Genomic DNA, 57,671 nt, shown 5'->3' on the forward strand with positions numbered 1-57,671 from the left:
GCGATTCCGTACGCGCTCGCGATCTACCGGCGCACCGTTCGTCCGCATCTGTTCACGTGGCTCGTGTGGTCGGTCGTCACGGCGATCGCGGCCGCCGGCCAGTTCGTTGCGGGTGCGGGGCCTTCCGCATGGTGCACGGCGGCGATTGCCGTCACATGCTTCCTGATGTTGGTAGCCAGCATTTTTCGCGGCGAACGAGGCTGGACAACCATCGACTGGCTTTTCTTGTGTGCAGCCCTTTCGGCTATTCCGCTGTGGATGCTGACCGACGATCCGACGGTCTCGATCTGCCTGGTCACGCTGATCGAGCTTGCCGGCCTCGGCCCGACTCTCCGCAAGACGATCCACGATCCGTGGAGCGAGAGCCTCGCCTATTTCGCGCTGTGCGTGCTCAAGTACGCGCTGGCGTTGCTGGCACTGAGCACGTGGAGTATCGCGGTCGCGTTTTATCCGGCCGTCAATATCATCGCGTCGATCGGCATCTGCCTGGTCATGCTGGTCCGGCGTCAATCGCTGTCGAACGCGCGGTAGGCTCTTTCCGTCGCCGCTGTGTTCGGAATGCGTTGCGTGCTGCAACAGGACACAGCCGATGAGCGAAACCACCAATCTTCAAAGACGATGCGAGGTCCCGATATGGACGCAATCCAGACAGTCATCGAACCCTACGAAACCGCGCTCCGGGCCGCGATGCTGGCCAACGATGTCGACGCGCTCGATGCGTTGCTGGACGACGATCTGGTGTTCACCGTCCCGACCGGACAGATCATCTCGAAGGAGGACGATCTGTCCGCGCATCGCGCAAAGCTTCTGCGTCTCGACAGGCTCGATTTCCGCGAAACGCGGGCATGCTCGGTTGGCGAGATGATCCTGACCACGACGAAGGCGACGCTTGTCGGTCGTTTCGATGGCGCTGCATTCGACGGCACGTTTGCCTATACGCGCCTGTGGCGTCGATCGGGCGCCGGCTGGCGCGTCGTCGCCGGGCATGCATCGCAGGTCATGTAGCCGCGCAAGGCGTGGCTTTTGAACGATGTCGCTCGACCGTGTGCTGTGGAAGGAGATCCGAGGAGAAGCAGCTGCGAGAGGGATCAGAAGCTTCGTGATCGCAGCGGATCCCGATGCTGTTCCGTTCTATCTGACACTCGGGGCTAAAAAATCGGTGACAAGGAATCGAGCGTCATCCCGGGCAGGTTCGTCCCGATCTTGCGGATCACGATCTGACAGGTGACGGAGAAGCGTGCAATGTAACTCACCGCGGCGTTGTGCTCGAGAGAACCGAAGCGACCGACGGTTGCGAGTGAAGTTGCAGCGGAGCAGTGGCCGGGTGTTTGATCGGTCCGACTGTCGACTTGGACGCCGTTGGCGCCCCGGCTCCGACTACGCTGCCCCGTCTTCGCCGGCCTGCATTTCGTCCGCCCCAATGCAAAAACCCCCGCCTTTTCGGGCGGGGGTTTCTGGCTTAGGGAGCCTGACGATTACCTACTTTCACACGGGAATCCGCACTATCATCGGCGTAGAGTCGTTTCACGGTCCTGTTCGGGATGGGAAGGGGTGGGACCGACTCGCTATGGTCATCAGGCAAAGAGGGTTGTCGCGTTGCTTCGCAACGCGACCAATCGGGAAGAAGCAGTAATTTTGAGTTGTGAGCTGTATCTCACACGTACGCGGTACTTCAACCGTCGTACGTCGAGTGCGCTGCACTCGACGCTCGATGTCCGTAAGCGCTAAAGCGCTAACGGGCATCGAGACAGACTTGTTATAGGATCAAGCCTTACGGGCAATTAGTATCAGTTAGCTGAACGCATTACTGCGCTTACACACCTGACCTATCAACGTCCTGGTCTCGAACGACCCTTCAAGGGGATCTAGTCCCCAGGGATATCTCATCTTAAGGCGAGTTTCCCGCTTAGATGCTTTCAGCGGTTATCTCTTCCGAACATAGCTACCCGGCGATGCCACTGGCGTGACAACCGGTACACCAGAGGTTCGTCCACTCCGGTCCTCTCGTACTAGGAGCAGCCCCCTTCAAATATCCAACGCCCACGGCAGATAGGGACCAAACTGTCTCACGACGTTTTAAACCCAGCTCACGTACCTCTTTAAATGGCGAACAGCCATACCCTTGGGACCGGCTACAGCCCCAGGATGAGATGAGCCGACATCGAGGTGCCAAACACCGCCGTCGATATGAACTCTTGGGCGGTATCAGCCTGTTATCCCCAGAGTACCTTTTATCCGTTGAGCGATGGCCCTTCCATACAGAACCACCGGATCACTATGACCTGCTTTCGCACCTGCTCGACTTGTCGGTCTCGCAGTTAAGCACGCTTATGCCATTGCACTATCAGCACGATTTCCGACCGTACCTAGCGTACCTTCGTACTCCTCCGTTACGCTTTGGGAGGAGACCGCCCCAGTCAAACTGCCTACCATGCACTGTCCCCGACCCGGATCACGGGCCAAGGTTAGAACCTCAAACAAACCAGGGTGGTATTTCAAGGACGGCTCCACCGAAACTAGCGTTCCGGTTTCATAGCCTCCCACCTATCCTACACAGATCGGTTCAAAGTCCAATGCAAAGCTACAGTAAAGGTTCATGGGGTCTTTCCGTCTAGCCGCGGGTAGATTGCATCATCACAAACACTTCAACTTCGCTGAGTCTCGGGAGGAGACAGTGTGGCCATCGTTACGCCATTCGTGCAGGTCGGAACTTACCCGACAAGGAATTTCGCTACCTTAGGACCGTTATAGTTACGGCCGCCGTTTACCGGGACTTCAATCAAGAGCTTGCACCCCATCATTTAATCTTCCGGCACCGGGCAGGCGTCACACCCTATACGTCCACTTTCGTGTTTGCAGAGTGCTGTGTTTTTATTAAACAGTCGCAGCCACCAGTTTATTGCAACCCCTTCACCCTCCTGGCGCAGGCCAGTCAAGCTACAAGGGCGTACCTTATCCCGAAGTTACGGTACCAATTTGCCGAGTTCCTTCTCCCGAGTTCTCTCAAGCGCCTTAGAATACTCATCTCGCCCACCTGTGTCGGTTTGCGGTACGGTCATCGTTAGACTGAAGCTTAGAGGCTTTTCTTGGAACCACTTCCAATTGCTTCGCTCCCTAAGGAGCTCGCGCCACACCCTTGAATTGCGCACCCGGATTTGCCTAAGTGCCTTCTCCAATGCAGCGACCGGGACTTCCAACACCCGGACAACCTTCCGCGATCCGTCCCCCCATCGCATCTAACAATGGTGCAGGAATATTGACCTGCTTCCCATCAGCTACGCATTTCTGCCTCGCCTTAGGGGCCGACTCACCCTACGCCGATGAACGTTGCGTAGGAAACCTTGGGCTTACGGCGAGGGGGCCTTTCACCCCCTTTATCGCTACTCATGTCAGCATTCGCACTTCCGATACCTCCAGCACGCTTTTCAACGCACCTTCGCAGGCTTACGGAACGCTCTCCTACCATGCGAGCATAGCTCGCATCCGCAGCTTCGGTATATAGCTTAGCCCCGTTACATCTTCCGCGCAGGACGACTCGATCAGTGAGCTATTACGCTTTCTTTAAAGGGTGGCTGCTTCTAAGCCAACCTCCTGACTGTTTTAGCCTTCCCACTTCGTTTCCCACTTAGCTATATTTGGGGACCTTAGCTGGCGGTCTGGGTTGTTTCCCTCTTGACACCGGACGTTAGCACCCGATGTCTGTCTCCCGTGATTGCACTCTTCGGTATTCGGAGTTTGCTATGGCGGGGTAATCTGCAATAGACCCCCCAACCATGACAGTGCTCTACCCCCGAAGGTGAGACACGAGGCACTACCTAAATAGTTTTCGGAGAGAACCAGCTATTTCCAAGTTTGTTTAGCCTTTCACCCCTATCCACAGCTCATCCCCTAACTTTTCAACGTTAGTGGGTTCGGACCTCCAGTACGTGTTACCGCACCTTCATCCTGGCCATGGATAGATCACTTGGTTTCGGGTCTACGCCCAGCAACTGAACGCCCTATTCGGACTCGCTTTCGCTACGCCTGCCCTATACGGTTAAGCTTGCTACTGAACGTAAGTCGCTGACCCATTATACAAAAGGTACGCCGTCACCCCTTACGAGGCTCCGACTGTTTGTATGCATGCGGTTTCAGGATCTATTTCACTCCCCTCCCGGGGTTCTTTTCGCCTTTCCCTCACGGTACTGGTTCACTATCGGTCGATCACGAGTATTTAGCCTTGGAGGATGGTCCCCCCATCTTCAGACAGGATTTCACGTGTCCCGCCCTACTTGTCGCACACCTAGTTCTTTCATACTGTTTTCGCCTACAGGGCTATCACCTGCTATGGCCGCACTTTCCAGAGCGTTCGGCTAACAATACAAATAAAGAGTGCAAGGCTCATCCCATTTCGCTCGCCACTACTTTGGGAATCTCGGTTGATTTCTTTTCCTGCGGTTACTTAGATGTTTCAGTTCACCGCGTTCGCTTCACTAGACCTATGTATTCAGTCTAGGATGACCCAAAAGGGCCGGGTTTCCCCATTCGGACATCTACGGATCAAAGCTCGTTTGCCAGCTCCCCGTAGCTTTTCGCAGGCTACCGCGTCCTTCATCGCCTGTGATCGCCAAGGCATCCACCACATGCACTTGTTCGCTTGACCCTATAACGAGTCTGTCTCTCCGACAGTCGTTACAGGTTGAGTTTTCGCGTTGTGCCGTATTCCAATTGATGTCGGTCCGGCGTTAGCGCTTTAGCGCTTACGCTGGCCCCACTCCCGAAGGGAGTAGACCCGAATCATCTTGAGATACATCGATACAATCACAACCCGGATAGTTTTCACGTCCATCTCAAGACGCTTCCGCTATCCAAATTACTTACTTCTTCCAGATTGTTAAAGAACGACAGCCGATACGTACTACGTATCACTCTGACTGGCTCAATCGCCAATGGCAAATGCTCGTCTCACACGTCACTTTCGTGTGATCCAAACGCTTCCCATTGAAGATTGGTGGAGGCAGACGGGATCGAACCGACGACCCCCTGCTTGCAAAGCAGGTGCTCTCCCAGCTGAGCTATGCCCCCATGTACAGAATATTCTCAGGTATGAGCCTGTCGGCTTGAGGTACTCGTAAGCGCTAAAGCGCCAACGATCATCGACACGCCAGACAATGGTGGGTCTGGTTGGATTCGAACCAACGACCCCCGCCTTATCAAGACGGTGCTCTAACCGACTGAGCTACAGACCCCTGAGTCTGTCTTTAATTTACAGCCGATAAGCGTGAGCGCTCAACTTCGCGAGATAGCTCTGGAAAGGAGGTGATCCAGCCGCACCTTCCGATACGGCTACCTTGTTACGACTTCACCCCAGTCATGAATCCTACCGTGGTGACCGTCCTCCTTGCGGTTAGACTAGCCACTTCTGGTAAAACCCACTCCCATGGTGTGACGGGCGGTGTGTACAAGACCCGGGAACGTATTCACCGCGGCATGCTGATCCGCGATTACTAGCGATTCCAGCTTCATGCACTCGAGTTGCAGAGTGCAATCCGGACTACGATCGGTTTTCTGGGATTAGCTCCCCCTCGCGGGTTGGCAACCCTCTGTTCCGACCATTGTATGACGTGTGAAGCCCTACCCATAAGGGCCATGAGGACTTGACGTCATCCCCACCTTCCTCCGGTTTGTCACCGGCAGTCTCCTTAGAGTGCTCTTGCGTAGCAACTAAGGACAAGGGTTGCGCTCGTTGCGGGACTTAACCCAACATCTCACGACACGAGCTGACGACAGCCATGCAGCACCTGTGTATCGGTTCTCTTTCGAGCACTCCCGCCTCTCAGCAGGATTCCGACCATGTCAAGGGTAGGTAAGGTTTTTCGCGTTGCATCGAATTAATCCACATCATCCACCGCTTGTGCGGGTCCCCGTCAATTCCTTTGAGTTTTAATCTTGCGACCGTACTCCCCAGGCGGTCAACTTCACGCGTTAGCTACGTTACTAAGGAAATGAATCCCCAACAACTAGTTGACATCGTTTAGGGCGTGGACTACCAGGGTATCTAATCCTGTTTGCTCCCCACGCTTTCGTGCATGAGCGTCAGTATTGGCCCAGGGGGCTGCCTTCGCCATCGGTATTCCTCCACATCTCTACGCATTTCACTGCTACACGTGGAATTCTACCCCCCTCTGCCATACTCTAGCCTGCCAGTCACCAATGCAGTTCCCAGGTTGAGCCCGGGGATTTCACATCGGTCTTAGCAAACCGCCTGCGCACGCTTTACGCCCAGTAATTCCGATTAACGCTCGCACCCTACGTATTACCGCGGCTGCTGGCACGTAGTTAGCCGGTGCTTATTCTTCCGGTACCGTCATCCCCCGGCTATATTAGAACCAAGGATTTCTTTCCGGACAAAAGTGCTTTACAACCCGAAGGCCTTCTTCACACACGCGGCATTGCTGGATCAGGCTTTCGCCCATTGTCCAAAATTCCCCACTGCTGCCTCCCGTAGGAGTCTGGGCCGTGTCTCAGTCCCAGTGTGGCTGGTCGTCCTCTCAGACCAGCTACTGATCGTCGCCTTGGTAGGCCTTTACCCCACCAACTAGCTAATCAGCCATCGGCCAACCCTATAGCGCGAGGCCCGAAGGTCCCCCGCTTTCATCCGTAGATCGTATGCGGTATTAATCCGGCTTTCGCCGGGCTATCCCCCACTACAGGACATGTTCCGATGTATTACTCACCCGTTCGCCACTCGCCACCAGGTGCAAGCACCCGTGCTGCCGTTCGACTTGCATGTGTAAGGCATGCCGCCAGCGTTCAATCTGAGCCAGGATCAAACTCTTCAGTTTAAACCTGTTACTGTTTTCGGTTCTTTCGAACCGGTCGCTCACTCAAAGCTGACAGGAATATGAATTGCTTCATAAACCTGACTTACTTTAGTGTGAGACTCTTGATACTTTCGCTATCTGATCCGAGGATCAGCTCGCTTCCATCAAGCGCCCACACTTATCGGCTGTTAATTTTTAAAGAGCATTTCTGCGAGGAACATCGTGTTTCCCAGCAGCGCTGCGTTTTCAGCAGCAGAGAAGCGAGATTATGAACCGTGTTTCGCAGATCGTCAACAACTTTTTGAACTACTTCGTTGCGACTGCGGGGTCCATCTTCCTGCGCCAGCCGTGCGCGGCAACTGCTGCACACCACCGACTTCGCTTCCCCTCTTCCGCGCCGCGTTTCCGTTAGCGCGAAAGAGGCGTGATTCTATGCACCCGCCCGCATCTCCGCAAGCCCCTTTGTGAAATTATTTTGAGCAAGCCTCCGTGCGCTGCCGCGCACGGAGGCTTGGGGCTCGACGGGCCGCGCATCGCAACGCGAACCGCCGGCCATAAATACCGGACAAGCCTCTCTTTCCTCATATATATACGAGGCCAACGGCATGCCCTTCGCAGGCGCGCTCCGGGTTCGCATCCGCGCCCATCAACGGGCCGCCGAACCCGATGTCGCGCCGCTCAGCTGCAACGTCGCGCGTTCGTGCCTTCATGGGTTTCGCAACCCTGTCCTGCGGATCGGACAAGGGGGCTCGCGCCGTCGAGTATCATGCCGCGACCGAACCACGCACTCACATCGACGATGGACAGCACCACTCAACCCGACGACGCCGATCTTCGCGACGAATATGCAGCGCTGCGCGAGCGCGCCATCCTGCTCGAAGAACAGGCCCCGCCACTTCTGCAACGCATCTCGGATGTATTGCCGCGGATCAGCGGCGAATCCGAACTCGCGGACGACCACCGCGAACGGCTCATCGGTGCACGCAATGCGGCGCTGGTTTCGATCGAAAACTATCAGCAGGCGATACCTTTCCTGCAGACGGCCGACTCGATCATCGAGCAGATGGACAAGACGCCCGAGCGCGACGAGGACATCGAGTGGCGTGAATCGCTGCTGCAACGGCTCGACGAACTGATCGACGTCGCGGTCGTGATGATCGACGATGCGGAAGACTACTTCGACCAGGCGCAAGCCTGCGATCTGTCCAGCGTGCCGAAATCCATCCTCGAGGATTGAGCAGTGCCGCTGGGGATCGCGCGGCGCACCGGCTTCATGTCGAGTGCGTCCGCCATCCATATGTTTGCCGGCCGACAATCACTGCCTGACTCCGTCGACGTCCGGCAGACCGCGCCTCTCCCGCAAAAGCTCACCTCGTCGTGGCAACTGTCCTGCGGCCGCCGCGCGCCGCCACTACAGTGAATCGAGCACGATCGTCTCGCTCACGATCGGCACACGGATATATCCGCCCTCCGCATCGCCATACGCGTGCGCGTTCCCGTCGATCACGTATTGCGCCGTCAGTGCGCACAGAGTTGCATCTCGCGCATCGACGGATTGCAGCGTCGACACGTCGATCCCCAGTCGCTCCAGCAATTGCCGGCGCTGGTTGCGCTTCTGCTTCGCCGACGCAACCGCCTTGCCCAGCATCGCGCAGGTAATCGCGTAAGGATAGGTTTCGAAGCTCGCGCGCCCGCCCGCATAGCGCGCGCCTGTCAGCAACGGATAGGCGTCCGCCAGCGCCCGGTATACGCGCTCCCCGATGAACATCCAGTCGAAGAAGCCCGACGTGCTCGCGACGGCCTGCTCCCGCGACGGCGTCGGAAAGCACGAGATCCGTTCGCGCGCGAGCGCCTGTTCGGCGGCCCGGCGTCCGACACCCGCCCACCAGAGACTCGGTGCGTCAACACCGACGGCCACGACGTCATGGGCGAGACACAGCACAGGCAACGCCTCCGGCGCGATCCGCCGTTCGCGACAGACGACCATCGACCCGCGCAGGATCACGAGATCGCATAACTTCTTGTCGCCCCCGACGTCGACACCCGCCACGGCAAGCGATTGCCGCGCGGCGGATTCGATGGCTCGGGCCGATCGCATGGGGGCGCCTCAGTCCGCGGGCCGTGCGTCGTACGCGGCGTCGAAGATCGCCTCGAGGCCGGGATGCACGCCGCGCATCGGGTCGACGACCGACTTCGCCCAGTCGAAGTACGCCTGCTTGCGCTCGAGCGGCCAGTCCGCGGGCGGATGCCGCGCGATGTCGCGCAGGTTGCAGATCTTGTCGGCCAGCTTCACGAGCTTCGCGCGCCGGCTGATGGTCGCCGCATGCTCGACCTGCAGGCGCTTGCGCTCGTCCTTCGGCAATGATTTGTCGTCGGTGACTTCCATCACGATGTCCGCCACATCCTTGCCGAACAGCCGCAGCAACTCCTGCTCGGTCGTCTCCGTATCCTCGACCGTGTCGTGCAGCACGGCCGCGACGATCACGCGCTCGTCCTCGACGCCGGCTTCATTGGCCAGCACGTCGGCGAGTGCGATCGGATGATTGATGTACGGCGACGCTTCTTCGTCCTTGCGCCGCTGATTGCGATGCTTGTCCGCCGCGAACGCGATGGCGGCTACCAGTTTTTTCATATTCCCCCCTCGTGTGGCCAGTCCCGCGACCGGCAAGACCGGCCGCGTGCCTTTCGGAACCGCACATACTACCTGCACGCGATGACCCTTCCCGCGCACCGGCATCCCTTCGCCCCCACATCACACGCCGGCCGGCGCGCGCTGCAGTTCGACCACGTTGACCCGAGCGCCGAATACGTCCTTCACGAGCGGCAGCAGGTGGTCGTGGTGCGTCAGGAACAGCACCTGGGTTCGCGTCGACAGATCGCGCAGCGCGTCGAGCCCGGCTTTCGCGCGCGCGTCGTCGAAGTTGATGAACAGGTCGTCGGCAACGAACGGCAGCGCGGTCCTGCTGCCGAGCTGCAACTCCAGCGCCGCGATCCGCAGCGCGAGGAACAACTGGTCGCGCGTCCCTTCGCTCAACCCGGCAACCTCGACCGACGTTCCCTTCGTCCGCCGTGCATACAGCGCCGGCGGTGTCCGTTCGGTATCGACGGTCAGCCTCGCGAACTCGCCCAGCGTGAGCACGGCAAAGATCTCGCCCGCCCGCCTGAGCATCGGCCCCTGCTTCTGGTCGCGATAGCGGTCCGTCGCCCACTTCAGCAACCGGCTCGCGGTGGCCGCCTCCAGATACTGCTCGGCCGCGTCGCCCATCGCCGCCAGCGCTTCCTGCCGCTTCGATTCCGCGACGGCCGCGTTCGCCTGGCCGTCGATCGCGCCGAACGCCTGGTCGGCCACGACCTGCTGTTGCGCGAGCTCGTTCAACCGCTTGCCGACATCGCCCAGCGACTGCTTCACAGCCTCCAGACGCGCCGGCACGTCGGCGATGTCCTGTTCCGCGACCTCCGCCTCGACGGCCGAACGGGACAGCCCGTCGCCGTCGCGCACCAGCGCCTCGTGCGCGGCATCGACCGCCTGCCGCAGCTGGCGCTGCCGATCCGAACGTTCGGCCAGCGGCAGCGCCGCATCGATCGACGCCACGCCGGCCAGCTGAAGCAGCGGCTGGATGCGCGCATCGGCGCCCGCCACCGCGGCAGCCGCATCCGTGACCTTGCCGTCGGCCTGCCGCACGGCTTCGTCGGCACGCTCGATCGCGCGCGCGATTTCCCTGGCAGCCGTGAGGCGCGTCGCCAGCCTGCGTGCAACGTCCGGCCAGTCGCCGCTCGTCAGCCATTCCGGCGCAAGCGCCTCGGCGAGCCGCCGCGCACCGGCCTCGAGCGCGGCCAGCTCAGCGCGGATCGCCGCGATCCGGTTGCGCGGCGCATCGGCATCGGCCAGTTCGGCCGTCACCGCATTCGCGAGCCCGAGCGCGCCCTCCGCCGCCGCCAGCGTCACCGCGCTCGCGGAAAGTTTCGCGTCGGCCAGCGCGTCGCGCCATTGCGCTTGCCACGCATCGTAGGCTGTTTGCGCATGGCCGGCCCGCGACTGCGCCATCGCGCATCCGCGTTCGGCTTCCCGCGCGCGATCGTCGAGGCTGTCCTTCTGCGCGACCGCTTTCTCGGCCGACTGCACGAAAGCCTCGGCGATGGCGACAAGTGCCGCCAGTGCGTCCGTCTCGCCGCCTCGCGACACTGCGTGCAGCGCCGAACGCAACGCGGCTTCGGCGCCGGCCCGCGCCGCCCGAATCGTGTCGAATTCGCGGCGCTGACGGTCGAAATCGGCCTGCGCGACGAACACCGCGTCGCGCTTCGCGAGCCAGTCGCCCATCGCCGCCAGCGGCATGCCGGGCACCGCGGCCGTCGTCGCAAGTTCGGCCCATGCGTCGCGGTGTGCGGCCAGTTCGCGTTCGCGCTCGTCCAACGCAGCCTGCCTGCGCGCCGCGCCGGCTCGCGCGGATTCGACCTGCTGACGCAGCGATTGCAGCGTCGCCGCCGCCTGCGTCGCACCGAGTTGCGCATCGACAAGTTCGTCGGCGAGGCGAATTGCGTCGTCGACCGCCGGTGCGCCTGTTGCGAGGTCGACAGCACCGCTGCGGATATCGCCCCATGCGCCGTCGCGTCGCGCGCGCGCCGCCAGCACGTCGGCGGTCGTGACGACCTTGTGGTTCTCCGCGAAATGCTTCTCCTGCAGTTCAAGCCGCTCGAGCTCTTCGAGCGCGCCGTCCCGCGCGTCGCGCGCGGCAGCAGCCGCGCTGGCGCGCTCGCTGTCTTCCTTGAGCAGCGCGCCGAGCCGCGCCGCCGACGGCACGTCGAGCGCGCGCAGCGTGTCGACGGGCATGCGCCACTGGCCGAGCGCATCGAGCGCGCCGGACAGCGTGCGTTCGGCGGCGGCGATTTCGTGTTCGAGCGCCTGTTCGCGCTGGCCGCTGTTGCGAAAGCCCTGCGCATCGGCGAGCGCCGCGCGCAGCGCTTGCGGCACGTCGACGGTCGACAGGCGCGCCCGTTGCTCCTGCACCTGCGCAAGCTCGCGCGTGCGTTCGTCGAGCGATTCGCGCGCACCAGCGAGCGCCTGGTGCAGCGCGCCGTGTTCGCGCAGCAGGTTCGCGACGGTCTTCAGCGACAGCGCCGTCGGCAGCGACGCGCGCAGCGCCGCTTCGTCCGTCGGCCAGTCGAGCTGGGCGGCCGCCGAAAACGCGGCGGACAGGTGCCGCTCGACGTCGGCGCCGAGCAGCAGCAGATCCTGCGCGTGATTCATGCAGGCGCCGCGCAGCCGATCGAGCGCTTCGATATCGGCCTCGAGCGCCAGCGTGTCTGCGTCGGCATCGATCGCATCGCGCGCCTGCCGTTTCGCAAGCAGGTCGGCACGCCGTTCTTCGAGCACCTTCTGTTCGGCCGCGAGATCGCCCTGCGCCTTCAGCAGATCCGCATACGCGGTCGGCGGCAACTCGACGACCGCACCGAGTTCGGCCAGCGCCGCGTCCTTGACCGTCAGCTCCTTCAGGTATGGCGCCAGCCGCCGCACGCGTTCGAGCTTCGAGCGCAGCGATTCGAGCTGGCGCTGCTCCGCGCGCGCGTGCTCGATCTGCTGTTCGACCGCTTCGCGCGCATCCTTGCGATCGACCCAGTCGCGCGTGCGCACCTGGACCGTCTTCAGTTCGGTCACGGCTTCGTTGAACGACGTTTCGGCCAGCGCAAAGGCGCTGCCGCTACGGCGCGGCGCCCAGAGCTCGACCGAACGCGCGTCGAGCTCCTCGCGCACCGGCCCGAGACTACCGACACCGGCGGCCGATTCGAACAGCACCTGGCCGAGCTTGTCGGATGCGTCGAGAATGCTCCGGCCGCCGTCGACCAGCCGCCCGTGATCGAGCCCGAACATCTGCTCGAAGAACTCGCGCGTCGCGCCGTCGAGGATCGCGGCCAGATAGTCGTCGGGCAGCTTGTCGTCCGCAGGCGTACGCAACGGACTGCGCCCGCGCGCGCGGTGGAACGCGAGTTCGCCCGTACCGCTCTCGAGCACGCCGCCGATCCGCAGTTCTGGCGTGCTGTGCAGGAAATCGAGCGGCGTCTGCAGTTTCATCCCGAACAGCAGTTCCGACACGGCCGTGCGGATCGTCGACTTGCCGGCCTCGTTCGGCCCCACGATCACATGAAAATCCTCGCCGGCCGACGGGAACCGCAGCGTCTCGTCGGTGAACTTGCCGTACTTGATCAGATCGAGCTGGCTGATGCGCATCGCTTACTCCCCCCTTGCCAGCCGCGCGAGCAGCGCGGGCCCGACCTGCCCGACCAGCGCCGTGAGCTCGCCTGCACGCGCCATCGTCAGCAGCGGCACTTCCTCCTTCACATCGCTGCGCACCTTGCCGACGAACGGCTTCAGGTCGCGTTCGAGCAGCGCGAGGAAATCCGGATCGTGCGCGGCTTCGGCCAGGATCTGCTTCAAATCCTCCAGCGCTTCAAGCTGCTCGCTCTCGCCCTGCTGATGATCGGCAGCGGACGTCGCGAGCCGGACCTTCTCCAGCCACAGCCGCTCGTTGCCGATGATGCCGATCTGGTTCAGCACCTCTGCGCGCAACTGCGGCGCGCGGCCGAAAAAGAGCCCATGTGCGGGCGTGCGCCCCGTGACCGTCACGCGCACCGCGCGCGGCACGTGACCGTCGACGGTCAGCAGCGTCTCCAGCGACTGGCCGATCTTTCTCGACAGGTCGGCGACCGTGAAGCAATCGGATGCGTCGACCGACACGGCTTCCCAGCGCAGCACGTCGAGATACAGGCGCTCGACCTGCGTGCGGCCTTGCTCGACCGTCACGAGCACCGCGCCGCGGCGCCCCGTCTCGCGGATATGGCGCCCCTGCAGGTTGCCGGGAAACACGACGGTGGACGGCCCCGTCCATTGCTGGAATTCGTGCACGTGGCCGAGCGCCCAGTAGTCGTAGCCCTTCGCGTGCAGTTCGGCCAGCGTGCACGGCGCATAGTTCGCGTGCGCCGCGTAGCCTTCGAGCGCCGTGTGCAGCACGCCGATGTTGTAGTACCCGGGCACCGGGTCGGGATAACCGATCGCGAGATTGTCGACGACGGCCTTGTCCTTGAAGCTCTGCCCGTGCAGCGCGACGTCGAATTCCGGCAGCGTGTGGGTTTCCGGCTTGCGATGGCCGAACACGGTAACGTTGTCGGGCAGCGTCAGCTTCTTCGTCATCTCGCTTTCGGCATCGTGGTTGCCGCCGAGGACGAACGCGCGGATGCCGGCCTTGCGCAGGCGCCCCATCTGCTGGCCGAAGAAGATGCCGGTGTTGTGATCCTTCCAGTCGCCGTCATACAGGTCGCCGGCGATCACGAGGAACGCGACTTCCTCTTCGATCGCGCGATCCACGAGTTGCCGCAGCGCCTCGCGCGACGCGTTGCGCAACTGCGCGGCCGGTGCGTCGGGATACGCGCTCAGGCCGTGCAACGGGCTGTCAAGGTGAATGTCTGCCGCGTGGATGAACTTCACGAAGATTCCTCTGTTTCATGACGAAGGGCGACGCCCGACGCCGCTCGCGCGGCCCCGGCCGACGACCGCATGCACGGGGCCGGCGCAGACGTAGCCGCGCGCGTCGCCGCAGCACACGCAGCGGGCGTCCGACCGGATCACGCTGCCGGTTGCCAGCGGGTCGGGATGGTACCTGAAAGCCGGTAACGACCCGGAGTTCTCCGTCGGTCCGGATGGAGGAGGAAGCATGCGTTGCGAACTCGAACAGCCATTGTGCCGCGGCGTAACGGTACGACTGCGGAACCTCGCGCTCCGCAAACTCCCCGCTCACTAAACGACAGACGCGATGCGTTGCGCCACCGTGCGCAAGATATCCGTCACTCGCCGCGCGGCACGGGCGGCGGCGCAAAGCCATTGTCATTGCCGGGGAATGGGTTCGCGTTGCGGCGCAGCGCTTCCTCGTCGTTCTCCTTCTGCGCGAACAGCGCGACGCCGATCACGCCGACGTTCGCGGCATCGCCGTACTTCGAATTCGCGACATAGCTGTCGGGCACCGCCGCGAAGCGGAACGCGGCGACTTCGTCGCGGCTCTTGCGGAAACCCTCGATCGTCAGCGTGCGGCCCGGATACAGCACGTAACCGCCGTTCGTATAACTGCCCGGCCGCCCCGACAGCACGTCGAGGCCGTCGACGGTCGACACGACTTCGAACGTGCGACGCCCCTGGTTGCGCAACACGATCATGTAGCGCGAACCCTCGACGCCCGCCATGTGCCAGCGGCCGTTGCTGCGCGCAAGGCGCAGCGGCACACCTTTGTCGTCCGTAAACGACAGTGCGATGTCGCCGTTCGCGAGCGCGACGCGGGTCGGCAGCCGGCGCACCTGGGATGCGGGAAGATGTCCGGGCAGCGCGTCGTTGTAGTAGACCGACGCGAGATCCGTCGGCTTCGCCGGATCCGCGCGTTCGAATTCGACATTGCGGGTTTCGGATCGCACCGACTCGCCCCACGCGGTGCCGAGCCCACGGCGTTCGCTGGCGTCCGGTGCAGCGGCGGACGCGGCGGTACTGCCTGACGGCGGGGGCGGCGCCGCACAGGCGGCCAGCCAGAGCGCGCAGGCGAGCGCCAGAAGACGGAACAGGATGGTCATGACGTGATGCCTCGGAATGTTATCGGACCGCGCCGGGCCGGCCGGAACGGCGTTTTCGTGTCGTCTGTCGTCACGCTGTCGATCGGACATGCTTGCCCGCGTCGGCCGGTGCTGCCATGACGGCGGCCCGGCGACCGGGAGCCCCGCTATTTAAGCATGGCAAGCGCGCAATGGGCAGGGGCCGCGCGCGTCGCCTGCGGCGGGCTCGTGCCCGGGGCATCCGGTCGCGCGACCATGCCCATCGCGCCGTCGGATTCGCGGCGAACGCCAATGCATCGCTGTATTGCGAGGAACGTCGAACGACGCGCCGTGCGCGCCGATAAAAAAACGGCCCGGCCCGCTTCGCAGCGGGCCGGGCCGTGACGGGATGCGTGCTGCTTACAGCGCGCCGCCTTGCGCCGACGCCGAACCCTTCAGGCCGACCGATGCACCGCCCTGCACCGAGTTCGTCGCACCTTCAAGCGCTTCGCCGGCCTTCGCCTTCGCGCCGCCCGCGACGTCGCCTGCCTTCGACACCGCGCCTTGTGCGTGGCTCTTCGCCGTGCCGGCGACGTGCTTCACGTGCGACTTCGTCGAGTGTACGGCCGATGCCGCGGCATCCTTCGCCGTGCCGGCTGCCGAACCCACTGCCTGGGTCGCGCCGCCCACCGCATTGCCGGCTGCCGAGCCGACGCTGCCGACCGTCTTGCCGACGCCGTTCAGCGCGCCGCCAACGACGTTGCCCGCGCCCGAACCCGAACCTGCCGCATTCGCGCCGGCGCCAGCCTGCACGCCCACGCCTCCGCCGAGCAGCGGCGTCTGGACCTGTGCGCCGACGCCTGCGGAACCCTCTGCGCCGGTCTGGGCCGTCTGTGCGAAAGCAGCCGACGTCGCCATCGCCGTCAGTGCGGCACCCAGCAGAATCGTACGAATCTTGTTCATGGTCATTCTCCCCAAAGACGTTGTTGCTGCGGGCCGCCTTCGTGCGGCTTGTCGCATGCCTCACCGCGAAGTGCGGCAGGTGGAGCTAATGTAGCGGCGTCGACGGGCAAAACGATTGATTTGCGGGGACTGTTACTTCCGTTGCAAATGCTGACGATTGACTCACACTGTTTGACAATCGGGGGCTGGCGACGGAACGGCGGACGTATTTGCAGGCGGGCGGGCGCGAACCCGGTGGCGCGCGGCGCAGGCCGCGTCGCGATGGCGATCTGCCCGGTCGTCACGCATCGGGCAAGCAGGCAGGTGAAACGGCTAACAGGGAAACCGGCCGTTTTTATAAGCATCCCAAAGGATGTGTATTGGCCAGCCGTCGGCTCGGCCCGACAAGCGACTCCTCGCGATCAGTTCGATGTCGTCGGACACGCACGCCGCCACGCCGGCGTTGCCCGATGCGCTGAAGGCGAGCTTGTACGCCTTTTCGCGCAACGCATTCACAGCCGGCGTATCGATCGCGGCACCCGGATCGCCGTCGATTGCGTCGAATGCCGCCATCCACTGCGCATCGAACGGGTCGGCATCGCGACTGTCCAGCGCGCGGTCGCAATCGACGTCGCCGAGGAAATCGAAAAAACCCGGCGCCGACAGGATTGCGTCCATTTCAAGCAGATGCGCGTTCGTCATTGCAGTCCCCTCAAGAAACACGGCCCCGATCGCCTGTCGGTAGACACAGGCAGATCGGGGCCGTGCGCGCGTCCGCCCGGTTACGGCCGGAACGTATCGCCGAGCACGACGCCTTCGCGACGCGGATCGGTGCCGCCCTGCAACGCGGGCGACTGGCCGACCGTTACGCGCATCACGGTGTTGACGCCGCTCGCCTGTGCAGACGTCGACACCTTGTGCCCGAGTGCGAGCAGGCCCGTGATCAGCGGATCGTTCGCGCCGTTATTCGCGGTGTTGACGTTCGGATGCTCGCCGCCGATCGTGGTCGTCGGGCTGTTGCTCGCGCCGAAATCGACGAGCCCGGCGGACTGCTGCGCGTCGAGCCCCCAGTCGAGCGCACCGACCAGCGTCTTGACCACGTATTGCGGAATCGTGCCGCCACCCGGCGAACCGGTCGCCATCACGAAATCGCCGCGCGAACCGTCGGCGGCCTGCCCGAACACGATCGTCGGCGCCATCGAGCTGCGCGGCCGCTTGCCCGGCTGCAGGCGGTTGGCCACCGGATTGCCGGAGGTGTCGACCGGGTTCGCGGAAAAGTCGGTCAACTGGTTGTTCAGCAGGAAGCCGTTGGTCATGTGGAACGAGCCCATGCTCGACTCGACCGTCGTCGTCGCGCTCAGCACGTTGCCGTCCCCGTCGACGATCGTGAACTGGTTCGTGCCGTGCTCGATCAGCGTCGTGTCGACGCCGAGCGGCACCGCGCCGAGATTGCCGGGCTGCGCGGTGCCCATGCTCTTGGTCGTGTCGATCAGCGCCGCGCGCGATTTCAGGTACGGCTTGTTCAGCAGCGTATCCCACGTGCCGCCCGGCAGCGGCACGAAATCCGTATCGGCCACGTACTTGTCGCGGTCGGCATACGCGAGCCGTTCGGCCTCGGTGACGAGATGCACGCCCGCGACGGTCGGCTTGCCGCCCTCGAGATCGATCGCCGTCGGCTTCAGCGGCTTCAGGTCGAAGTTCTCGAGGATGCCGAGCGCCGATGCGACCGCGATGCCGCCCGACGACGGCGGCGGCATCCCGCATACCCAGTAGCTGCGATAGGTCGTGCACACGGGTGCGCGGCGCTTCGCCTGATACGCGGCGAGATCCGCGACGGTCGTCTTGCCCGGCGTGAGCGTCGAGCCGTCGGCCCCCTTCGTCGTCGCGATCTTCGCGACGATGTCCTGCGCGATCTGCCCCGTGTACAGCGCATTCGCACCCGACTGCGCCATCATCGACAGCGTGTGCGCATACGCGGGGTTCTTCAGCACGGTGCCGAGCGTCTTCGGCGAGCCGTCGGCATTCAGGAAATACGCGGCTGCCTCTGGGTCGCGCTTCAGGTTCGCGGCGTTCGCCGCGATCGCGTCGGCGAGCCGGCCGCCGATCGGGAAGCCGTTGGTCGCGAGCGTGATCGCATCGCCGAACAGGTTCTGCCACGGCAACCGGCCGTGATCCTGCTGCAACGCCTCGATGAGCCGCGGCACGCCGATGGTGCCGATCGAGCGGCCGCTCGCGCGCGCGTTCGGCAGCGGCACCGAATGGTCGGTCGTGTCGTCGACGTAGCGCAGGTAGTTCTCCGTCGCGGCGGCCGGCGCGGTTTCCCGGCCGTCGTACGCCTGCAGCGTCTTGCCGCGCGCATCGTAGTAGAGCAGCACGCCGCCCGACCCGAGGCCCGTCGCCTCCGGCACCGTCAGGCCGAGCACGGCCTGCACGGCGACCGCCGCGTCAGCAGCCGTGCCGCCTTTCTTCAGCACCGCACAACCGGCCGCGCTCGCGTATGCGTTGGACGTCGCCACCAGGTAGGTCTTCGCATAGACGGGCTTCATCCCGGTGCGATAGCCCGACGACGCTTCCGGCAGCGACGGATCGCCCGGCTGGTTCGAGCCCACCACGACCGTCGCGCCGCTGTTGTCGACCGCGAGGCAACTCGCATCGGTTGAAGGTGTCGGTGTGCGGCCCGCGTCGTTCTCGACGTCGCCGCCGCATGCGGTCAGCAGGGCGGCCGCGAGCAACGCGGACGCATACGGGAAAATCGCTGTTCTGTTCATTGTTCGTCGACGTTCTTTTAGGTCGTTGCGATGGGCATCACGCTGCCTGCGACCCCCTCGGTGCACCGGCAACGCGTTCGATAGTCCCATGAACAGATTTTTTTCCGCAATAAGGAAATGAAACAATGCGGCCGATCGGTAGCGCGCCTGAGCAAGTGCGACCGGCCTACATTGGTTCGTTGACGACATGCAAGACGAAGATGTTGGCTTGCGGCCGAGCCAAGCACCTGCTCGCGACCCCGAGCGGCCATTCGCCCGGCAACGACGAGGGACCACTTCCGGAGATCAATCGATCGTCGTATATGAAGGCGGCTCTTCCGACATGTCAGTCACCGCGGACGTCCGTGCTCATGTCTGCCTGAGACTCCCCCCATCAACGATGGCTTGACGAACCGTTGGCTAAAACTTGTGACGCAACGCAGCGCGGATCGCGAGTTGATGATTGTTCGATGAATCACCGAGATTGCCGATGTCGGCGACCGCAGGCGCGCCCGTCGACGACGTGCCTGATGCGCGTTGCCAGGCGCCTTCGACATAGAGGTCGGTTCGCTTCGACAGAAGATAGTCCGCCATCAGCATCACCTGGTTGTAGTGCTGGTTGCCGACTGTCTGGCCCGCAGTCGTGGTGACGGATTCACCCTTCAGGTAGTCATACGCCGCGCTGAAGCTCAGCGCCGGCGTGGCGAGCCATTTCACCGCGAAGTCGACGTTGTTGAAGTGCGCCGCGGAGCCCGCGAGTACGCCGCCAAGACCGGCATATTGCGTGTTGGACCAGGACGCCGTCAGCTTGACCGGGCCAATCTCATATCCTGCACCGACCACCGCCGTCTGATATGCCGAGGCGCTGGCGTAACCCTTGTTCAGCGACTGCGATAGCTGCGAAGCGCCATTTGCGTTTCCGGTGAAAAAGCCCGATCCGGCCGCCGCTGATGTCGGATTCTTGAAGTATTCGAATGCGCCGCCGAAGGTAAAGGGGCCGTTCGCGTAGCTGACGCCAATGGAGTAACCGCTGTTCGCCGTGCCATCCCCCGGCACACCGCCCACGCTATATTCGCCGCCGACGCTCAGGCCGCGATAGACCGGGCTCATGTAACGAATGGAATTGTTGACGCGCAGCGAATTTCCCGTATTGTCCAGATCGCCTGGATGAAGAAAAATCGCCGTGCCAGCCTGCGATCCCTGTGTCGTCACGGGTTGGGCGAAGTACAGCACCATGTCGTATTGCCGACCGAAGGTGAGCGACCCGAAAGGATCGCTGCGCAAGCCGACAAACGCCTGCCTCCCGAGGAACGTACCGCCCTGCGCAGACTGGCCACTGTTGATGTTCACCCCGGGCTCCAGCGTGAAGACCGCTTGCAGGCCCCCACCCAGATCTTCCACACCTGTGAGGCCGAAGCGGCTGCCGTTGATGCCGCTCGTCGAATCGAGGAAGATCCTCTTTCCACCCGTGGGTCCACCGACGTTGTTGACGAACATCACCCCCTCGTCGAGGATACCGTACAGCGTCACCTTGCTCTGCGCGTGCGCGGTCACCGAATGCATGCCGACCACAGTGACAAGGGCGCATACGCTTATTCCAGATTTCATTTTCCAGATCACCTTGATAAGACATGCTAATCGAATTGATTTCGCTCTGGCCGAATGTGCTGGCGAAATGGCGGTTGGTGATGCCTTCCGCGTTTAGCGGATGGAGTCCGGGTATCAATCGTCCGGCAGCGTAACGACCGTACCGCTTGCTGCGGCTGTATGGACGGCCATCGTGGCCTGGAGTGTACGCAGGCCGTCGAGTGCCGAACACACGGGTGCTTCCGTCCCGTCGATAACCGCCCGGAAATGGCGAAGCTGTTCCGTATAGGGGCAACCCGTGTGCAGCGCTGTCCGCTCTGCCGTCAACGGATCGTGCCATCCCTTGCCGGTGCGATACTCCCAGACTTCGAGCCGCGGCAGCGTGAGCGACGCATCCGTACCGGAAAGATAATGGGAGTTCACGTCCTGCCGAGGAAACCGTTCGACTTCCCCGGCAGCGAGATCGTAGTTCCACGGCGCGGCCGTCGTGTCGCTCACGCTGACCGTTGCGAGTGCGCCATTCCTGAACTTCAGCACGACCGCCGCGGTGTCCTCCACGTCGAATCCACGCGTGTCGTTCGACGTGACTGCCTGGAGGCTTTGCACATCGCCAAAGAGATGCCTGAGCAGGTCGATGTCGTGAATCAGGTTGATGAGAATCGGGCCGCCGCCTTGCGTTCGCCGCCACGCGGTATCGAAGTATTCGTCCGGCTTGAGCCACGTGCACAACACGGTCGCGCTGACGGGCCTGCCCAATCGGCCCGACGCGATGATCTCACGCGCGCGGCGCACGATCGGATTGTGGCGACGCTGGTGACCCACGAGAACCGGTACCTTGAATTCCTGCGACGCGTCGCGAATACGTCGCGCGTCTTCGACCGTGTGCGCAATCGGTTTCTCGACGATCACAGCGATACCGCGCTCGATGCAGTCCACTGCGATCGCAGCGTGCGTCACATTGGGCGTGGCGATCACGACACCTTTGGGCTTGACGGTGTCGAGCATCGAACGGTAATCAGCAAACCACGGAACGTCATTCGCGGCAGCCATCATCCTTGCCGTTTCACTCGGATCGGCGATTGCAGCGAGGCATACCTCGTCGTGGTTTGCGGCAAGGTCGATATGGACTTTGCCGATGAGTCCGGCGCCGATGACGGCAATGGGCATTTTGTTCATGATTCACACAAGCAGTTGTTTCGTTGATCAAAGGCAGCGCAGACGATTTCGTCCAGCACCCGGTGCGACGGTTCGAGGTATCAGTTGCACCGGGTGCCGGTGCGCTCTTTACGTGCTCGCTGTATCAGATCGTTCGACGCGTTGAACGCCAGCGTCAGGCGCTCCAGTACAGGCAGCGTCTTGAACGGCATTTCCGCGCTGATGGCAATGTCGTCCGGTAGCGAACACAAGAGATCGACGAGCGGTAGTGCACCCTGTCCGGGTGGCAGCCGACCTTCACGTGCCTCCCGAATAGTCGCGTCGTCGCCAATGGGCGCGACGGCGGGTGCGTCGCAGATCTGAACGGCACGCAGTCGGGAAGCAGGAAACTCGCGCAGTTCGGCCGGCGTGCTTCCCGACCGTGCGAGGTGGAGCGCGTCGACGAGGATGGCGCCGTTGGATCGTGCCGCGGCGTCGAGCACACGGCGCGCGGCGCCGATATTGCCGACGTGACGCCAGCGCATCGGCTCCAGGTCGATTCTCAGGTCGAACCCTGCTGCGAGATCGCAGAGCCTGCCCAGGCTGTCGACCAGGCGCGAGAAATCGTCGTCGTCACCCGACACGGTCACTGCTTGTGCGCCAAGACCAGCCGCAGCCTCGAACATCGTCGCGTACGACTGAACGTCGAGTTCGGGCACGATCGAAATGAATTCGACTTCCTGCACCGTCATGCCATTGTCGTCGAGCAGACGGACCAGTTCGCGGTGTTCGTCCGTTCCCGCCTTCAGCGGATAGCACGGCATGCCGGGAGCGACGGGGTTCGTACGGATTCCGACAGAGTTGAAGCCGGCGCGGGCGCTTTGCATGATGAGCGCGGCGGGCGCCAGTTCGAGCGCCGTGAGGTGCGCCACGCCGATCCGAGGTTGTTTCATTGGATTGCGTCCTTGTTTTCGATAGCGCGGGGATCGAGTTCGATCCGCTTGATGTCGCCGACCACGAAGATGTAGCAAAGCGCGCCCACGAGGGTGATCGCAGAGATGAAGGCCAGTGCATACACGAACGAGCCCGTGGCGTTGACGATCAGACCGATGACGAGCGGCGTGACGATCCCCGATGCATTTGCAGACAGATTGAAGATCCCGCCGCTCAGACCCAGCAATCCCTTCGGTGCGATATCCGAGACGATCATCCAGGCCAGCGCGGACAGGCCTTGGGAGAAATACGCAACACAGAGAATGGCGATCACCGCTGCCGTCGAATCGACGAAGTTGGCGAGCACGATGGTCGAGCCTGTCAGCAGGCCCGCCGTCACGGGCAGCTTGCGCGCCCAGTTCAGCGACATGCCCCGACGCAGCATCGCATCGGAGATCCAGCCGCCGACCAGCGTACCGACCGACGCGGCGATGAACGGCAGAACCGCCAGGACGCCAACCTTGAGCCACGGCATGTGTCGCTCGGTGACGAGATAGGTCGGAAACCAGGTGAGAAAGAAGACGTTGGTCGCATTGCTTGCGAACTGCGCGATGCAGATTCCGAGCATGCGGCGCTCCTTGAGGATGGCGGCCATATGCGACCACCTGAAGCGCACATGCATGCGGCCGCTGCTCACCACGCCGCCGCCCGCTTCGATATGCCTGAGTTCAGCCTCGTTCGCACGGCGCGACTCGTGCGGTTCATTGAAGCGTGCGAGCCACACCCAGCCGAATACGATGCCGAAGGTGCCGACGATTCCAAACATGGCGCGCCAGCCGTACCGATGTTCGAGCCAGAAAAGAAGCGGACTCAGAAAAGCCAGGCCCGCGTATTCGGCGAATGTATACACGCCGGTTGCGCGCGCCCGTTCACTTTGCGGGAACCAGGTGGCGACGACGCGGCTATTGGTCGGAAAGCACGGCGCCTCTGCCATGCCGACGAGCAGACGGAGCATCAGCAGCGTGACGAACCCCAACGCGAGTCCTTGCAAGCCGGTGAACAGCGACCAGAGCGTCAGCGCGAAGAAATACGTCCATTTCGTTCCGATGCGATCGAGCAGGATGCCGCCGGGAATCTGCGATGCGGTGTAGGTCCACGAAAACGCCGAAAAGATGACACCCATCGTGGCCGGCGTGAGCCCGAGATCGTGGCTCATGGTCGGCGCGGCGATACCGGCGACGCTGCGATCGAGATAGTTGATCATCGTGCCGACCGCTAGCAACCCGAGAATGCCGAAGCGGGCGCGCGTGCGCCGCGCCGTGACCGACGATGCGTCGGCCGTCTGAAGGCCTGAGGCATATTTCATTGCTGTCTCCACCTGTTGTTGGCGTTTTTCCACGTCTTTCGCGACGGTGAAGACGATTCTATCGACAACACTTTTTGCATCAATACCGATTCCGTTGTCTCTTCTTCAACGATCTGTTTATAATCAACACATGGATATCGACGACCTCAACGTGTTCTGCATTGCGGCGCGGCGCGCGAGCTTCGCCGCCGCCGCGAAGGATCTGGGGACAACGCCCGCCCATGTCAGCAAGCGGATCGCCATTCTCGAAGCGACGCTGTCGGTGCGACTGTTTCATCGCACCACGAGGCGCGTCGTGATTACGTCCGACGGTGAAATTGCATTCGAATGGGCGCGCCGCATCCTCGAAGACGTCGCATCGATGACCGAGACGCTGCGAACCACGAAGGGCGAACTTTCGGGCCTGCTTCGTATCAGCTCAAGCCTGCGTTTCGGGCGTCTGCACGTCTCGCCCATTCTTTCGCTGCTGGGCGAGCGCTATCCGAAACTGGACGTCTGGCTGGAAGTGCTCGACAGGCGCACTGATCTCGTCAATGAAAACATCGACATCGATCTTCGATTCGGCGACCCTGCGCAACCGCAGTTGATCGCTCATCGCATCGCCAGCAACCGCCGCATTCTGGTTGCCGCCCCCAGCTATCTCAGGCGGCGAAGTGAGCCGAAACTGCTCAGCGATCTGGCGGAACATGAATGCCTGTTGTACCGGGAGCGGGAGCAGGCTTTCGGCACCTGGCGGCTGATGGGCCCCAAAGGTATCGAGTCAGTGAAAGTCACCAGTCGCTTCGGCTCCAACATGAGCGACGTCGTGCGGAACTGGTGTCTCGACGGCAAGGGAATTTGCCTGCTGTCGGTGTGGGACATCGCGGATGCGATTCGCGCCGGGCGCGCCGTGCAAGTGCTGCCGCAGTACTGGGAGCCTGCCGATATCTGGGCGGTGTTGAGCACTCGGTCCGCGAATTCCGCCAAGGTGCGCGTCTGCCTCGATTTCCTGAAGGAACAGTTGAGCAGCGGTCCCAATGCGCTCGACATGAATCTGGAGATCGGTGGCTGAAAGGATCCGACGGGCATGCTCGACGCAAAGCGCGTCCTCATACAGGTCGGCGGTGTCGCGATCGTTGCAGGTACGACGCCATCGAACCGGCATGACGGCCACGTGCCGAACTGCGTCGCGTGCGGGTGCGCGGCCGGTATCGTGATCCGGTGTCGTTACCTTGCCGCCCGGCGGCGCTTGCCGGCCGCTCGTCCGTCACGCACGAAACCGCGCTCCATCGCGTCGATCGCGTCGGAGAAGAACTCGAGAAACATCGTCATCGCGACGGTCGCGCTCATGTCCGCACGCTGGTAGATGCAGCTGAACGAGCGCGCGCCCGCATCGGCCAGCGGGGTCCATGCGAGCCGACCGGCAGCCACGTCGTCCGCGACGTTCTCCGCGATCAGGAAACCGACGCCCGCACCTTCGGCCGCGAGGCGCCGCACCATCGGCACCGAGCCGGTCTCGACCAACGGCCGCACGTTGCGCGGCTGCCGCGCATCGACCTGGTCGAACATCGCGCGCAACTCCGTGTCGGGTGTCATCAGGATCAACGGATGCGCGAAGCAGTCGCGCAACCGCACCTTGCCGCCGGACGACGCCAGCGGATGGCCGGGCGCCGTGACGACACCCAGCGGCTGCGCGAACGCACGCACCTCGACGACACCCGCCGCCGTGCGCCGGCGCAGCGCATAACCGATGTCGGCCTCGCCCGTCTCGACCCAGCGCACGATGCTCTCGCCGTTTCCCGAACGCACGCTGTACGTGACACCCGGATAGCGCTGCAGCGCGGCGAGGATCGCATCGGGCACGAGCTTCTCGGCCGTCGACGCGGGCACTGCCAGGTTCACGTGCCCGCGTCGCAGCGCGCGCAGGTCCTCGACCTGCGTCATCGCGTTGTCGAAATCGCGCTGGCCGCGCCGCACGGCCGCGATGACGATCTCGCCGGCCAGCGTCAGCTGCATGCCGCGCGGCAACCGGTCGAACAGCGGCACGCCGACCTGCTCCTCGAGATTGCGGATCTGCTGGTGTACCGCCGCGGCGGTCAGGTGCAGCGCTTCGGCCGCCTTGCGAATCGAGCCGCGCCTCGCGACTTCGTCGAAACAGCGGAATGTCTGCGATATCGAACGCATGAAGGGTCCGTTAGATTTTTCCGAACAGGCCGTCAAGAATAATCCGATTTTACTGACTCGCCGGATCATCTAGATTCCACTGCATCCCCGTGTTCGATTCGAATGGAGACCGCAGTGACGACCGTCGACCAGATTACCCAGCGCCGCCGTGGCGTCGGCCTCATCGCCCACGATCCCGCGCTGTCCGCGGGCGGCTATACGCTCATCGCGCCGCAAACGGCCGACGGCAACGTCTATCTCGTCGGCATCGACGGCGAAGTCGTCCACCGCTGGAAAATGCCCGTGCGCCCCGGTCGCCATGCGGTCATTCTCGCGAACGGCAACCTCGGCTACAACGGCAATCATCCGCAATCCGAATCGCGCTATGCGCCGTGGTCGATGTGGCACGGCGGCGACTTCTACGAGGTCACACCGCAAGGCGAAACCGTGTGGCGCTACGAGGATCCCGCGCATCACCACGACGCGCAGTGGCTGCCGAACGGCAACCTGCTCTATGCCGCGTGCGAACCGGTCGACGCGGCGTTCGCGCGGCGCGTGCCGGGCGGCACGCCGCACGGCGACGACGAGGTGATGTATGCGGACGTGATCCGCGAGGTGAACCGGGCCGGGCAGATCGTCTGGGAATGGCATGCGCGCGAACACCTGCGGCCCGAGGATTTCCCGATCGCGGCCGGCTTCGGCCGTTATCACTGGCCGCTCGTCAACGGTCTCGCGATCGACGCGCACGGCCGCGTGCTGATGAGCCTGCGCACGACATCGGGCATCATCGGCGTGAATCGCGACACCGGCCGCGTCGACCTGCATATCGGGCCCGACGTCGTGTCGCACCAGCATGCGCCGGTGCCGCTCGCGAACGGCAACATCCTCGCGTTCGACAACGGCAATTTCCGCCACGGCGCGCACGTCGTGTTCTCGCGTGTCGTCGAGATCGACCCGTCGACGCAGCGAATCGTGTGGTCGTACGCGGACGACGTCGTGAACCTGTTCTACACGCCGTTCATGGGCAACGCGCAGCGCTTGCCGAACGGCAACACGCACGTCACCGAATCGTCGACGGGCCGGCTGTTCGAAGTGACGCCCGCCGGCGAGGTCGTCTGGGAATACGTGATCCCGTGGTTCGCCGAATACCCCGACGCAGCCGCGCGCAAGACCGGCCCCGGCCAGTTGAACAGCGTGTTCCAGACGTTCCGCTACAGCGCTGCGCAACTGCCCTGGCTGCGGACCTGACGTTTCCGTTCGCCGCCGCGTTCCAGCCATCGTCGCCGTTCGTTTCCGAGGGGCCTGCCGTGCCGCACGATCCGATCTCCCCACCCGTCGACGCACGGCTGCCCGCGTGGCAGCTCGCGCTGTTCGGGTTGCAGCACGTGCTGTCGATGGCCGCATCGCCGATCACGGCCGTGTTCCTGATCGCGAAAGTCCTCGCGCTGCCGGCCGATCTGACGGTCCAGTTGATCGGCGCGACGTTCTTTGCGTGCGGCATCGGCACGCTGCTGCAATCGCTCGGCGCCGGCCCGATCGGCGCGCGCATGCCGTTCGTGATGGTGCCGGGCGGCGCACCGACGATGCTGTTCGCGGGTATCGCCGCGCAATCGGGCCTGCCCACCGCAGCCGGCGCGGCGCTGCTCGCGAGCGCGTTCTACTGGGTGCTGCTGCCCGTCTTCACGCGCTGCCTGCGGCTCTTTCCACGCATCGTCGTCGGCGCGATGCTGTTGCTCGTGTCGATCAACCTGATCCGGATCTACGCGGCGATCGTGGTCGGCCATCCCGGTTCGGCCGACTTCGCGCAACCGCGCGCGCTCGGTCTCGCGCTCGCGACGATCGTCGCCACGGTCGCCGTCGCGGGCGCGTTCCGCGGCACGCTCGGGCGCCTCGCGGTGCTGATCGGGCTGATGGCCGGCGCGACGCTCGGCTGGGCACTCGACGCGATGCCGGCGCTCGCCGACGTATGGCGCGGCCCGCTGTTCACGCATCCGGTGTGGCTGCCGTTCGGGATGCCGCGCTTCGACGTGCTGGCCGCATTGCCGCTGCTGATCTTCACCGCGATCTCGATGGCCGAGGCCACCGCGCAGACGGTCGCCGTCGGCGAAACGTGCGGCAAGGCGATCTCGCTGCCGCGCGACGTGCCGAAGACGATACGCGGCGATGCGCTGGCGTCGCTGGTCGGCGCGCTGTTCGGCACGCCGCTGATCGTGACCAGCGCGGAGAACATCGGCGTCGTGCAGACGACCGGCGTGCGATCGCGCTACGTGACTGCCGCCGCCGGCGCGATCCTGATCGTCGTCGCGCTGTTCGCGCCGCTCGCGCGGCTCGCGTATGCGATTCCGGCCGCCGTGGTCGGCGGCACCGCGCTGGTCGTGTTCGCGATGATCGGCGTGATGGGTATCCGGCTGCTCGCCAGCATCGACCTGCACGCGCGCGCCAACCAGTACACGCTCGCGGCCGCGCTCGTCGTCGGCCTCGCGCCGATCCTGGTGCCGAACCTGTATCGCCATTTCAGCGCACCGGTGCAGATCGTGCTCGGCAACGGCATGGCGGCCGGCACGCTCGCGGCCATCGCGACGCAACTGGCGTTCGGCGCGCTCGCGCGGCTGAGCGGGCAGACGCGCGCAGGCATGGCTGCGGCGCAAGCGCCTTCGCGCGACGTGTAATGGCGACGGCTGGCAACGGGGCGCGCCGGTTGCGTTGCGCGGGCCGGCCGGATGGGGATGGACATCGGGACGATTGCCGGCGTCACCGCGTCCGGCTATAAATCGTGGATGGATACGAATCGCTGGATTCACGACCCCGTCGGCGCCTTTCGCGCGTGGCAGGAAACCACCGCGACCGGCGCCGGCCGCCGGCCGTTCGCGCCGCGCTCGGTCGTGCAGCACGTCGCGATGTTCGAACGGTTCCTGCGCCATCTGATCGCGCACCGCGTTTCGCTGGCCACGTTCGGGCCCGACCACGTCGCCATCTTCCTGACGGAGCTTGAAAGCACGTGCGCGCCCGGCACATCGACGCGCGTGCGCTACGCGAAGCTGATCGACCGGCTGGGCCGTCATCTGGTCGACACCGGCGTGCGGACGATCCATCCGGCCGGCCGGACGACACGCGATCTCGCGTGGCCGGACGGCGAGCCCGAGCCGTGCTACCTGCCGCCCGACGCCGACGCGACACTGCAGCGCCACGTGCAACCACGATCGGACGACACGCCGGCCGACTGCCGGAATCGCGCGATCGTCGCGCTGCTGCTCGCGAGCGGCATCACGTCCGCCGAGATTCGCGCGACGACGCATGACGCACCCGATCTCGACGCGCTGCCGCCGGCGCTTTCCGTGCCGCGCAATCGCGCGCGGCCGGCGCGCCGGATCGAACTCGCCGCGTTCGCGCTGGCGCCGCTCGCCGCATGGCGCGCGCGCTCCGCAGACACGTCGGCATCGGCTCTGCTGTTTCCCGCGCCGCGCGGCGGTGGTGCGATGAACGACATGTTTCTGCTGCTCGTGGTGCGCGATGCGCTGACCGCGATCGGCTTCCACGCGGCGGACATGAGCCCGCGCGTGCTGCGCAATACGTATGCGCGCCGCCAGTTGCTCGCCGGTCACGCGCACGTCGATGTCAGCGCCATGCTCGGTCTCGTCAGTACACGAACCGTCACGCGCATCCGGCAGACGCTGCCGCCCGATGCGGCCGCGGATCGCGCCGAGCACGAGCGTTGAACGAGCTCACGGAACGGCCCTATTCCTTTTTGTTCCCTATTCGCCCGGCTTCGACTCGATCAGCCGCAGAATCCGGGTGTCGTACGGCGATTGCATGACTTCCGCGACGCGGACCTCGGACGCGGCAGGATGCAACGGATTCAGCAGGAAGTTGTGCGCGTGCGGCACGACGACGCTCGGGACGCGCAGCAGCGCGCTCGGCTGCGTTTGCAGCCACTCGGTGCCGGCGCTGCGGGTCCAGTCGACGTTCGTTCGCCAGTCGTCCGGCGCGTCGCCTTCCGCGATTTCGGCGACGTCCACCGATTCCGATACCTCGATACGAAGCAACTGGTATCCGCTCGGCAATTGCGCGACGGTAGCGATTTCGAAATGCACGAGCGTTTCGAGCAGCGCGAGCGCCGGATGCTCGGCGAGATACACGACGGGCTGTCCGGCAAAATGCCAGCGCCCGCCGGCGCGCAACCCGCCGATCCCTTTCAGGTCGGCGTAATTGCTGATCCGCCACAGCGTCGTCAAGCGAAGTACCCCTCGTCGATCTGCGTGAGGACCTCTTCGACGAGCCGCGCGCCATGCTCGGTGCTCGCCATGTCGAGCGACGTGCGGCCGCCGAAGCGCTGGAGCCCGTTGCGCAGCCATGCCATCGCGTTGTCCTGGTCGCCGAACGTGGCAGTCGCCTGCGCGACGATGCGCGCGAGGCGGATCGCCTTGTCGGATTCCTCCGGCGACAGGCGTTCGTGCGCCTGGCGACGATGGCTCAGTGTGCGGCGCGGAATGATGAAGGCCAGTTCATCCGATTTCAGCCCGCGCTCCGACAGCCGGTCGATCACCGAGACGTCGACGCGTGCGCTCGCCAGCTCGGCAAGATCGGCGCCCGACCGGACGCGAATCGCCAGCAGCTGCTCGAGAATCGTGAATTCGGCCTGACGCGGATGCGCGACGCCCGAAGGATGGAACGCAATGGTGCTCATGACCTCTCTCCGGCAATTTGCCCAATCATTATAGGCGTTTTGCCGGAGACTTGCGGGAGCGGGGTTGGGAGAGCGCCTGTCGCGCGTCAGCGAAGGAGGCGGCAAGGAGATAGCGGATGTGACCCGCCTGTCTGGCAGCAGATTTCGGTGGTCGCGAATCGAAGATTCGCCTGGGTGACTCGATGCAATTATTCAGTATATAAAGTCCAGAAAAACTTCTTGCGATTGTCACGTAACAACTCGTCTACTGATTCAAGTCGCTTCTGCCCGTAGCGGTGCTCGTGAAGCATTCTCGAGCACGCTTCGCCGGAGCATGGCCGCTACGCCTGCTCCGTTTTCGAGGGCACCACCTCCAAGCGGCGACGCTCCCGGGACTACACCAGCGACACCACCAGATTCCGGGGGCGTCGGTCGCGGCGCCCATGTGGCATGGCGTGGCAAAACTTCTGCTGAAACCCGATCACGTCTCCCGGAACTGACAGTCGTGTCATGAAGCGTGGAAACCATTGGAACACTCGCATCGCTTCAAAATCCGGGTGCGCAACGCCCTCCCATATGTGGGTACCTTGTCGTCGACAAGGCGGCCTCTACCGCATCGCCCGCCCGCCCCACTTACTTCTCCTCCGCAGCCAGTCGCACCAGTGCCGCCACGATGCCCGCCCCATAGGACGGATCGGCCTTCGTACAGTTATCGATGTGGCGCTGCCGAATGTCCTTCGACACCCCGGCAATCTGTCGCGCGGTATTGTCGAACAGGGTCTGCCGCTGGCCGGCGTTCATCTCCCGGAACAGGTCGTCCGGCTGTCGATAGTGATCGTCGTCGACACGGTGATCCCAGTGCGCGGCAGCACTGTCGCGTTCGAGAGGCGGTTCGTTCAACTGCGGCTGATCCGTCCACATACCCTTGCTGTTGGGCCAATACGACGGCGTGCCGCCGAGATTGCCGTCGGTATGCATCGCGCCGTCGCGGTGATAGCTGTGAAATGGACACTTCGGTGTGTTCACCGGAATGTGATTGAAATTGACGCCAAGACGATAGCGTTGCGCATCGCCATAGGAAAACAGGCGCGCCTGCAGCATCCTGTCCGGCGAGTAGCCGATTCACGGCACGACGTTCGCGGGCGTGAACGCCGCCTGCTCGGTCTCGGCGAAGAAGTTGCCCGGATGCGGTTGAGCTCGAAGTAGCCGACCTCGATCAACGGAAACTCGGCCTTCGGCCACACTTTGAACAGCGCGGGCCGGCCGTCTGGATGTTGACGTTGTCGCTGACCGGCGCACCGTTCGCATGGGTCATGCCTTCGATCGTTCTATTTGATCGTTTTCCTGAATATTTCGGAAATCGTGAATCGCATGACGCGCACGATCCCCGCTCAGCGCCAGGGATCGTACGCCATACCGATGGCGATCAGCCGGCCCACGCGGACGAGCGGATCAGGCTGCAGAAATTGCCGGCATGGAAATGCGGGTCCTTGTCCGCGATCACGTCGGCCTTCACGTTGCCGAACGTCGTGTCGGGCTTGTGCTTGATCCCGTCGTAGAACGCCTGGATGATGTCTTCCTTGAAATGCGGCGTACGCGGATGCGCACGGACGACAGCCTCGCGCTCGACGTCGCTGTACTCCGGATACGTCAGGCCCAGCACGTCCATCTCGACGCCCGCGGTGACGAGCGCGATCACCGGATGCATGTGCTGCGGAATCCCCGGCGTGGTATGCAGCGCAATCGAGGTCCACACGACATCGATATCCTGCTGCGAGATGCCCTTGCCTTTCAGAAAATCGCGGGCGGCGTTCGCGCCGTCGACTTCGAAGCGCTCGCACGCGCTGCTGTGCCGGTGTGTGAGCCCCATGTCGTGGAACATGCAGCCGCAATAGAGCAGCTCGGGATCGTACTCGAGCCCGCGACGCTGGCCCGCCAGCGCCGCGAAATAGAAGACGCGGCTGGAATGATGGAACAGCAACGGAGACGCGGTATCGCGAACGAGCTCGGTGATCTCGCGCGTCAGTTGGCTGTCGGGAATGGTGATGCCTGCAACGTTCTCAGTCATGATCGACCTCCATTGAAAACACCCTTGATTCTCCGGAGTCCGATAGTTGTCTTCAATAGATGTAGTACGTCATATCCTGCCATTTCGCGCGATGGACGGACACGAGGCCCGCGCTACGGAAAGGCGCCGGAATATGCGCGGCCGCCCCGCCCGATGCGCCGCTGGCGCCCCTATACTGCACGCGTCACGTTCGAACCAACACGCAACCGATCATGCCGAAGGTCGTAGGTATTTTCGCCGTACCGGGCGTCCAGCTGCTCGATGTCTCCGCGCCGCTCGACGTCTTCGCGCAAGCGAACGCCGAACACGGGAAGCCGTTCTACACGTTGCGGATCATCGCCAGCGAGTCCGGTCCGATCCGCTGTTCATCCGGCGCGCAACTGCTGCCTGACTGGATCGTTCCCAAGATCCCGGAGCGCATCGACACGCTGCTGGTTGCCGGCGCACCGAATGCCGGCCGGATCCCGCTGCGCACCGACGTCCTCGCATGGCTGCGGTCGGCCGCGGTGCAAAGCAAGCGCTACGGTTCGATCTGCACCGGTGCGTTCATCCTCGCGGCTACCGGCCTGCTGAAAGGGCGTCACCTGACCACGCACTGGGCCGCCGCCGACGCGCTCGCGGAAGCCTATCCGTCGCTCTCGGTCGACGCGGACGCGCTGTACGTGCGCGACGGCAAGCTGCGCACCGGCGCCGGCGTCACGGCCGGGCTCGATCTCGCGCTGGCGCTGGTCGAGGAAGATCTGGGCCGCGAGATCGCGCGGCGCGTCGCCGCGCAACTGGTGATGTTCTTCAAGCGCCCGGGCGGGCAACTCCAGTTCAGCCGAAAGGGCGAGGCACGCCCGGCCGGACGTTCGGTGCTGCAGGAAGTCCAGCGCTGGATCGCGGCGAATCCGGAACTCGAACATTCGGTGGCCGACATGGCGAAGCATGCGGGCATGAGCCCGCGCCACTTCGCGCGGCTGTTCCGCGCGGAAGTCGGCATGACGCCGGCCGCATGGGTCGAAGCGACCCGCATCTCGGCGGCCCGCCACTTGCTCGAGAACGGGCACGACACGCCGAAACAGGTCGCCGCGAAATGCGGCTTCGCGAATGTCGATACGCTCAGGCGATCGTTCACCCGGCACGTCGGGATCACGCCTGCCGAATACCGGAAGCGGCAGGCAGTTCTGGCCGAGTGACGCAGCAGTGCACGCGCGATGCGTGCATGCGCGATGCCGACCCTCACGTTCAAATACTTCGGAATACGATCCAATCGTGCGTCACGCGACCGCCGGCTGATCGATCACTGCGAGATCCGGATGGTTGCGCCTGACTGCGTCCCATGCCCCGCAAGCCGACAGGCCGTCGCGATCAACGACGCTCCAGGACGCCCCAGAATCATCAGACAAAATCGCCAATCCACGCGGATCGTATACCCAGTTGCAATAATGATTCGCTGGAACGCGTATTTCCGACCGGTAACACGATCGCTACGATGTAATCAACCGCTGAACGCAACAAGCGAAGCGCGAAATCAATGAAACCGGAGGTCATCATGAAGTCGTTCATCTACGCTGTCGTCGCCGCAACCGCCCTGTCCGCCTCGTACGGCGCATTCGCACAATCGAACCCGTCGGGCCAGTTGACGCGTGCGAAGGTGCGTGCGGAACTCGTCCAGCTCGAACAGGCCGGCTACAAGCCCGAAGTCTCCGATCAGTACTATCCGCGCGCGCTGCAAACGGCACAGGCCCGCGTGACGAATGCAGATGAAGCCGGTTACGGCGCACAGGCAGCCGCCGGCGTGCGTGCCGGCCGCACGATCGCGGTCAAGCAGAACGGCCGCGACTCCGTGTATTTCGGCCAGTAAGAGCGACGCACACGCGCGAAGTCCGATCCGCGCGCGGCAAACGAAACACCCCGCTCTGAACTGACCCCACGAAGTTGGACGGTTAAAGGCTAGGCGCCGAAGGGCTGAGTCCTGTATTGCACGGGACTCAGCCCTTTCAGTTTGAGCTTGATACGTTCGTGGTTGTAGTAATGGATGTAGCGGGTCAGCGCATCGGTCACGATGTCAGCCGTCATGCGCGGCTTGATCGACCAGCCGACGACTTCCCGATTGAACAGGTCCAGCACGATTGCAAGATACAGCCAGCCCTCATCGGTCCAGATGTACGTGATATCCGACGTGAAGACCAGATTCGGCGCTGTCGGCGTGAAGTTGCGCTCCAGCAGATTCTCAGCAACCGGCAACTTGTGCCTGGAGTCCGTCGTAACGCGATAACGGCGCTTGTGACGGGCCCGGATGCCGTTGTCACGCATGAGCCGCTCAATCCGCTCCTTGCTGGCCGGAAAGCCGCGTGCGCGAATCTCCTCGGTCATCCGTGGCGAGCCATAGGCGCCCTTGACCTCGGCATGGATAGACTGGATCAGGGCGAGCAACTGGGCATCCGTGAGACGCTTGCGACCGGGCGTGCCACCGCGCTTCCACGCCCGATAGCCATTCAGACTGACCGACAGGACCCCGCACAGCGCTGACAGCGGATAGTGCCGACGATGCGAATCAATCCAGGCGTACTTCACAGGAGGTCCTTCGCGAAGAACGCCGCCGCTTTTTTTGCGATTTCAAGTTCCATCTGCAGACGCTTGTTCTCAGCCCGCAAGCGTGACAGCTCCATCTGCTCCGGCGTGACAGCCTTTGTCCCCGGGCCATTAAGCGTGCCTGCCTCATCGGCCTTGACCCAGTTGCGCAGCGACTGGTGTGAAATTCCCAGCTCACGGGCTACATCGCGCATCCCTTGCTCGTCCTTCACGCGCTGTACCGCTAGCGTCCTGAACTCCGCGGTGTATGCCTGCTTCGGTATTTTGAACATCGATTCTTTCCTTCCTTCGGGTCGAGTTTACACACGACCTACTGGAAGGCGAAATTTCGGGGGAAGCTCATGCGGGACTGGACGTGTCTCGCGGCTTTACCGAAGGTGAGTGGCTGCTGATCCGCACGCTTGCCGATGGCCTCGAATGGTCATACGGCTGGAGTGGGCCGGCGGCGCAGCGCCTGCGGTTTCTGCTGGACTTCGGCTACGCGACCGGCCTGCGCGCGAGCGAACTGGTCAGTGCGACGCTCGGCGATATCTGCCGCGACGAGCGCGGCGATCACTGGCTGCATGTGCTCGGCAAGGGCGGCAAGCTCGGTAAGGTGGTGTTGCCATCGCTCGCTCGAACCGCGCTGGATCAATTTCTCTTGCAGCGCGGACTACCCCTCACGCCGGCGCGCTGGAACCCGGCGACGCCACTCGTCGCGAGTCTCGATGAAGATGGCGTGGGCATCGAAAGCACCCGACTGTGGCGCGTGCTGCGCCGGTTCTTCGTGCTGTCGGCTGACGCGATCCAGGACGAACGGCCGGCAACCGCTGAGAAGCTGCGGCGCGCGAGCCCGCACTGGATGCGGCACACGCACGCGTCGCACGCGCTGGCGCGGGGCGCCGAGTTGATCATGGTGCGCGACAACCTGCGCCATGCGTCAATCTCGACGACGTCGACCTATTTGCACAGCGACGAAGTGCAGCGGGCTCGCCAGTTTGATCAGGCGTTCGAAGCCCACAAGGGATAGTCCACCAACAGACCGACAACGCTAAGCTGATAAGGGCTCTGAATTTCTCCGTGAAATCATCGGGTTAAGGTGTTTTTGGCGAAAATCTCACGAATCCCGGCCGACCCTCCTATACGCGGCCCGATTCTCCATCGCGCAACCGCGCAACCGCGCATCCGCCGCGCCGATGTTCTTCTCGTGCGCAACCAGCATCAGCGACAGCGCGTGATGATGTCCGGATCCGCGAGCGTCGGCAGCAGCGTCTGCAGCTTGCGGACGACCCAGCGCTGGCCGCGGTTCAGGAACACCATGCGCTCCGCCAGATCGTCGATCGCCATCGCCTTTTCGTAGAACGCGCCGGTCGCGCGCGTCGGCGTCGCATCGAGCGACCGGGTCGCGTCGACGAGCACGCGGCACCAGTGCGCCTCGACATGTCATCTGCTCGAGACACTGCAATTTTGTCGGCTTGACATGGGCAATCCTTTCAAATAGCCTTCATTTAGAACGTTCTAAATCAAGGTACAAGTCGATGGAGATATTTGGCTATCCCCCGATCGGCGTTGACTGTTCAAGCCGGATCTGCAGGCAGCCGACCGGTTCAGTCGACACGAAGCACGGCGGTCGACTCTCGAACCCTCAAGTGCACTGGCAGGTTGAGATGCCGAAGCTCGGCGCAGGGATCGTTGGCGCGTTGCAGGAGCGTGTGGGCAGCGCGTTCGCCGATCAGCTCAAAATCGGTCGATACGGTTGTCAACGCGGGCGTCCACAAAGCGGCCTCCGCGACATCGTCATTGCCGGTCACGGAGAAATCGCGTCCTGGTTCGAGTCCCCAGCGGCGCAGCCCCAGCATCACGCCAAAGGCGACAACATCGTTCGCGCAAGCAGCCGCGGTAGGCGGCTTGGGCAACGAAAGCGCACGACCGATCAATTCCATTCCGGAGGTTCTTGTCAGCTCTCCCGGAATTTCCTGCGCAGGATCACGATCCAGCCCGTGTGCCCGCAATGCTTCCCGATAGCCCTTCAGGCGCTGTTTGCCGACCCATGTGGAGCGATTTCCGCCGAGCAACGCGATACGCCTGTGCCCGAGTGTGATCAGGTGTTCGACGGCAAGTCGCATTCCATAGCAGTGGTCATATCCTACGTAGTCCAGATCACTGCCGGGAAGGTTGCGGGATACAAGTACACACGGCAACTGCGCCGTTTTCAATTGTGCGACCAGACGCGGGATATCCGTGCTATGGGCGGGACAAAGAATCAGCCCGTCCACCCCGTGCTCACGCATTTTCTCGATGAAATGCGCTTGCCTGTCGGCATCTTCGCGGACGTCCGACAGCAGGACCGTACGGCCGAGCTGATACAGCGCCCGCTCGACTGATGAAGTCAGCCCCGCAAAATAAGGATTGGAAAGATCGTTGACTGATATCGCAACAACCCCGCTGCGTCGCGAACGCATCGAAGCTGCGCTGCGGTTGTACACATAGCCCAGTTCGTCGATCGCCGCCAGCACCTTCTGACGAGTCACTTCCGCAACCAACGGGCTTTCACGCAGCACGAGAGACACCGTTGAAACTGATACGCCGGCCCGCTCGGCGATTTCGCGAATCGTAACACTCACTTTCGGTTGCATTGAAATGGTTTTATAGATGAAACGTTCGTCCAGACACCTGGATGCCAGCAAACTTGACCTCAATCTTACAGGATCAACCTTGTGAATCATCACCGGAAAACGAGATTCGGCGTGGTCGGCATCGATCACCGTCACATCTATGATCAGGTCCGCGGCCTGCTCGACGCAGGCGCGGAATGCGCGGGCTACTGGACGTCGGCCGAAACGCCGACCGAGCCAGGATTTGTCGAGCGATTCCCGCATATCAGCCGGGTCGAGGATCGACGCCAGTTGCTCGAAGACCCCAGCATCCAGTTGATCGCCTGTGCCTCAATACCTCGAGACAGGGCAGCCCTCGCCATCGAAGCCATGCAATATGGCAAGGATGTCATGGTCGACAAACCGGGCGTCATTTCCTTTGAACAACTGGCACTGGTCAAGCAGGTTCAGCAGGAAACCGGACGCATCTATTCCGTGAATTTCACCGAGCGTTTCGAAGTACGCGCAGTCACCAAGGCGACCGAACTTGTTCGTGCCGGCGCGATCGGGCGCGTCATCCAGACTATCGGCCTGGGGCCTCACCGGCTCAACCTGCACACCCGGCCCGCGTGGTTCCTGGACGAGCAGGCGTATGGCGGCATTCTCGTCGATATCGCCTCACACCAGATCGACCAGTTTCTGCATTTTACGGGCTCGACCGATGCTGAAATCATCGCCGCGCGCTACGGCAATCTGGCCCACCCGGACGCTCCCGGACTACATGACTTCGGCGAAATCATGCTCGCGCACCGGGGGGCAAGCGGATACATCCGCGTGGACTGGTTGACTCCCGAGGGCCTCGACACGTGGGGCGACGGGCGGCTCACCCTCCTCGGCACCGAGGGCTATATCGAATTGCGCAAATACATTGATGTCGCTGGCCGCCCCGGCAAGGATCATCTCTTCCTCGTCAATCAGGACGGTACCCGCTATATCGATTGTTCCCGGGAGGCATTGCCCTACTACGCCGATCTGTTGTGTGATGTTGCCGAAAGAACCGACCGTGCGATGTCCCACGCGCATTGCTTCAAGGTGTGCGAGCTTGCATTGACGGCGCAATCCGGCGCGACACGTATCGAATCACATGGAGATTGACATGAACGGCGATAAAGACGGAACGATCGGCTTCGCCCTGATTGGCGTCGGCATGATTGCAAACTATCACGCGCAGGCGATCAAGGCGGCTCGTAGCACGAGTGATATCCGACTGGTCGGTGTGGCCGGCCTGGATGCCGAAGGTACGCGCCGCTTTGCGGAGCGACACGACGTGCCCTTCCACACAACTGACCTCGATGAGTTGCTGGCGCGCCCTGATATACACGTGGTCTGTATCGTCACACCAAGCGGCGCCCATCTCGAACCGGCGTTGAAAGCGATCGCGGCCGGCAAGCATCTCGTCATCGAAAAACCGCTCGAAGTGACGCCCGCTCGCGTCGACGCATTGATCGACGCAGCGCGCAAGGCCGACGTCAGGATCGCTCCGATCTTCCAGGCGAGGGTCGGCCTGGGCGCTCTTGCGCTGAAGCAAGCGCTCGACGCGAAGCGTCTGGGCCGGCTGTGCCTGTGCAGCGCCTACGTCAAATGGCACCGAAGTGCGGACTACTACCGCGGATGGAAAGGGACGCTCGCGCTCGACGGAGGTGGCGCCGTCATGAACCAGGCCATTCATGCGCTGGACTTGCTGCGCTGGTTCGCCGGTATGCCGGCCGAGGTCTTTGCCTGGAAGACCCGTCGCGTACACGTAGGTATCGAGGCCGAAGATACCGCGTGCGCAACCTTCCAGTTTCCGGATGGAGCACTCGGGGTGCTTGAGGCCACCACTGCCGCGTATCCGGGCTGGGAAAGACGCATCGAGATTTGCGGGGAACGCGGCTCGGTCGCGCTTGAAGACGATCGCATCGTTCGTTGGGACCTGATGGATACGCGACCGGAAGACGCGGAGTTGAAGGACCGTCTGCAGAAACACGCGACCGCGTCCGGTGCCGGCGCGCCCGATCAGATCAGTTTCCACGGACACCAGCGGCAGATAGAGGACATGGCAAGCGCCATAAGAATGAACAGGCCGCTCACCATCGACGTGCAGGAGGCGCGCAATACCGTTGCGCTCGTTCACGGAATTTACCGGTCGGCGGAACGCGGCACACCTGTCAACCTGGCCACAATCTAAGACGATTCAGGAGGAGACCAGATGTCATCGAACAAACCCATGGCGGTTCCCGCCGACACCATCCAGGACAGAGCCTGGTGGCGTTCTCTCAACCGCTCCCACTGGCTGGTATTCGCAGTCGCATCGCTTGCGTGGCTGATTGACTGTTTCGACCAGCAGATTTTCAACCTCGCTCGCGACAGCGCCGTCGAGGATCTGATCGGCAAGCAACTGGCGATTGAATACGCGCCCTATACGACATCGGTTTTTCTGGTCGGATGGGCCATCGGCGGCCTCGTTCTCGGTTCGCTGGGCGATCGCTACGGTCGCGTGAAAACGCTGCTCATCGCGGTCCTGATGTACGCGCTCTGCACGGGCTTGAGCGCATTTTCGGTAAGCATCTGGGATTTCTCCTTCTACCGTTTTGTGACCGGCTTGGGCGTTGGAGGCGTGTTTGGCCTGGCGGTTGCACTCGTGGCGGATACCGTCCCCGAACGTGCTCGGGCACCCGCGCTCGGCACATTGCAGTCACTTTCATCAATTGGCAACGTATCGGCAGGCTTGGTTGGAATCGGCGTCGGTGTCCTCGCCATTCATCAGATGCTCCCGCTAAACCTGCATGCATGGCAGATTCTCTTCATGATCGGCGCCTTTCCGGCCTTGCTGCTGGTTCCACTTTTCCTGAAGATGAAAGAGCCGGAAAAATGGGTCGAAGCCAAGGCGCGAGGAAAGAAGGACGGAATCCAGTTCGGCTCATACAGTAACCTGCTGAAGCACCCGACATGGAGAAAGCACGCCTGGCTGGGCCTGATCCTGTGCAGTGCCGGCATTATCGGGCTCTGGGGCATCGGCAATTTCCATCCGCGGATCATTCGTTCGATCATCGACGTCCATCTGGCCTCGTCGAATCTCAGCCCCGAAGCGATCTCGAGCGAGAAGTCGTACTGGAGCGCGGTGGGGTTGCTGCTGCAGAATGTCGGCGGTTTTCTCGGTATGTTGACGCTCGCGAAGATTGCCCAGTTGAAGGGGCGACGTTTTGCATTCGCACTGGCGCTCATGCTGTCGTTCCTGTCGACCATCATGGTGTTCAAATACCTGCGTGAAATCGACCAGATCTACTGGATGCTGCCGGCAATGGGCTTCGGCCAGTACTCTGTCTTTGCTGTCTACGCCATTTACCTGCCAGAACTCTTTCCGACGAGTCTGCGCAGCACGGGTACAAGCTTCTGCTACAACTTTGGCCGGCTTCTCGCCGCGACGGCACCTTTTACGATTGGTCAGATAACCCGTAGCCTGGGAGGCAACATCGAGGCGTTTCGCATGGGCGGTATCGCTGCAAGCTTCGTACTCCTGATCGGCATTCTCGTATTGCCGTTTTTGCCGGAAACAAAGGGCCGACCGCTTCCGGAGGAGTGAGTTCGCGGAACCTGTCCTGAAGCAGGATATGTGGCGGCAACTCGCAAGGTGCCGCCACAGATTGCCTTCCCGAACAGCCTCGATTTGGAGTGTTGACAGTCTTGAACAAGCGATCCGACAACGAACAGATTATTTGCAGCTGCACGTACCGACAGCCGCGAACCAGCAGCGGCACCCTAAGACTTTTCAAATTTGGATTCCAAAAACCGTGGGGCAAGCCTTAATTACGTGAATTTACGACAGTCGATAGGGCAACTAACCCGACTCATAAAATTCATAATTATTATATAAAAGGAGATATTTCGTGGACGAAAAAAAATTTCGCGCAATACAACGACTGCCTCGATTGTTTGTGCTCTTGGTGTTACTTTCGGGCTGCCACGGGATGGAAAGCCCACCCTCAATATCAAATGAGGGCGACCGTGACTTGTTGTCATGCGATGCGCCCCCTGATACCGCAACGGCGCCCAACTCTCAGCGGGTTGCCAAATCATTCGTGCCTGCGCAACCTTACGTCCTGACTGGCGATACGGTGATTCTGGACAATAGCGGCACCTCCACCGGCACCCAAGGCAAACTGGCGACAGCCCTGGCGCAGCATGGCTACAGCACTCAAGCGGACTTCGAACGCATCGGCAAACTGGTCATTCGCAACGGCACGCTCAGCAGCAAGGATAGCCCCGTCTTTTACGACGCAAGAAGTGGCTCGGGGATGAAGAATTTGCAAGAACTGGAGGTGGTCGGCACTGCAAATTTCGTCGGCAATGGTACCCGATCCTGCTACTTCCCCGACCTCTTCCCTAATGAAGATCAGTCCGGCTGTAGCCTGGAAGGGGCTCCCGTATCCAATGCCGCCTCCGATGCGGAAGCAGGTGTCATCCCGAAGAACATGTTTCAAGGGCACCCGTCGTTGCGCCGCATCACGATCCAGAACGCGAAGCAAGTGGCAAGCAGTGCATTTTCGCTTATCCCTACGTTGCAATATGTGAATCTGCCGGATGTGGAAATCCTGCAATCCCAGTCCTTTGCAATGGAAAAGTTCAGCGACAACAGCCAACTCAAAGAAGTCCACCTGCCCAGGCTCAAAACCAGCTGGGAACGGACGTTTTATTACAATGTGAACCTGAACAAGCTGGTCCTGGGCGAGAGGCCGCCCTATTTCAGCAGCCCCAGCAGCAAAGAAGGGTTGTGGTTCTCCTATGCCACTCAAGTCGAAATCTATGTACCGAGCAAAGCCAGCTATGATGCCTACTACCTGAATAGTGCATATATTTCACAAGTTGACTTTAGCGGCTTCCCTGCCCATGCCAGCAACGGCGACAGCATAACGACGCCTCCAGCGGCCAACGCCTATCAAGACAAGTGCTTTAACCATTTGCGTACGCAATATCCTGGTTCAGAGCAGTACGACGGAAACTATAAATACAGCTTGCAACTTTATTCTTTCAACTCCGCACTCAATCGTGCCATCAATGACGGCAAGACTGCAACCGGAGCGCTTTCCGATGGAAGCCCAGGATGGGGTGTCACCAATGGTAACCAGATCAACACCTACGACGCGATGACGTGGGCTAAAAACAAGGGCTTTGATCAGGTTGACATCGCGTTTTATTACTTGCCCGGATACAGCAATACCGATATGCCGCCGTTGAACCTGGCAGCGAGCTGTCGACCGGGCAACCTTGCCAACAAGCCCGGTGATTGCGTAACACAGGACACGATTCGCGCCCGTATTGACCAGTTGAGGCACTGGAGCAACGCAATAGGCATCGACATCAGCGGAACCGGTATCCAGAACAGCTTTTCCGACTCGCTGAAGGCACGCCGCGATCTCGACCTGGAACGCTCTAAGTTCTACTTGGAAATGACCGCACGCCTGGGTGCCCCGATGATGCGCATATTTACAGGGCCGCCGCCGGTGCAAATCAGCCGCGTGTCATGGAAGGATATTATGGACAGCCAAGTCATTCCAATGGCAAGGGAATTGGCGCAATATGGCATCGATCGCAACTTGCGCGACAAACACGGCAACTATGTCATGATCAGCGTACAAAACCACGGTGACATGCTCTCCACCGCCAATCAGGTGCTGTATTTCTACAGCCAGATGAAAGACTCGTCAGGCAAGCAATACCCCAATGTGCGAATGATCAACGATACGGGGTACTACCGCCCCTTCAACAGCATCGACTCATCGCAAACCAACTGGTACGACGAAATCGCGACTGCAAGCCCGGTCGGTGCGAGCCTGCAAATCAAGAAAAAGCCCGGCGGCGCCGAAACCAGCACGATGATGGACCTGCCGCGACTCTTTGCCGGGGTGCGCAGCAAGGGCTTTGGCTCTTTTCAGACACCGAATTACCAGTACAACACTGTTCAGATTGAAGTGTTATGGGCACCCGGTGACGCGGACAATCCTGAAAACATCAGCGACAAAACCAAAGTCATGGGCGCTTACTATGATCGAGTGATGGAATACACTCGTGCCGTTTGGGCAAGTGGCGGCAAGCAATAAAAGGGTGTTGCTCGGCATCCGATCCATGGACACCCCGGCAAACCCTCGCCAAAGGCGAGGGTTTGCCCCGCGAATAGGCTCTGTCGCAGTAAAAGGCCAGTTCAAAAAGGCCGCTCAGATCGGCTGAAGATGTTCCAGCAGACGAGTGAGCAGGCTAGTTTGAGGAATGCTTCGTGAATGTCAGATCGGCGTTCGAAGCGAATGCGAAGACGACGGAAACCATGGAGCCACGAATGAGTCCGTTCGACGACCCAACGGAATTTGCCGAGGCCGCTGCCGTGTTCGGTGCGGCGCCTGGCGATGACTGGTCTGATGCCGCGCTCGCGAAGTCGGCGGCGATGCGAGTCGGAATCGTAGCCACGGTCAGCGTAGATGACCTTGGGCTTGCGAAGCGGTCGGCCGCGAGTGCCGCGAATCGGCGGGATCGCGTCGACCAGCGGCAGCAGTTGCGTGACATCGTTGCGGTTCGCGCCGGTCAGGATCGCGCTGACAGGAACGCCGTTCGCATCTACGAGGACGTGGTGTTTGGACCCTGGTCGTGCGCGATCGGTGGGGTTTGGCCCAGGCAGTATGACTTTCCGTGAGGTACAGGCTGGCCCGACGTGAGGAGTCAAACGCGGGTTAGCATTGCTGCCAGATTCGCGCAGCTTGTCGAGCAGCAGCCCGTGCAGCTTGTCCCATACTCCGGCCTGCTGCCAGTCGTGCAACCGACGCCAGCAAGTCGCTCCAGAGCCGAAACCCAACCCGGTCGGCAGATGGTTCCATCGCATCCCTGTCTTCAGCACGAGCAGGATGCCATTGAGTGCTGCACGGTCCGAGACCGGCAGACGCCCAGGGTATCGCTTGCGTCGCGGTTTGGGCGGTGGAAGTAGTGGTTCGATCAGTGCCCAACAGCTCGTCATCGATGATAGGTGCCGGCATTCCTTGATCCGTTGTTCAGGCATCCAAGGTTAACCGTTTCGTCGGAAAGTAAACAGCCCTTCCGGGTTCTTTTTGAACTGGCCTTTAAGACGGTCTGGTAAGCTTGCGTGATCGAAATGTAGGCGAAGTGAGCGATGCAGCAAGGCATGAATGCGATCCTGAAGCGGGTGTTCCAGCGACCGAATTACCCGTTCGACGTGATCCTGCGATGCGTGCGCTGGTATGTTGCGTACCCCCTGAGCCTGCGCCACCTCGAGGAAATGATGGCCGAACGGGGCGTGTCGGTCGAGAAGGTCAATCCAACAATTGAAATTGCCTGCCATGACTTTGCTGCTGAGCCGCTCGGCAATCTCGACAGTCCCGAACTCGCCGTGATACGAGGCTCGCAGCCTACCGCTGGCGCCACTGTATCGCATAGTCGGCAAGTCCTTGATTTCTTTTGTTATGAAATTGCGGCCTGGACGGAAAGCGCTGCCCAGCTGAGGTGGATCTAACCGGGGAATTGTACGGAAAATAAAGGAACCCCATCTCTCCGACTGCAGGCGCGCGCCGTACCGGCGTCGCGCCCGCTCGTCCCCGCCGTCAAGCCAGGAGCTTCACCACCTGTTTGCCGTGACCGCCGCCGCCGAGCAGCGTGATGAACGCCTCGGGCGCGCGCGCGAGGCCGTCTGCCACGGACTCGTGATAGCGCAGCTTGCCGGCCGCCACCAGCGCGCCGAGTTCCTCGAGCGCGTCGAACCAGGCGTCGCCCTGGTCCGCGATGATGAAGCCTTCGAGCCGGACCCGATTGATCAGCAGCAATTGCGGCATGGTGAGCGGAATCGCCTGACCGTTGTAGCCGGCGATCATCCCGCACAGCGCCACGCGCGCGAACGGGTTGCAGCGCATCAGCACGGCGTCGAGCAGCATCCCGCCGACGTTCTCGAAATAGCCGTCGATGCCGTCCGGACAGGCGCGATTCAGCGCGGCGCTCATCGACTGGAGATCGCCGTACTGGTGATGGTCGAGGCAGGCGTCAAAGCCGAGCTCCTCCACCACGTACGCGCACTTCCTCGGGCCGCCTGCGATGCCGACCACCCGCGCGCCGCGCGCCCGCGCCAGCTGGCCGGCGGCGCCGCCCACCGCGCCGGCCGCGGAGCTGATCACGACGGTCTCGCCGGGCTGCGGCGCGATGATGCGCGCGAGGCCGTACCACGCGGTCACGCCGGGCATGCCGACGGCGCCGAGGTAGGCCGACAGCGGCGCGCGCGCCGGATCGACGTGGCGCCAGCCGCCGAGTTCGGCGCCGTCGAGCAGCGCATACTCCTGCCAGCCGCCCATGCCGACCACGAAATCGCCGGGCTTGAAACGCGCGTTGCGCGAGGCCAGCACCTCGCCCACCGTGCCGCCGATCATCACCTCGTCGAGCGGTTGCGGCGCGGCATAGCTCTTGGATACGCTCATCCGGTCGCGCATGTACGGATCGAGGCTCAGGTAGTGCTGCCGGACCAGCACCTGGTCCTCGCCCGGCTGGACGAGCGGCACCTCCTCCAGCCGGAAGTTGCCCACCTCGGGCGCCTGCTTCGGCCGCGAGGCGAGCACGATGCGGCGATTCATTGCGGTCATGGCGCGGCCCTCCCCCGACGCTCGCGGGCGGGGCTCACCAGCCACCTCCGTGCGCGGCGGCGGCATCGATCTCCTGCAGCAAGGCCAGATCGATGCGGCTCACCGAATCGACGATGCGGCGCACGCCGGTCTCCTCCATGTCGCGCTTTTGCCAGCTCCACGGCTCGTTCGACGGCACGCCGATGAATGGCGTGCCGAGCGCCTTGGCGTGCTCGGCCACGAAGTTCACGTCGTCGATGAACAGCGCCTGATGTGGCGCCAGCTTGTAGAAGTCGCGCACGATCTCGCCCACGCCGGGACGGAACTCGTTGGTGCAGATGTAGGTGGCGAAGCGCGCGGCCTGTTCGCCGAGCGCGCGGCGCATGTAGTCCTCGTCGAGGCCGCCGTAGCAGATCACCGTCACGCCGAGCGAGGTCAGCAGATCGAGGAACGCGGGCACCTCGGGCTTCATGCCGTGCGGGTGGTCGCGCATGTATTCGTCGCGGTAGCGGAAATAGCTGGCGATGCTCTCCTCGTCGCTCTGTTTGCGCTCGGTTTCGCTCATCTGCTCGCCGATCTGCCGGCGAAGGTACTCCACCACCTCGGCGCGCGAGCGCGAGAAGGTGTTGCGCTCCAGTTCGCGCGTGTAGTCGATCCGGTAATACTCGCTGCACAGCTTGTGCATGATCGGGCTGAATGTGTCGATCAGCAACGGGCCGTCGAGATCGACGGCGATCAGGCGGATCGTTTGCAGGCTGGTGGAATTCATCGGGTTTGTCTCCGCGGCAGATTTCAGTGAAATTTCAAAATGGCTCGGGGCACGCGGCGCTCAGATCGCGCGCCGTGCCCACGCTTCCTGCAAGGCGGCACTCAGGGACAAGGCGCTGGTGGAGAACCGGCCGCACGGCTGGCCGTCCGCCACGAACACGCCGTCGATGCGCAAATGCGAGGCATCGCCGACCTCGGTGACTTCGTTGCGCTCGAACACGAGCTCCACGGCGTCGTCCCAGTACAGCGGCCGATCCAGCGCGACGTGCAGCGTCTTCAGCACGTCGCGTGTGGCCTCGCCGCGCGCCGGCAGGCTGGCCGCCAGCCGGTTCTCGGCGGTGAACAGCCGCATCGACTGACGGGCGGCCTCGGCCAGCACCACGATGTCGATCCAGGGCGCCGGGAAATCGCCGAAATACGCGTTGTCCGGCTGCATCACGAGCGCGCAGCTCGGCTGGCCGGCCTCGCTGCGCGCCTCGCTGAGCAGCACGTTGGCCGCATCGAGCTTGTTGAGGCTGCGCGCGGGCGCCGGCTCGGCGCGCTCGGGCATCTCGTCGGACGCGCGCGGCGGACGCGGCGGCACCGCGCTCACCACGAATTCGGCATGCGCCATTTCGCGGTCGTTCTGGATCACCTGCGCCCGATACGCGTCGGATGTGCCGGCGGCGGCGCTCACGTGGATTGTCGCGCCGGGCTCCTTGCGGCACAGGTCGACGAAATGCAGCCGCACTTGCGAGACGAACAGCGCGGTGTCGGCCGGCAGGCCGTGCCGATGCAGATGGGCCGCCTGCACCGCCTCGCTCATCGCCGCGCCCAGATGCAGGCCGGAGACGTGGTCGAGCGGATGGTCGAAGAAGAACGCGTGCGATTCGTCCACTACCAGCTTCGCGTCGAGCCGCGCCGGTTCGACGGCCGCGATTCGCAGCGCCTCGCACAACTGGTTGCGCGGGTCGCGGCGCAGCGGCGGCTCGACGGGCTGCGTCTGCTCGCTGGCCGCGGCGGGAATCGCGTAGAGGCGCCGACGGCCCTGCTCCTCTTGCGGCTGGACGGCGGCCGGAAAATCGGCCGGGACGCCATGCGGTTCGCCCTCGGTCGCCTGCGCGGCGGTTTGCGTCGACGCGTCCGCGCCGACGGTCTGCTCGATGCAGGCCACGAGTTCGGCCGCGCTCGCGCAACGCAGCAGCGCCGCGCTCTCGAGCGTCACGCCCCGCGTCTTGAACTCGGCGATCAGCGCCGACGACAACTGCAGCAGGAACACCGAATCGAGGCCCAATTCGTGCAGCGAGTGCATGGCGAACGGCTCCGCCGGCAGGCCTGACAGCCGCCCGGCATGAGCGCACACGCGCGCCAGCAGCGTATCGCCGCCCGCCTCGGCCACTGCCGCCGCGACGGGCGCGGCCGGTGCCGGGGCCGGGCTTTGCGCCGACACCGGCGCCGACCTCACGGCATCGGCCGGCGCCGGCTCGATCCAGTAACGCTCGACCGCGAACGTGTAGCTCGGCAGATGCAGGCGCCGCGGCGGACGCGTCGGGTAGAAGATCCGCCAGTCGAGCGTGAGGCCCTTGACCCACATCGACAGCAGCCGGTCCCACTTGCCCTTGGCGATCCAGGTAGCCAGGAGTGCCGGCAGATCCTCGTCGGCCGCCAGGCTCGACACCATGTCCTTGTTGCGTTGTGCCTGACCGCGCACGCCGCTGCCGAGCCGGCCGTCCTGCGTGAACGCGCCGAGCCGCTCGCGCAGTTCGTCGAGCGAATCCACCGCCCAGGCCAGGCGTTCGTCCATCGCGTCGCGGCCCACTTGCAACGTATAGGCCAGCGCGTACAGATCCGCGTCGGGGTTGCGTTCCAGCCACGCGAGCAGCTGCGCCGCGCGTTCGGTCAGCGCCGCTTCCGTGCGGGCCGACAGCACCACCAGCGCCGGGCCGCTTGGCCGTGCCGCCTGCTCCTCCGGCGCCACGTACTCTTCGAGCACCACGTGCGCGTTCACGCCACCGAAGCCGAACGAGCTGACACCCGCGCGACGCGGCAGCGGTCGGCCCGCCTCGTCGACCGGCGCCACCCACGGACGGTTTTCACGCACCACATAGAACGGGCTGCCCGACAAACCGATATACGGATTCTCCGGCTCGCTGTGCAGGCTCTTGACCAGCGTGGCGTGCTTCATCTGCATCACCACCTTGATCACGCCGGCCACGCCCGCGGCCAGCTCCAGGTGGCCGATGTTGCTCTTGACCGAACCGAGCCCGCAGAACGGCTGCTCGCCCGACTCGACGCCGAGGTTTGCGAACGCGCTCTTCAAGCCGGTGATCTCCACCGGATCGCCGAGCTTGGTGCCGGTGCCGTGTGCCTCGATATAGCTGACCGTGCGCGGATCGACACCCGAGCGGCGATACGCGTCCGTCAGCAGGGCCGCCTGCGCCTGCGGATTGGGCGCCGTCAGCGAACTTGCCCGGCCGCCGTGGTTCTCGGCGCCACCGCGGATCACGGCGTAGATCGCATCGCCAGCCGCCTGCGCGTCGCTCAGACGCTTCAGCACCAGTATCCCCACGCCCTCGCCGCGCACGTAGCCGTTGGCGGCTTCCGAGAAGGTCTTGCAGCGGCCGTCCTCGCTGAGCATGCCGGCCTTGCTGAAGCTCACATGCGCATCGGGCGTGACGATCGTGTTGATGCCGCCGACGATCGCCATCTCGCAGGTGCCGTCGCGCAGCACCGCGATACCGCGGTTGATCGCGATCAGCGAGCTGGAGCAGGCCGTCTCGATCGGCTCGCTCGGACCGTGCAGGTTCAGGAAGTAGCTCATCCGGTTGGGGCCGATGGACGGCACCACCGAGGTCGAGGTGAAAGCCGCCTGCGCCTGCGCGGACTGCGCGAGCAGATTGCCGTAGCCGCTCAGGCTGGTGCCGACGAACAGCGCGGTGCGGCTGCCCGACAGCGCTTGCGCCGAGTAGCCTGCATCCTCGATCGCCTTCCAGACATGCGTCATCAGGAGGCGCTGCTGCGGGTCCATCACCTGCGCCTCGCGCGGCGAGATGCCGAAGAAGCGCGGATCGAACTCGTCGATGCCGTCGATGAAACCGCCCCACTTCACGCGGGTACGGCCCGCGTCGTCTGTCGGATCGCCGTAGACGGCCTGCCAGTCCCAACGCATCGCAGGAATTTCCTCGATGCAGTCGCGGCCGTCGAGCAGGTTCTGCCAGAACGCGTCGGCGTCCTCGGCCATCGGCATGCGGGCGCTCAGGCCCACGATCGCGATCGGCTCGTCGAGCGGCGCCCGGGCCGGTGCGATGGCCGCTGCCGGCGCCTCGGACGGCGCGGCGCGGCGACGCGCCGCTTTCGCCGGCGCGCGCCGGGCCGGCTGGACCGGCCGGATCACCGCCGGCGCCACCGGGCGCTCGGCCACAGCCACATCCGAGGCTTCCACCGCCGGCGCGAAGTGTTGCGCCATCGTCTCGCGATGCGCGTCGACCAGATGGCGCGTGAGCGCCGCCAGCGACGGGTGCTCGAAGAACACCGTCGGCATCAGGTCCAGGTCGTAGGTTCGGTTCAATTCGGTGGCCAGCTCGGTCAGCGAGATCGAGTCGAAGCCGTAACCGGCCAGTTCCTCGTCAAGATCGATGTCCTCCGGCTTCACTTTGATCAGCACCGACGCCTGATCCAGCAGCGCTGCGCTGACCATGCGCGACAGGTCGGCGCCGCCGGCAGCCGGCTGACGCGCGGCCGGGATCTCGGCCGTCGCCATGGCGGCCGGGTTCGCCTGATACGCGTCGTCGGCCTTCTGTTCTGCCTCGAATGCTTCGAACCCGTCGTCGGCGGGTTGGTCCACGGCCGCGCCGAGCAGTGTCAGCAGCTTCTCCCGTTCGCCCGCCGCCACCAGCACTTGCGCCGCATCGCCCGCCACCGCCTGCGCGAACGCCTCCAGCGCCGCCGCGTTCTCCAGCGGCACCAGCCCCGCCGTGCGGCGCATCAGCTCGATGCTCGCCGCGTCCGGACGCATCGCCCCTTCCGCCCACAGCGGCCAGTTCACCGATACGCTGCGCCCGCTCGCCTCGCCACGCGCTACCCGCTCGGCGCGCGCGATCACATAGTGATCCATGAACGCGTTCGCCGCCGCGTAGTCCGCCTGCCCCGGATTGCCGCCGTAACCCGCCAGCGACGAGAACGCCGCGAACAGCTCCAGCGGCACGTCGCGCGTGGCCTGATCCAGGTTCACGAGACCGGCCACCTTCGGCGCCAGCACCGCGTCCAGTTCCTCCACGCTCTTGTTCGCCAGATACGCATCGCGCAGCAGCCCGGCGCCGTGCAACACGCCGTCCAGCCGCCCGAACTCGACGACGATGCCCTTCACCAGCGCATTCACCGCCGCCGCATCCGTCACGTCCACGCGGCGATGCACGACGCGCTCGCCGAGCGCGGCGAGCCGCGCTTGCGAAGCGTCATCGAGTGCCGAGCGGCTGCTCACGATCACCGTCGCGCGCGGCGCCTGCGCCACGATCTCGCCGGCGAACACCAGCCCGATCGCGCCGGCACCGCCCGTGATCAGATATACGCCATCCTCGCGCCAGATCGGCCTGGCCGGCGCCTGCGCGAGCTCCCGCGCCACGCGAACCTCGCGCACGCCGTCGCGATAACGCAGCAGCGCGGCCGGCGCGGCCTGCTCGCCTTCCTCGCGCAGCAGATCGCCCATCACCACGCCGTTCATCTCGGCCGGCAGGCACAGCAACTGCGTCTTCAGACGCGGATATTCGAGCCGCGCCGTCTTCAGCAGGCCGGACAGGCCCGCCAGCACCGCGAGTTCACCCGTCAGCGGCACGACCACCTGCACCAGCACGTCCGACGCCGGCGTCTCGGCTGCCAGCGCCTGCAGTCGCGAGAACAGGTGGCGCGCCAGGCCGTGATAGCGCGCGCCGAGGTCGTCGCCGATTACCGGCGCCACCTCGCAGCGCGTGTCGGCCAGCACCGCCGACAGCTCGCCCAGCAATTGCCCGCCGAAACCGCACAACAGCACGACGCGGCGCGCGACCGGCACGGTCGGCGCGTCCGACGGCAGCGCCATCGGCTGCCATGCCGGTGCCAGCAACAGCGTGTCGTCGTCGTGCGCGACAGCCGCATCGACGCGGCGCGACGCGAAGCCGTTCAGCCGAACGCAGACGCGCCCCGCTTCGTCCAGCAGCGCGATGTCGAGCTTGCGCACCGCCGTGCTGCCGTCCTTGGCGGCGGCGACCCATACCCACATCTCGCGCTGGCACGGCGCCAGCACGTCCAGCTCGCGCAGCGCGAACGGCAGCATCGGGGTCGCGTCGGCGAGTTCGCCGTCGGCGCCCAGCACCAGCCCGATCGCGGCCTGCAACGCCGAATCGAGCAGCCCCGGCGCCAGCGTCATGCCGGCCGGCAGCGCCGGCAACGCCAGCCGCGCCAGCACCTCCTGCTCGCCGGCATGCAGCTCGGCCAGGCCGCGATGGCTCGGCCCGTAGACGAGCCCGAGCCGGTCGAACGCGGCATAGCACTGCGCGGCCGTGAAGCTCGCGCGCCGCATGCGCGCACGCAGCGCGTCGAGATCGAGCGTCTGCGGCGCGGCTTCGGCGTGCGGCCGTGCCTGCGCGACGCCGTGGCCATGCACGCGGCGCGCCGTACCGGTCGCATCGCCGCTGTAGACCTCGAAGCTCACGCGGCCGTCGTCCTCGGCCTGCAAGTCGATATGCACCGCCTGCGGCGTGCCCGGCTCGACCGCGAACGGCCGCGACCAGACCACCTGATTCAACTGGACGCGATCCGACGCGCGGCAGGCGCCCGAGCGCACCAGCGCGGCATGCGCCATCTCCAGATAGGCGACGCCCGGCAGCACGCGCCGGCCCTGCACCTCGTGATCGGCGAGGAACGGCTCGCTGCCGTCGAACTGCGAGCTGAAACGCTGCGCCTCCAGGTTCGAGGTGTTGGCATGCAGCAGCGGATGCAGTTGCGCCGCGCCGAGCACCGGCGCCGCGCTCGCCGCGATGCGTGCCGCCGGCTTCGTCTCGGCCCAGTAACGCTCGCGCGAGAACGGATAGACCGGCAGATGCAGGCGCCGCGGCGTCGGCGACGCGTGCAGCGTGCGCCAGTCGAGCGTGAGGCCCTTGGCCCACATCGACAGCAGCCGGTCCCACTTGCCCTTGGCGATCCAGGTAGCCAGGAGTGCCGGCAGGTCCTCGTCGGCCGCCAGGCCGGCGAGCGCGTCCTTGTTGCGCTTGACCTGACCGCGCACGCCGCTGCCGAGCCGGCCGTCCTGCGTGAACGCACCGAGCCGCTCGCGCAGTTCGTCGAGCGAATCCACCGCCCAGGCCAGGCGTTCGTCCATCGCGTCGCGGCCCACTTGCAACGTATAGGCCAGCGCGTACAGATCCGCGTCGGGGTTGCGTTCCAGCCACGCGAGCAGCTGCGCCGCGCGTTCGGTCAGCGCCGCTTCCGTGCGGGCCGACAGCACCACCAGCGCCGGGCCGCTTGGCCGTGCCGCCTGCTCCTCCGGCGCCACGTACTCTTCGAGCACCACGTGCGCGTTCACGCCACCGAAGCCGAACGAGCTGACACCCGCGCGACGCGGCAGCGGTCGGCCCGCCTCGTCGACCGGCGCCACCCACGGACGGTTTTCACGCACCACATAGAACGGGCTGCCCGACAAACCGATATACGGATTCTCCGGCTCGCTGTGCAGGCTCTTGACCAGCGTGGCGTGCTTCATCTGCATCACCACCTTGATCACGCCGGCCACGCCCGCGGCCAGCTCCAGGTGGCCGATGTTGCTCTTGACCGAACCGAGCCCGCAGAACGGCTGCTCGCCCGACTCGACGCCGAGGTTTGCGAACGCGCTCTTCAAGCCAGTGATCTCCACCGGATCGCCGAGCTTGGTGCCGGTGCCGTGTGCCTCGATATAGCTGACCGTGCGCGGATCGACACCCGAGCGGCGATACGCGTCCGTCAGCAGGGCCGCCTGCGCCTGCGGGTTGGGCGCCGTCAGCGAACTCGCCCGGCCGCCGTGGTTCTCGGCGCCACCGCGGATCACGGCGTAGATCGCATCGCCGGCCGCCTGCGCGTCGCTCAGACGCTTCAGCACCAGCATCCCCACGCCCTCGCCGCGCACGTAGCCGTTGGCGGCTTCCGAGAAGGTCTTGCAGCGGCCGTCCTCGCTGAGCATGCCGGCCTTGCTGAAGCTCACATGCGCATCGGGCGTGACGATCGTGTTGATGCCGCCGACGATCGCCATCTCGCAGGTGCCGTCGCGCAGCACCGCGATGCCGCGGTTGATCGCCACCAGCGAACTGGAGCAGGCCGTCTCGATCGGCTCGCTCGGACCGTGCAGGTTCAGGAAGTAGCTCATCCGGTTGGGCCCGACCGACGGCACCACCGAGGTCGCGCTGTAGCCCTCGCCCGCCCGCGCCTCGGCCGAGAACAGGTTCTGGTAACCGCTCAGCCCGGTGCCGACGAACAGCGCCGTGCGGCTGCCCGAGATCGACTCCGACGCATAACCGGCGTCCTCGATCGCCTTCCAGACGTAGGTCATCAACAGGCGCTGCTGCGGATCCATCACCAACGCCTCGCGCGGCGAGATGCCGAAGAACAGCGGATCGAACTCGTCGACGCCGTCGATGAAGGCGCCCCACTTCACGCGCGTGCTGCCTTCGCCGCCCGCCAGCTCGGCGGCCACCGCGCGCCAATCCCAGCGCTTCGCCGGAATCTCGGTCACGCAATCGCGGCCGTCGAGCAGGTTCTGCCAGAACGCGTCGGCATCCTCGGCCATCGGCATGCAGGCGCTCAGGCCCACGATCGCGATCGGCTCGTCGTCGGCTTCGACACGGCGACGCGGCGCCTTGGCCCGGACGCGTCGCGTCGACGGCGCGCTCGCTGCCGCGCGCAGCTCCGGCTTGGCCGCGGCGGCCGGTGCCGTGGCGGAGACGGGCGCCAGATGGCGCGCCATCGTCTCGCGGTGCGTGTCGACCAGATAGGCCGTGAGCGCCGCCAGCGTCGGATGCTCGAAGAACACCGTCGGCATCAGGTCCAGGTCGTAGGTTCGGTTCAATTCGGTGGCCAGCTCGGTCAGCGAGATCGAGTCGAAGCCGTAACCGGCCAGTTCCTCGTCAAGATCGATGTCCTCCGGCTTCACTTTGATCAACGCGGACACGCGGCTCACGAGCGCCGCGCCGACCACGCGCGACAGATCCACTCCGGCACCGGGCGCCGCCTGCGCGGCGGCTTCGCTCACGTCGGGTGCGTCGGAGGCGTCGTCCACGGCCGCGCCGAGCAGTGTCAGCAGCTTCTCCCGTTCGCCCGCCGCCACCAGCACTTGCGCCGCATCGCCCGCCACCGCCTGCGCGAACGCCTCCAGCGCCGCCGCGTTCTCCAGCGGCACCAGCCCCGCCGTGCGGCGCATCAGCTCGATGCTCGCCGCGTCCGGACGCATCGCCCCTTCCGCCCACAGCGGCCAGTTCACCGATACGCTGCGCCCGCTCGCCTCGCCACGCGCTACCCGCTCGGCGCGCGCGATCACATAGTGATCCATGAACGCGTTCGCCGCCGCGTAGTCCGCCTGCCCCGGATTGCCGCCGTAACCCGCCAGCGACGAGAACGCCGCGAATAGCTCCAGCGGCACGTCGCGCGTGGCCTGATCCAGGTTCACGAGACCGGCCACCTTCGGCGCCAGCACCGCGTCCAGTTCCTCCACGCTCTTGTTCGCCAGATACGCATCGCGCAGCAGCCCGGCGCCGTGCAACACGCCGTCCAGCCGCCCGAACTCGACGACGATGCCCTTCACCAGCGCATTCACCGCCGCCGCATCCGTCACGTCCACGCGGCGATGCACGACGCGCTCGCCGAGCGCGGCGAGCCGCGCTTGCGAAGCGTCATCGAGTGCCGAGCGGCTGCTCACGATCACCGTCGCGCGCGGCGCCTGCGCCACGATCTCGCCGGCGAACACCAGCCCGATCGCGCCGGCACCGCCCGTGATCAGATATACGCCATCCTCGCGCCAGATCGGCCTGGCCGGCGCCTGCGCGAGCTCCCGCGCCACGCGAACCTCGCGCACGCCGTCGCGATAACGCAGCAGCGCGGCCGGCGCGGCCTGCTCGCCTTCCTCGCGCAGCAGATCGCCCATCACCACGCCGTTCATCTCGGCCGGCAGGCACAGCAGCTGCGTCTTCAGACGCGGATATTCGAGCCGCGCCGTCTTCAGCAGGCCGGACAGGCCCGCCAGCACCGCGAGTTCACCCGTCAGCGGCACGACCACCTGCACCAGCACGTCCGACGCCGGCGTCTCGGCTGCCAGCGCCTGCAGTCGCGAGAACAGGTGGCGCGCCAGGCCGTGATAGCGCGCGCCGAGGTCGTCGCCGATTACCGGCGCCACCTCGCAGCGCGTGTCGGCCAGCACCGCCGACAGCTCGCCAGCGAGCTGCGCCTCGAAACCGCAAAGCATCACCTCACGGCGGGCGACCGGTGCCGACGCGCCGGCTTGCAGCGAGGCCGCTTGCCAGACCGGCGCGAGCATCAGCGTCGCGTCCTCGCCGTGGCCGGCATCGAGGTCCTCGTCATGCCACGCCTCGTCGTCGTGGCCGGACTCGCCCTGCGCGACGGTCGCATCGACGCGGCGCGACGCGAAGCCGTTCAGCCGAACGCAGACGCGCCCCGCTTCGTCCAGCAGCGCGATGTCGAGCTTGCGCACCGCCGTGCTGCCGTCCTTGGCGGCGGCGACCCATACCCACATCTCGCGCTGGCACGGCGCCAGCACGTCCAGCTCGCGCAGCGCGAACGGCAGCATCGGGGTCGCGTCGGCGAGTTCGCCGTCGGCGCCCAGCACCAGCCCGATCGCGGCCTGCAACGCCGAATCGAGCAGCCCCGGCGCCAGCGTCATGCCGGCCGGCAGCGCCGGCAACGCCAGCCGCGCCAGCACCTCCTGCTCGCCGGCATGCAGCTCGGCCAGGCCGCGATGGCTCGGCCCGTAGACGAGCCCGAGCCGGTCGAACGCGGCATAGCACTGCGCGGCCGTGAAGCTCGCGCGCCGCATGCGCGCACGCAGCGCGTCGAGATCGAGCGTCTGCGGCGCGGCTTCGGCGTGCGGCCGTGCCTGCGCGACGCCGTGGCCATGCACGCGGCGCGCCGTACCGGTCGCATCGCCGCTGTAGACCTCGAAGCTCACGCGGCCGT

At 64.1% G+C, this 57,671-nt stretch carries 35 protein-coding genes, 2 tRNA genes, 3 rRNA genes and 6 pseudogenes (2 of these 46 cut by a window edge); 16 read left to right on the forward strand and 30 right to left on the reverse strand.

Going from position 1 to position 57,671, the window contains the following annotated elements; translation table 11 throughout:
- The 3 genes and pseudogenes from LXM88_RS00435 to LXM88_RS00445 all read left to right on the forward strand — a co-directional run.
- Positions 1-531 carry the 3' portion of a hypothetical protein gene (locus LXM88_RS00435; RefSeq protein WP_262531087.1) on the forward strand. Its footprint begins 69 nt before the window's first position, so 531 of the gene's 600 nt are visible here — the last part of the coding sequence; its start codon lies off the left edge, out of view; it ends in the stop codon at positions 529-531.
- 102 nt (positions 532-633) lie between these two features.
- The gene (locus LXM88_RS00440; protein WP_262531657.1) at positions 634-1,005 is read left to right on the forward strand and encodes a nuclear transport factor 2 family protein; all 372 of its coding nucleotides are present in this window, start codon (positions 634-636) and stop codon (positions 1,003-1,005) included.
- A gap of 37 nt (positions 1,006-1,042) precedes the next feature.
- A pseudogene (locus tag LXM88_RS00445) lies at positions 1,043-1,221 on the forward strand (GNAT family N-acetyltransferase); the annotation flags it as partial.
- A 245-nt stretch (positions 1,222-1,466) separates the two neighbouring features.
- Here LXM88_RS00445 and rrf read toward each other — a convergent pair.
- From rrf to LXM88_RS00470, 5 genes are all read right to left on the reverse strand, one after another.
- Positions 1,467-1,579: ribosomal RNA gene (gene rrf / locus LXM88_RS00450) — 5S ribosomal RNA — on the reverse strand.
- A gap of 181 nt (positions 1,580-1,760) precedes the next feature.
- Positions 1,761-4,642: ribosomal RNA gene (locus tag LXM88_RS00455) — 23S ribosomal RNA — on the reverse strand.
- Between the two features lie 346 nt (positions 4,643-4,988).
- Positions 4,989-5,064: transfer RNA gene (locus tag LXM88_RS00460), tRNA-Ala, on the reverse strand.
- Positions 5,065-5,151: 87 nt separating this feature from the next.
- Positions 5,152-5,228: transfer RNA gene (locus LXM88_RS00465), tRNA-Ile, on the reverse strand.
- Positions 5,229-5,291: 63 nt separating this feature from the next.
- A 16S ribosomal RNA gene (locus tag LXM88_RS00470) occupies positions 5,292-6,824 on the reverse strand.
- The 16S, 23S and 5S rRNA genes sit together here with 2 tRNA genes alongside, the layout of an rRNA operon.
- A 745-nt stretch (positions 6,825-7,569) precedes the next feature.
- Between LXM88_RS00470 and LXM88_RS00475 the strand changes: the two genes are divergently transcribed.
- Positions 7,570-8,040, forward strand: coding sequence for an ATPase (locus tag LXM88_RS00475; protein ID WP_262531089.1), 471 nt, complete (start codon positions 7,570-7,572; stop codon positions 8,038-8,040).
- Positions 8,041-8,214: 174 nt separating this feature from the next.
- Here LXM88_RS00475 and LXM88_RS00480 read toward each other — a convergent pair whose 3' ends face one another.
- The 13 genes from LXM88_RS00480 to LXM88_RS00535 all read right to left on the reverse strand — a co-directional run bounded on the left by LXM88_RS00480 (position 8,215) and on the right by LXM88_RS00535 (position 24,074).
- Positions 8,215-8,901 carry a DUF429 domain-containing protein gene (locus LXM88_RS00480; protein WP_262531090.1) on the reverse strand — a complete coding sequence of 229 codons (687 nt, stop codon included), beginning with the start codon at positions 8,899-8,901 and terminating at the stop codon, positions 8,215-8,217.
- Positions 8,902-8,910: 9 nt separating this feature from the next.
- Positions 8,911-9,435 carry an HD domain-containing protein gene (locus tag LXM88_RS00485; protein WP_047904598.1) on the reverse strand — a complete coding sequence of 175 codons (525 nt, stop codon included), beginning with the start codon at positions 9,433-9,435 and terminating at the stop codon, positions 8,911-8,913.
- Positions 9,436-9,555: 120 nt separating this feature from the next.
- Positions 9,556-13,026, reverse strand: a complete 3,471-nt coding sequence (locus LXM88_RS00490) for an ATP-binding protein (RefSeq protein ID WP_262531092.1) — start codon at positions 13,024-13,026, stop codon at positions 9,556-9,558.
- 3 nt (positions 13,027-13,029) lie between these two features.
- On the reverse strand, positions 13,030-14,280 hold the full coding sequence (locus tag LXM88_RS00495) for a metallophosphoesterase family protein (RefSeq protein ID WP_262531094.1): 1,251 nt from the start codon (positions 14,278-14,280) through the stop codon (positions 13,030-13,032).
- Positions 14,281-14,295: 15 nt separating this feature from the next.
- A complete protein-coding gene (locus LXM88_RS37225) occupies positions 14,296-14,508 on the reverse strand; it encodes a CbrC family protein (protein WP_412524086.1) in 213 nt (70 codons plus the stop codon).
- A gap of 128 nt (positions 14,509-14,636) precedes the next feature.
- Positions 14,637-15,407, reverse strand: a complete 771-nt coding sequence (locus tag LXM88_RS00500; protein ID WP_262531095.1) for a hypothetical protein — start codon at positions 15,405-15,407, stop codon at positions 14,637-14,639.
- 378 nt (positions 15,408-15,785) lie between these two features.
- Positions 15,786-16,328 (reverse strand): hypothetical protein, encoded by a 543-nt coding sequence (locus tag LXM88_RS00505; protein WP_262531096.1) that lies wholly within the window; start codon positions 16,326-16,328, stop codon positions 15,786-15,788.
- Positions 16,329-16,640: 312 nt separating this feature from the next.
- The gene (locus LXM88_RS00510; protein WP_262531097.1) at positions 16,641-16,985 is read right to left on the reverse strand and encodes a hypothetical protein; all 345 of its coding nucleotides are present in this window, start codon (positions 16,983-16,985) and stop codon (positions 16,641-16,643) included.
- A 104-nt stretch (positions 16,986-17,089) separates the two neighbouring features.
- Positions 17,090-19,075 (reverse strand): gamma-glutamyltransferase family protein, encoded by a 1,986-nt coding sequence (locus LXM88_RS00515; protein WP_262531098.1) that lies wholly within the window; start codon positions 19,073-19,075, stop codon positions 17,090-17,092.
- Positions 19,076-19,474: 399 nt separating this feature from the next.
- A complete protein-coding gene (locus LXM88_RS00520) occupies positions 19,475-20,662 on the reverse strand; it encodes a porin (protein WP_262531100.1) in 1,188 nt (395 codons plus the stop codon).
- Positions 20,663-20,776: 114 nt separating this feature from the next.
- Positions 20,777-21,817: a Gfo/Idh/MocA family protein gene (locus LXM88_RS00525; RefSeq protein ID WP_262531101.1), complete on the reverse strand. Its 1,041-nt coding sequence runs from the start codon at positions 21,815-21,817 to the stop codon at positions 20,777-20,779.
- A gap of 80 nt (positions 21,818-21,897) precedes the next feature.
- Complete coding sequence (locus LXM88_RS00530; RefSeq protein ID WP_262531102.1) at positions 21,898-22,728, reverse strand: sugar phosphate isomerase/epimerase family protein; 831 nt, start codon at positions 22,726-22,728, stop codon at positions 21,898-21,900.
- Positions 22,725-24,074 carry an MFS transporter gene (locus LXM88_RS00535; protein ID WP_262531104.1) on the reverse strand — a complete coding sequence of 450 codons (1,350 nt, stop codon included), beginning with the start codon at positions 24,072-24,074 and terminating at the stop codon, positions 22,725-22,727. The genes LXM88_RS00530 and LXM88_RS00535 overlap by 4 nt, the downstream gene beginning before the upstream one ends.
- A gap of 130 nt (positions 24,075-24,204) precedes the next feature.
- On the opposite strand from LXM88_RS00535, the gene LXM88_RS00540 reads away from it, so the two are divergent.
- On the forward strand, positions 24,205-25,125 hold the full coding sequence (locus LXM88_RS00540) for a LysR family transcriptional regulator (RefSeq protein ID WP_262531106.1): 921 nt from the start codon (positions 24,205-24,207) through the stop codon (positions 25,123-25,125).
- A gap of 155 nt (positions 25,126-25,280) precedes the next feature.
- Here LXM88_RS00540 and LXM88_RS00545 read toward each other — a convergent pair whose 3' ends face one another.
- Positions 25,281-26,237, reverse strand: a complete 957-nt coding sequence (locus LXM88_RS00545; RefSeq protein ID WP_262531108.1) for a LysR family transcriptional regulator — start codon at positions 26,235-26,237, stop codon at positions 25,281-25,283.
- 102 nt (positions 26,238-26,339) lie between these two features.
- On the opposite strand from LXM88_RS00545, the gene LXM88_RS00550 reads away from it, so the two are divergent.
- The 3 genes from LXM88_RS00550 (at position 26,340) to LXM88_RS00560 (ending at position 29,932) form a co-directional block, all read left to right on the forward strand.
- A complete protein-coding gene (locus LXM88_RS00550) occupies positions 26,340-27,464 on the forward strand; it encodes an aryl-sulfate sulfotransferase (protein WP_262531109.1) in 1,125 nt (374 codons plus the stop codon).
- A gap of 59 nt (positions 27,465-27,523) precedes the next feature.
- Positions 27,524-28,885, forward strand: a complete 1,362-nt coding sequence (locus LXM88_RS00555; RefSeq protein WP_262531111.1) for a uracil-xanthine permease family protein — start codon at positions 27,524-27,526, stop codon at positions 28,883-28,885.
- A gap of 108 nt (positions 28,886-28,993) precedes the next feature.
- On the forward strand, positions 28,994-29,932 hold the full coding sequence (locus LXM88_RS00560; protein ID WP_262531604.1) for a site-specific integrase: 939 nt from the start codon (positions 28,994-28,996) through the stop codon (positions 29,930-29,932).
- A gap of 36 nt (positions 29,933-29,968) precedes the next feature.
- On the opposite strand, the gene LXM88_RS00565 is transcribed toward LXM88_RS00560, so the two are convergent.
- The 4 genes and pseudogenes from LXM88_RS00565 to LXM88_RS00580 all read right to left on the reverse strand — a co-directional run bounded on the left by LXM88_RS00565 (position 29,969) and on the right by LXM88_RS00580 (position 32,947).
- Positions 29,969-30,448 carry an RES family NAD+ phosphorylase gene (locus LXM88_RS00565; RefSeq protein WP_262531113.1) on the reverse strand — a complete coding sequence of 160 codons (480 nt, stop codon included), beginning with the start codon at positions 30,446-30,448 and terminating at the stop codon, positions 29,969-29,971.
- The gene (gene parS / locus LXM88_RS00570) at positions 30,445-30,900 is read right to left on the reverse strand and encodes a type II RES/Xre toxin-antitoxin system antitoxin (RefSeq protein ID WP_262531115.1); all 456 of its coding nucleotides are present in this window, start codon (positions 30,898-30,900) and stop codon (positions 30,445-30,447) included. Before parS ends, LXM88_RS00565 begins: the two co-directional genes overlap by 4 nt.
- Positions 30,901-31,512: 612 nt before the next feature.
- Positions 31,513-32,132: pseudogene (locus LXM88_RS00575) on the reverse strand (catalase); the annotation flags it as partial.
- Positions 32,133-32,305: 173 nt separating this feature from the next.
- Positions 32,306-32,947 carry an HD domain-containing protein gene (locus LXM88_RS00580; protein ID WP_262531117.1) on the reverse strand — a complete coding sequence of 214 codons (642 nt, stop codon included), beginning with the start codon at positions 32,945-32,947 and terminating at the stop codon, positions 32,306-32,308.
- Positions 32,948-33,159: 212 nt separating this feature from the next.
- Here LXM88_RS00580 and LXM88_RS00585 point away from each other — a divergent pair, with 212 nt between their 5' ends.
- Positions 33,160-34,125, forward strand: coding sequence for a GlxA family transcriptional regulator (locus LXM88_RS00585; protein ID WP_262531119.1), 966 nt, complete (start codon positions 33,160-33,162; stop codon positions 34,123-34,125).
- A gap of 356 nt (positions 34,126-34,481) precedes the next feature.
- Positions 34,482-34,793 (forward strand): DUF4148 domain-containing protein, encoded by a 312-nt coding sequence (locus tag LXM88_RS00590; protein WP_262531121.1) that lies wholly within the window; start codon positions 34,482-34,484, stop codon positions 34,791-34,793.
- Positions 34,794-34,882: 89 nt separating this feature from the next.
- On the opposite strand, the pseudogene LXM88_RS00600 reads toward LXM88_RS00590, so the two are convergent.
- A pseudogene (locus LXM88_RS00600) lies at positions 34,883-35,796 on the reverse strand (IS3 family transposase).
- A 77-nt stretch (positions 35,797-35,873) separates the two neighbouring features.
- Here LXM88_RS00600 and LXM88_RS00605 point away from each other — a divergent pair.
- Positions 35,874-36,533, forward strand: a pseudogene (locus LXM88_RS00605) (tyrosine-type recombinase/integrase); the annotation flags it as partial.
- 87 nt (positions 36,534-36,620) lie between these two features.
- Here LXM88_RS00605 and LXM88_RS00610 read toward each other — a convergent pair.
- A pseudogene (locus LXM88_RS00610) lies at positions 36,621-36,940 on the reverse strand (DUF6306 domain-containing protein); the annotation flags it as partial.
- A 170-nt stretch (positions 36,941-37,110) separates the two neighbouring features.
- A complete protein-coding gene (locus tag LXM88_RS00615; RefSeq protein WP_262531123.1) occupies positions 37,111-38,274 on the reverse strand; it encodes a LacI family DNA-binding transcriptional regulator in 1,164 nt (387 codons plus the stop codon).
- Here LXM88_RS00615 and LXM88_RS00620 point away from each other — a divergent pair.
- From LXM88_RS00620 to LXM88_RS00635, 4 genes are all read left to right on the forward strand, one after another.
- Positions 38,251-39,252, forward strand: coding sequence for a Gfo/Idh/MocA family protein (locus tag LXM88_RS00620; protein ID WP_262531125.1), 1,002 nt, complete (start codon positions 38,251-38,253; stop codon positions 39,250-39,252). The genes LXM88_RS00615 and LXM88_RS00620 overlap by 24 nt on opposite strands.
- Position 39,253: 1 nt before the next feature.
- On the forward strand, positions 39,254-40,324 hold the full coding sequence (locus LXM88_RS00625) for a Gfo/Idh/MocA family protein (RefSeq protein WP_262531126.1): 1,071 nt from the start codon (positions 39,254-39,256) through the stop codon (positions 40,322-40,324).
- A 21-nt stretch (positions 40,325-40,345) separates the two neighbouring features.
- On the forward strand, positions 40,346-41,719 hold the full coding sequence (locus LXM88_RS00630) for an MFS transporter (RefSeq protein ID WP_262531128.1): 1,374 nt from the start codon (positions 40,346-40,348) through the stop codon (positions 41,717-41,719).
- Between the two features lie 304 nt (positions 41,720-42,023).
- Entirely contained in the window at positions 42,024-44,234 is a 2,211-nt protein-coding gene (locus LXM88_RS00635; RefSeq protein ID WP_262531129.1) for a hypothetical protein, read from the forward strand.
- Positions 44,235-44,335: 101 nt separating this feature from the next.
- Here the strand turns inward: LXM88_RS00635 and LXM88_RS00640 are convergent.
- Positions 44,336-45,155 (reverse strand): IS5 family transposase gene (locus LXM88_RS00640; protein ID WP_262531131.1). Its coding sequence is split into 2 segments (ribosomal slippage): positions 44,336-45,124 and positions 45,126-45,155, totalling 819 coding nucleotides; the frame shifts between segments, so codons are not numbered across the junction.
- 146 nt (positions 45,156-45,301) lie between these two features.
- Between LXM88_RS00640 and LXM88_RS00645 the strand changes: the two are divergent.
- Positions 45,302-45,445: pseudogene (locus tag LXM88_RS00645) on the forward strand (IS6 family transposase); the annotation flags it as partial.
- A gap of 292 nt (positions 45,446-45,737) precedes the next feature.
- Here the strand turns inward: LXM88_RS00645 and LXM88_RS00650 are convergent.
- The 3 genes in view from LXM88_RS00650 to LXM88_RS00660 are tightly spaced (at most 60 nt apart) and all read right to left on the reverse strand, a layout consistent with a single transcriptional unit that may run on beyond the window.
- Complete coding sequence (locus tag LXM88_RS00650) at positions 45,738-46,760, reverse strand: NADP-dependent oxidoreductase (RefSeq protein ID WP_262531607.1); 1,023 nt, start codon at positions 46,758-46,760, stop codon at positions 45,738-45,740.
- Positions 46,761-46,794: 34 nt separating this feature from the next.
- Positions 46,795-47,508, reverse strand: coding sequence for an HAD family hydrolase (locus LXM88_RS00655; RefSeq protein WP_262531133.1), 714 nt, complete (start codon positions 47,506-47,508; stop codon positions 46,795-46,797).
- Between the two features lie 60 nt (positions 47,509-47,568).
- On the reverse strand, positions 47,569-57,671 hold the 3' end of the coding sequence (locus LXM88_RS00660) for an SDR family NAD(P)-dependent oxidoreductase (protein WP_262531134.1). It continues 20,452 nt past the right edge of the window; the window shows 10,103 of its 30,555 coding nt (coding positions 20,453-30,555); its start codon lies off the right edge, out of view; its stop codon occupies positions 47,569-47,571.

This window comes from Burkholderia sp. S-53 (assembly GCF_025560745.1).
In the GTDB taxonomy this organism is placed as follows: Bacteria; Pseudomonadota; Gammaproteobacteria; order Burkholderiales; family Burkholderiaceae; genus Burkholderia; species Burkholderia pyrrocinia.

What these genes read in the sequence shown, in the direction of transcription:
- LXM88_RS00440 (WP_262531657.1), top strand. Translation starts at nt 634, where the DNA reads ATGGACGCAATCCAGACAGTCATCGAACCCTACGAAACCGCGCTCCGG.
- LXM88_RS00475 (WP_262531089.1), top strand. Translation starts at nt 7,570, where the DNA reads ATGCCGCGACCGAACCACGCACTCACATCGACGATGGACAGCACCACT.
- LXM88_RS00480 (WP_262531090.1), bottom strand. Translation starts at nt 8,901, where the DNA reads ATGCGATCGGCCCGAGCCATCGAATCCGCCGCGCGGCAATCGCTTGCC.
- LXM88_RS00485 (WP_047904598.1), bottom strand. Translation starts at nt 9,435, where the DNA reads ATGAAAAAACTGGTAGCCGCCATCGCGTTCGCGGCGGACAAGCATCGC.
- LXM88_RS00490 (WP_262531092.1), bottom strand. Translation starts at nt 13,026, where the DNA reads ATGCGCATCAGCCAGCTCGATCTGATCAAGTACGGCAAGTTCACCGAC.
- LXM88_RS37225 (WP_412524086.1), bottom strand. Translation starts at nt 14,508, where the DNA reads ATGCTTCCTCCTCCATCCGGACCGACGGAGAACTCCGGGTCGTTACCG.
- LXM88_RS00500 (WP_262531095.1), bottom strand. Translation starts at nt 15,407, where the DNA reads ATGACCATCCTGTTCCGTCTTCTGGCGCTCGCCTGCGCGCTCTGGCTG.
- LXM88_RS00505 (WP_262531096.1), bottom strand. Translation starts at nt 16,328, where the DNA reads ATGAACAAGATTCGTACGATTCTGCTGGGTGCCGCACTGACGGCGATG.
- LXM88_RS00510 (WP_262531097.1), bottom strand. Translation starts at nt 16,985, where the DNA reads ATGGACGCAATCCTGTCGGCGCCGGGTTTTTTCGATTTCCTCGGCGAC.
- LXM88_RS00515 (WP_262531098.1), bottom strand. Translation starts at nt 19,075, where the DNA reads ATGAACAGAACAGCGATTTTCCCGTATGCGTCCGCGTTGCTCGCGGCC.
- LXM88_RS00520 (WP_262531100.1), bottom strand. Translation starts at nt 20,662, where the DNA reads ATGAAATCTGGAATAAGCGTATGCGCCCTTGTCACTGTGGTCGGCATG.
- LXM88_RS00525 (WP_262531101.1), bottom strand. Translation starts at nt 21,817, where the DNA reads ATGAACAAAATGCCCATTGCCGTCATCGGCGCCGGACTCATCGGCAAA.
- LXM88_RS00530 (WP_262531102.1), bottom strand. Translation starts at nt 22,728, where the DNA reads ATGAAACAACCTCGGATCGGCGTGGCGCACCTCACGGCGCTCGAACTG.
- LXM88_RS00535 (WP_262531104.1), bottom strand. Translation starts at nt 24,074, where the DNA reads ATGAAATATGCCTCAGGCCTTCAGACGGCCGACGCATCGTCGGTCACG.
- LXM88_RS00540 (WP_262531106.1), top strand. Translation starts at nt 24,205, where the DNA reads ATGGATATCGACGACCTCAACGTGTTCTGCATTGCGGCGCGGCGCGCG.
- LXM88_RS00545 (WP_262531108.1), bottom strand. Translation starts at nt 26,237, where the DNA reads ATGCGTTCGATATCGCAGACATTCCGCTGTTTCGACGAAGTCGCGAGG.
- LXM88_RS00550 (WP_262531109.1), top strand. Translation starts at nt 26,340, where the DNA reads ATGGAGACCGCAGTGACGACCGTCGACCAGATTACCCAGCGCCGCCGT.
- LXM88_RS00560 (WP_262531604.1), top strand. Translation starts at nt 28,994, where the DNA reads ATGGATACGAATCGCTGGATTCACGACCCCGTCGGCGCCTTTCGCGCG.
- parS (WP_262531115.1), bottom strand. Translation starts at nt 30,900, where the DNA reads ATGAGCACCATTGCGTTCCATCCTTCGGGCGTCGCGCATCCGCGTCAG.
- LXM88_RS00580 (WP_262531117.1), bottom strand. Translation starts at nt 32,947, where the DNA reads ATGACTGAGAACGTTGCAGGCATCACCATTCCCGACAGCCAACTGACG.
- LXM88_RS00585 (WP_262531119.1), top strand. Translation starts at nt 33,160, where the DNA reads ATGCCGAAGGTCGTAGGTATTTTCGCCGTACCGGGCGTCCAGCTGCTC.
- LXM88_RS00590 (WP_262531121.1), top strand. Translation starts at nt 34,482, where the DNA reads ATGAAGTCGTTCATCTACGCTGTCGTCGCCGCAACCGCCCTGTCCGCC.
- LXM88_RS00625 (WP_262531126.1), top strand. Translation starts at nt 39,254, where the DNA reads ATGAACGGCGATAAAGACGGAACGATCGGCTTCGCCCTGATTGGCGTC.
- LXM88_RS00630 (WP_262531128.1), top strand. Translation starts at nt 40,346, where the DNA reads ATGTCATCGAACAAACCCATGGCGGTTCCCGCCGACACCATCCAGGAC.
- LXM88_RS00650 (WP_262531607.1), bottom strand. Translation starts at nt 46,760, where the DNA reads ATGACCGCAATGAATCGCCGCATCGTGCTCGCCTCGCGGCCGAAGCAG.
- LXM88_RS00655 (WP_262531133.1), bottom strand. Translation starts at nt 47,508, where the DNA reads ATGAATTCCACCAGCCTGCAAACGATCCGCCTGATCGCCGTCGATCTC.